The sequence below is a fragment of the Nostoc sp. genome, assembly GCF_036917815.1.
Taxonomy (GTDB): domain Bacteria; phylum Cyanobacteriota; class Cyanobacteriia; order Cyanobacteriales; family Nostocaceae; genus Nostoc.
Map to the genome: position 1 here is coordinate 1 of NZ_JBALEK010000101.1, position 57671 is coordinate 57671.

At 42.7% G+C, this 57671-nt stretch carries 51 protein-coding genes and 1 pseudogene (1 of these 52 running past the window's edge); 20 read left to right on the forward strand and 32 right to left on the reverse strand.

The window, feature by feature from the left end; translation table 11 throughout:
• Positions 1–109 precede the first annotated feature (109 nt).
• Positions 110–2575 (forward strand): two-partner secretion domain-containing protein, encoded by a 2466-nt coding sequence (locus V7K97_RS30830; RefSeq protein ID WP_334804772.1) that lies wholly within the window; start codon positions 110–112, stop codon positions 2573–2575.
• A gap of 169 nt (positions 2576–2744) precedes the next feature.
• Here V7K97_RS30830 and V7K97_RS30835 read toward each other — a convergent pair whose 3' ends face one another.
• Positions 2745–3776: a hypothetical protein gene (locus tag V7K97_RS30835; protein ID WP_334804773.1), complete on the reverse strand. Its 1032-nt coding sequence runs from the start codon at positions 3774–3776 to the stop codon at positions 2745–2747.
• A gap of 162 nt (positions 3777–3938) precedes the next feature.
• On the opposite strand from V7K97_RS30835, the gene moaA reads away from it, so the two are divergent.
• Positions 3939–4925, forward strand: coding sequence for a GTP 3',8-cyclase MoaA (gene moaA, locus V7K97_RS30840; RefSeq protein ID WP_334804774.1), 987 nt, complete (start codon positions 3939–3941; stop codon positions 4923–4925).
• Positions 4926–4984: 59 nt separating this feature from the next.
• Here the strand turns inward: moaA and rpsD are convergent, their stop codons facing one another.
• The gene (gene rpsD, locus V7K97_RS30845; protein ID WP_334804775.1) at positions 4985–5593 is read right to left on the reverse strand and encodes a 30S ribosomal protein S4; all 609 of its coding nucleotides are present in this window, start codon (positions 5591–5593) and stop codon (positions 4985–4987) included.
• A gap of 463 nt (positions 5594–6056) precedes the next feature.
• Between rpsD and V7K97_RS30850 the strand changes: the two genes are divergently transcribed.
• Both V7K97_RS30850 and V7K97_RS30855 read left to right on the forward strand, forming a co-directional pair.
• Entirely contained in the window at positions 6057–6713 is a 657-nt protein-coding gene (locus V7K97_RS30850) for a hypothetical protein (protein WP_334804776.1), read from the forward strand.
• 1258 nt (positions 6714–7971) lie between these two features.
• Positions 7972–9618, forward strand: coding sequence for an MBL fold metallo-hydrolase (locus V7K97_RS30855; RefSeq protein ID WP_334804777.1), 1647 nt, complete (start codon positions 7972–7974; stop codon positions 9616–9618).
• 70 nt (positions 9619–9688) lie between these two features.
• On the opposite strand, the gene V7K97_RS30860 is transcribed toward V7K97_RS30855, so the two are convergent.
• The 10 genes from V7K97_RS30860 to V7K97_RS30905 form a co-directional block, all read right to left on the reverse strand.
• Positions 9689–10000, reverse strand: coding sequence for a DUF6679 family protein (locus tag V7K97_RS30860; RefSeq protein WP_012408115.1), 312 nt, complete (start codon positions 9998–10000; stop codon positions 9689–9691).
• 867 nt (positions 10001–10867) lie between these two features.
• Positions 10868–11086 carry a hypothetical protein gene (locus V7K97_RS30865; protein WP_334804778.1) on the reverse strand — a complete coding sequence of 73 codons (219 nt, stop codon included), beginning with the start codon at positions 11084–11086 and terminating at the stop codon, positions 10868–10870.
• 292 nt (positions 11087–11378) lie between these two features.
• Complete coding sequence (locus V7K97_RS30870) at positions 11379–12167, reverse strand: Nif3-like dinuclear metal center hexameric protein (RefSeq protein ID WP_334804779.1); 789 nt, start codon at positions 12165–12167, stop codon at positions 11379–11381.
• Positions 12168–12199: 32 nt separating this feature from the next.
• Positions 12200–12949 carry a hypothetical protein gene (locus tag V7K97_RS30875; RefSeq protein WP_334804780.1) on the reverse strand — a complete coding sequence of 250 codons (750 nt, stop codon included), beginning with the start codon at positions 12947–12949 and terminating at the stop codon, positions 12200–12202.
• 114 nt (positions 12950–13063) lie between these two features.
• Positions 13064–13477 carry a secondary thiamine-phosphate synthase enzyme YjbQ gene (locus tag V7K97_RS30880; RefSeq protein WP_334804781.1) on the reverse strand — a complete coding sequence of 138 codons (414 nt, stop codon included), beginning with the start codon at positions 13475–13477 and terminating at the stop codon, positions 13064–13066.
• Positions 13478–13520: 43 nt separating this feature from the next.
• Complete coding sequence (locus V7K97_RS30885; protein WP_334804782.1) at positions 13521–13745, reverse strand: hypothetical protein; 225 nt, start codon at positions 13743–13745, stop codon at positions 13521–13523.
• A gap of 125 nt (positions 13746–13870) precedes the next feature.
• The gene (locus tag V7K97_RS30890; protein ID WP_334804783.1) at positions 13871–14239 is read right to left on the reverse strand and encodes a hypothetical protein; all 369 of its coding nucleotides are present in this window, start codon (positions 14237–14239) and stop codon (positions 13871–13873) included.
• Positions 14240–14266: 27 nt separating this feature from the next.
• On the reverse strand, positions 14267–15349 hold the full coding sequence (locus V7K97_RS30895) for a glycosyl transferase (RefSeq protein WP_334804784.1): 1083 nt from the start codon (positions 15347–15349) through the stop codon (positions 14267–14269).
• 242 nt (positions 15350–15591) lie between these two features.
• Positions 15592–16785, reverse strand: a complete 1194-nt coding sequence (locus tag V7K97_RS30900; RefSeq protein WP_334804785.1) for an aminotransferase class V-fold PLP-dependent enzyme — start codon at positions 16783–16785, stop codon at positions 15592–15594.
• A 107-nt stretch (positions 16786–16892) separates the two neighbouring features.
• Positions 16893–17456 carry an HIT family protein gene (locus V7K97_RS30905; RefSeq protein ID WP_334804787.1) on the reverse strand — a complete coding sequence of 188 codons (564 nt, stop codon included), beginning with the start codon at positions 17454–17456 and terminating at the stop codon, positions 16893–16895.
• 288 nt (positions 17457–17744) lie between these two features.
• On the opposite strand from V7K97_RS30905, the gene V7K97_RS30910 reads away from it, so the two are divergent.
• The 3 genes from V7K97_RS30910 (at position 17745) to V7K97_RS30920 (ending at position 22015) form a co-directional block, all read left to right on the forward strand.
• Entirely contained in the window at positions 17745–19205 is a 1461-nt protein-coding gene (locus tag V7K97_RS30910) for a TM0106 family RecB-like putative nuclease (protein WP_334804788.1), read from the forward strand.
• 674 nt (positions 19206–19879) lie between these two features.
• The gene (locus V7K97_RS30915) at positions 19880–21004 is read left to right on the forward strand and encodes an NF038130 family PEP-CTERM protein (RefSeq protein WP_334804789.1); all 1125 of its coding nucleotides are present in this window, start codon (positions 19880–19882) and stop codon (positions 21002–21004) included.
• A gap of 606 nt (positions 21005–21610) precedes the next feature.
• On the forward strand, positions 21611–22015 hold the full coding sequence (locus V7K97_RS30920; protein WP_334804790.1) for a response regulator: 405 nt from the start codon (positions 21611–21613) through the stop codon (positions 22013–22015).
• Positions 22016–22036: 21 nt separating this feature from the next.
• Here V7K97_RS30920 and V7K97_RS30925 read toward each other — a convergent pair whose 3' ends face one another.
• Positions 22037–22216 (reverse strand): hypothetical protein, encoded by a 180-nt coding sequence (locus tag V7K97_RS30925; protein ID WP_334804791.1) that lies wholly within the window; start codon positions 22214–22216, stop codon positions 22037–22039.
• A gap of 635 nt (positions 22217–22851) precedes the next feature.
• On the opposite strand from V7K97_RS30925, the gene uvrC reads away from it, so the two are divergent.
• Together uvrC and V7K97_RS30935 are read left to right on the forward strand one after the other, a co-directional pair.
• Positions 22852–24729 carry an excinuclease ABC subunit UvrC gene (uvrC, locus tag V7K97_RS30930; RefSeq protein WP_334804848.1) on the forward strand — a complete coding sequence of 626 codons (1878 nt, stop codon included), beginning with the start codon at positions 22852–22854 and terminating at the stop codon, positions 24727–24729.
• Between the two features lie 441 nt (positions 24730–25170).
• Positions 25171–25350, forward strand: a complete 180-nt coding sequence (locus V7K97_RS30935; protein WP_334804792.1) for a replication restart DNA helicase PriA — start codon at positions 25171–25173, stop codon at positions 25348–25350.
• 77 nt (positions 25351–25427) lie between these two features.
• On the opposite strand, the gene V7K97_RS30940 is transcribed toward V7K97_RS30935, so the two are convergent.
• From V7K97_RS30940 to V7K97_RS30975, 8 genes are all read right to left on the reverse strand, one after another.
• Entirely contained in the window at positions 25428–25898 is a 471-nt protein-coding gene (locus V7K97_RS30940; RefSeq protein WP_334804793.1) for a hypothetical protein, read from the reverse strand.
• Between the two features lie 16 nt (positions 25899–25914).
• Positions 25915–26799: a class I SAM-dependent methyltransferase gene (locus V7K97_RS30945; protein ID WP_334804794.1), complete on the reverse strand. Its 885-nt coding sequence runs from the start codon at positions 26797–26799 to the stop codon at positions 25915–25917.
• Between the two features lie 128 nt (positions 26800–26927).
• On the reverse strand, positions 26928–28022 hold the full coding sequence (rlmN, locus tag V7K97_RS30950) for a 23S rRNA (adenine(2503)-C(2))-methyltransferase RlmN (RefSeq protein WP_334804795.1): 1095 nt from the start codon (positions 28020–28022) through the stop codon (positions 26928–26930).
• A gap of 764 nt (positions 28023–28786) precedes the next feature.
• Positions 28787–30313: a serine/threonine protein kinase gene (locus V7K97_RS30955; RefSeq protein ID WP_334804797.1), complete on the reverse strand. Its 1527-nt coding sequence runs from the start codon at positions 30311–30313 to the stop codon at positions 28787–28789.
• A 95-nt stretch (positions 30314–30408) separates the two neighbouring features.
• Positions 30409–32031, reverse strand: coding sequence for a serine/threonine protein kinase (locus V7K97_RS30960; protein WP_334804798.1), 1623 nt, complete (start codon positions 32029–32031; stop codon positions 30409–30411).
• A gap of 288 nt (positions 32032–32319) precedes the next feature.
• The gene (locus tag V7K97_RS30965) at positions 32320–33504 is read right to left on the reverse strand and encodes an esterase-like activity of phytase family protein (RefSeq protein ID WP_334804799.1); all 1185 of its coding nucleotides are present in this window, start codon (positions 33502–33504) and stop codon (positions 32320–32322) included.
• Between the two features lie 442 nt (positions 33505–33946).
• Positions 33947–35230 carry an LL-diaminopimelate aminotransferase gene (locus V7K97_RS30970; RefSeq protein WP_334804800.1) on the reverse strand — a complete coding sequence of 428 codons (1284 nt, stop codon included), beginning with the start codon at positions 35228–35230 and terminating at the stop codon, positions 33947–33949.
• A gap of 148 nt (positions 35231–35378) precedes the next feature.
• A complete protein-coding gene (locus V7K97_RS30975) occupies positions 35379–35714 on the reverse strand; it encodes a thioredoxin family protein (protein WP_334804801.1) in 336 nt (111 codons plus the stop codon).
• Between the two features lie 317 nt (positions 35715–36031).
• On the opposite strand from V7K97_RS30975, the gene V7K97_RS30980 reads away from it, so the two are divergent.
• The gene (locus tag V7K97_RS30980; protein WP_334804802.1) at positions 36032–36181 is read left to right on the forward strand and encodes a hypothetical protein; all 150 of its coding nucleotides are present in this window, start codon (positions 36032–36034) and stop codon (positions 36179–36181) included.
• A 23-nt stretch (positions 36182–36204) separates the two neighbouring features.
• Here V7K97_RS30980 and V7K97_RS30985 read toward each other — a convergent pair whose 3' ends face one another.
• From V7K97_RS30985 to V7K97_RS30995, 3 genes are all read right to left on the reverse strand, one after another.
• Positions 36205–36987 carry a PspA/IM30 family protein gene (locus V7K97_RS30985; protein ID WP_334804803.1) on the reverse strand — a complete coding sequence of 261 codons (783 nt, stop codon included), beginning with the start codon at positions 36985–36987 and terminating at the stop codon, positions 36205–36207.
• 162 nt (positions 36988–37149) lie between these two features.
• Positions 37150–37902 (reverse strand): PspA/IM30 family protein, encoded by a 753-nt coding sequence (locus V7K97_RS30990; protein ID WP_334804804.1) that lies wholly within the window; start codon positions 37900–37902, stop codon positions 37150–37152.
• A gap of 406 nt (positions 37903–38308) precedes the next feature.
• The gene (locus tag V7K97_RS30995; RefSeq protein WP_334804805.1) at positions 38309–39670 is read right to left on the reverse strand and encodes a hypothetical protein; all 1362 of its coding nucleotides are present in this window, start codon (positions 39668–39670) and stop codon (positions 38309–38311) included.
• A gap of 184 nt (positions 39671–39854) precedes the next feature.
• Here V7K97_RS30995 and V7K97_RS31000 point away from each other — a divergent pair, with 184 nt between their 5' ends.
• Positions 39855–40403, forward strand: a complete 549-nt coding sequence (locus tag V7K97_RS31000) for a DUF721 domain-containing protein (RefSeq protein WP_334804806.1) — start codon at positions 39855–39857, stop codon at positions 40401–40403.
• Between the two features lie 553 nt (positions 40404–40956).
• Positions 40957–41253, forward strand: coding sequence for a hypothetical protein (locus V7K97_RS31005; RefSeq protein WP_334804807.1), 297 nt, complete (start codon positions 40957–40959; stop codon positions 41251–41253).
• Between the two features lie 150 nt (positions 41254–41403).
• On the opposite strand, the gene menB is transcribed toward V7K97_RS31005, so the two are convergent.
• From menB to V7K97_RS31025, 4 genes are all read right to left on the reverse strand, one after another.
• A complete protein-coding gene (menB, locus tag V7K97_RS31010) occupies positions 41404–42237 on the reverse strand; it encodes a 1,4-dihydroxy-2-naphthoyl-CoA synthase (RefSeq protein WP_334804808.1) in 834 nt (277 codons plus the stop codon).
• A gap of 220 nt (positions 42238–42457) precedes the next feature.
• On the reverse strand, positions 42458–43174 hold the full coding sequence (locus V7K97_RS31015) for a pirin family protein (RefSeq protein WP_334804809.1): 717 nt from the start codon (positions 43172–43174) through the stop codon (positions 42458–42460).
• A gap of 293 nt (positions 43175–43467) precedes the next feature.
• Positions 43468–44040 carry a DNA starvation/stationary phase protection protein Dps gene (dps, locus tag V7K97_RS31020; protein ID WP_334804810.1) on the reverse strand — a complete coding sequence of 191 codons (573 nt, stop codon included), beginning with the start codon at positions 44038–44040 and terminating at the stop codon, positions 43468–43470.
• Between the two features lie 116 nt (positions 44041–44156).
• The gene (locus tag V7K97_RS31025) at positions 44157–45209 is read right to left on the reverse strand and encodes an aldo/keto reductase (protein ID WP_334804811.1); all 1053 of its coding nucleotides are present in this window, start codon (positions 45207–45209) and stop codon (positions 44157–44159) included.
• A 289-nt stretch (positions 45210–45498) separates the two neighbouring features.
• Here V7K97_RS31025 and V7K97_RS31030 point away from each other — a divergent pair, with 289 nt between their 5' ends.
• The 6 genes from V7K97_RS31030 (at position 45499) to V7K97_RS31055 (ending at position 54187) form a co-directional block, all read left to right on the forward strand.
• Positions 45499–46098 carry a Uma2 family endonuclease gene (locus V7K97_RS31030; protein WP_334804812.1) on the forward strand — a complete coding sequence of 200 codons (600 nt, stop codon included), beginning with the start codon at positions 45499–45501 and terminating at the stop codon, positions 46096–46098.
• Positions 46099–46425: 327 nt separating this feature from the next.
• Positions 46426–46830 (forward strand): thiol-disulfide oxidoreductase DCC family protein, encoded by a 405-nt coding sequence (locus tag V7K97_RS31035; RefSeq protein WP_334804813.1) that lies wholly within the window; start codon positions 46426–46428, stop codon positions 46828–46830.
• A gap of 352 nt (positions 46831–47182) precedes the next feature.
• Positions 47183–49039, forward strand: a complete 1857-nt coding sequence (treZ, locus tag V7K97_RS31040; protein ID WP_334804814.1) for a malto-oligosyltrehalose trehalohydrolase — start codon at positions 47183–47185, stop codon at positions 49037–49039.
• 403 nt (positions 49040–49442) lie between these two features.
• Positions 49443–52241 carry a malto-oligosyltrehalose synthase gene (treY, locus tag V7K97_RS31045; RefSeq protein ID WP_334804815.1) on the forward strand — a complete coding sequence of 933 codons (2799 nt, stop codon included), beginning with the start codon at positions 49443–49445 and terminating at the stop codon, positions 52239–52241.
• 53 nt (positions 52242–52294) lie between these two features.
• Positions 52295–53812 (forward strand): trehalase family glycosidase, encoded by a 1518-nt coding sequence (locus tag V7K97_RS31050; RefSeq protein WP_334804816.1) that lies wholly within the window; start codon positions 52295–52297, stop codon positions 53810–53812.
• A 123-nt stretch (positions 53813–53935) separates the two neighbouring features.
• Complete coding sequence (locus V7K97_RS31055; protein ID WP_334804817.1) at positions 53936–54187, forward strand: BrnA antitoxin family protein; 252 nt, start codon at positions 53936–53938, stop codon at positions 54185–54187.
• A gap of 25 nt (positions 54188–54212) precedes the next feature.
• Here the strand turns inward: V7K97_RS31055 and V7K97_RS31060 are convergent, their stop codons facing one another.
• From V7K97_RS31060 to V7K97_RS31065, 3 genes and pseudogenes are all read right to left on the reverse strand, one after another.
• Positions 54213–54491: a helix-turn-helix domain-containing transcriptional regulator gene (locus tag V7K97_RS31060; protein ID WP_334804818.1), complete on the reverse strand. Its 279-nt coding sequence runs from the start codon at positions 54489–54491 to the stop codon at positions 54213–54215.
• A pseudogene (locus tag V7K97_RS32210) lies at positions 54466–54666 on the reverse strand (type II toxin-antitoxin system RelE/ParE family toxin); the annotation flags it as partial. The pseudogene V7K97_RS32210 and the gene V7K97_RS31060, both read right to left, overlap by 26 nt.
• Before the next feature lie 12 nt (positions 54667–54678).
• Entirely contained in the window at positions 54679–54828 is a 150-nt protein-coding gene (locus V7K97_RS31065; protein WP_334804819.1) for a hypothetical protein, read from the reverse strand.
• 62 nt (positions 54829–54890) lie between these two features.
• On the opposite strand from V7K97_RS31065, the gene V7K97_RS31070 reads away from it, so the two are divergent.
• Entirely contained in the window at positions 54891–55511 is a 621-nt protein-coding gene (locus tag V7K97_RS31070) for a Uma2 family endonuclease (protein ID WP_334804820.1), read from the forward strand.
• Between the two features lie 136 nt (positions 55512–55647).
• Here V7K97_RS31070 and V7K97_RS31075 read toward each other — a convergent pair whose 3' ends face one another.
• A complete protein-coding gene (locus tag V7K97_RS31075) occupies positions 55648–55797 on the reverse strand; it encodes a hypothetical protein (RefSeq protein ID WP_334804821.1) in 150 nt (49 codons plus the stop codon).
• 452 nt (positions 55798–56249) lie between these two features.
• Here V7K97_RS31075 and V7K97_RS31080 point away from each other — a divergent pair, with 452 nt between their 5' ends.
• A protein-coding gene (locus tag V7K97_RS31080) for a nicotinate phosphoribosyltransferase (RefSeq protein ID WP_334804822.1) crosses the window boundary here: on the forward strand, positions 56250–57671 show its 5' portion. The gene runs 39 nt beyond the window's last position; only the first 1422 of its 1461 coding nucleotides appear in the window; it begins with the start codon at positions 56250–56252; its stop codon lies off the right edge, out of view.

A 57671-nucleotide genomic window follows, 5' to 3' on the forward strand; every position in this document is an offset into this window, starting at 1 on the left:
GCGATCGCTATATTGAATCGGCGGCTCATGGGATTTAAATTTATGGAGTTTGCAACTCCTCTATTATATGCAGCTTCATATTAAATTGGTATAAGGTGCAAATTTTGTTATGACTCAAAACAGCAGGGTTTGGTGCTGGCAGTTAAGTCTAATGAGTTCTTTAGCAATTACTGGAACATTGGACTTATCTGAGTATTGTGCCTTCGCACAGATTAAAGAGGATGTCACTCTCGGAAGTAACAGTTCAATCGTTACACGCAAGCTGATTAATGGTCAACCTACTGACCAAATCGATGGTGGGGCAATTCGTGGTACAAACTTATTTCACAGTTTTGAACAGTTTTCTGTTCTCGCTGGCAATACAGCCTACTTTAACAATGGGGCAAATATTGATAACATCGTCGCCCGCGTAACAGGCAAGTCTATTTCTAATATTAATGGCATACTTCGAGCCAACAATACAGCCAACCTCTTTCTAATTAATCCCAACGGGATTGTTTTTGGTCCCAATGCTTCTTTAAACATCGGCGGTTCATTTGTGGCAAGTACGGCGAGTACTCTGAACTTTGCCGACGGTACTAAATTTAGTGCCACAGATCCCCAAACCACACCCCTTCTGACAGTTAGTGTTCCCGTTGGCTTACAATTTGGAGCTACACCAGGAACCATCCGCAATCAATCCCAAGCAAGTCCAGGTGGCGCAATCAATGCCTTGCAAGCGCCTGTTGGTCTACAGGTGAACCCAGGTAAAACCTTAGCACTTGTAGGGGGCGATCTGGTGCTGGAGGGAGGAAATTTAACAGCAGAGGGAGGACGAATAGAGTTAGGAAGTGTTGCTCTTAATAGTCTGGTTAACATGAAGCAAATAGACCAAGGTTGGGACTTGGGATACGAAAGTGTAAAAAATTTCCAGGATATCCAAATAATTTCGCGAGATGAAATCCCTTCTTATGTAGATGTCAGTGGCGAGGGTGGAGCTAATATTCTGGTGGAAGGCAGGCGTGTGTTGTTAACTGGTTATTCACAGATTTTTGCTAATAGCCTGAGCGCTAAACTAGCAGCAAATTTGACGGTTACTGCCTCAGATACTGTACAACTAATCGGTGGTATTCCTTTGAAGGTTGGGACTGATCGTCAAGGAGGCGCTGGAAACTTAACTATCAACACTAGCAAGTTGATTGTCAGTAATGGGGCACAAGTATTTCTTGATACCTCTCTCTCCGATTCGGTGGCACAATTGACTGTGAATGCTTCTGATTCTGTGGAACTAATCGGTGGTTTATCCTTTCCAGTCTCCACTTTTTTCCCCAATGGTGCTTTTATAAGTAGCGGATTGTTTAGCGCAACTTATGATGTGGGAAATGCTGGTAACATCACGATTAATACTCAGAGGTTAAGTATCCAGCAAGGGGCACAGGTATCAACAGAGTCTGCTGGACTTAAAGATGAGAACCTATTTAAACCCGCTACGGGACAAGGAGGGAATTTGACTGTGAACGCCTCCAAGTCCATAGAATTAACTGGAACTTCACCAGATGGTAATATCCTTAGTAGCTTGTCTGCTTTAACTACAGGTTCTGGTTCGGCTGGAAATTTGGAGATCACAACGGGGCAATTGATTGTCCGAGATGGAGCTGCAATAACTGTGAGTAGTGAAATTCAAAAGGATGTCAAGTATCAAGGGGGTGTACCCAATTTAGGGAAAGCAGGTGAACTGAATATAAGCAGTGGATCTATACTTCTAGACAAAGGAACACTCACATCTAATAGTGAGTCAGGTGAAGGTGGGGATATTACGCTACAGGTGCGGGACTTATTACTGATGCGCCACAACAGTCAAATATCTACTAATGCCGGTGGTGATAATACTGGCGGTAATATTACCATCAATGCACCTAATGGCTTCCTTGTTGCCACTCCCCTCGAAAATAACGATATTACTGCCAACGCCTTCTTTGGCTCTGGTGGTAAAATCACAATCACCGCTAAGAACATCTTTGGGTTTGTGCCTCGCACTCGTGCAGATGTAGAAAAGCTTGATCTAACAGGCGAAATCAATCCGAATAACCTCCCAACAAGTGACATCACGGCATTTTCTCAGCAAAACCCTTCATTAAATGGCACTGTACAAATCAATTCACCAGATGCTGACCCCAGTAAAGGATTAGTGCAACTACCCGCAAATCTGGTTGATGCTTCACAGCAAATTGTTGCTGATTGTAGTTCTGGTGGAAAAATAGCAAGAAGTTCATTTATTACCACTGGGCGTGGAGGACTAGTAGCAGATCCCACGCAGCCACTGATAGCTGATGATGCGGTGCTGGCAGATTGGATCACACTCTCTCCAGATAGTCAGAATCGTGCTGGCGGTATTCAGAAAAGAGCGCTTGTTCAGGCGCAGCGAAACACAGAAGCAAAATCACAGAAAGTTAATTCTGTCAATGAACCTACTCAAATTGTAGAAGCCCAAGGGTGGGTTACAGATGCCAATGGGAATGTAGTTCTGGTTGCTCAAGTACCCACTGCTTCGCCCCATAACTCCTCGCTCACCGCTACATCTTGCGCTGCTCATTAGAATTTGAGCAGTTAACTTCAAGCCAAGGCGAATGGAATTCGCGGCTACACAAGCAAAGTCCGCCTCCTCGGAAATCATGAAAAATTGAGGTTTGAAACCCACGGAGATAGGTTTTACCTGTGTAGACTAACAGACGCGATTAATCGCGTCTCTCCAAACTCCCCACCTCCTAACTCGTCTCCTGAATTTGCAAACGAATAGTGTGTTCAGTCGCGCCACTAAGTTTCAATTCCATAATTTCACCACCTAGAGGTTCCAAGCAAGTGAGGAGCGATCGCAAGTTGGGTGTACTTGCGCCAGTATCCACATATAATCGATCTGCTAAATTACCGATCCGTTTCCAAGTCATGTACAATTTAGCGATGGTTTGTTCAATTTGCGATGCTTGATTGACCAAATCAGCCGCAATGCTCAAACAGCCGACTCTTTGCGCTTCTTCTAAGGCTGTTTCAATATCAACATCTTCCTGCGTTAGCGCCTGAACTTGAGCCGCCCCTTTGAGATATTTCGCCAAGTTACGCGCTTCGGTAGTTACCTGTTTCAAGGTATCCACATCAGGATTGGCAGCTATTTCCTTTTGGATAAACTTTTGGTGCGATTCTGGCAGTTTTTCCATTTCCTTCACCAGTGGGGCGATGTAGCGTGGCGGAAGGGTGTTATCTGCGGCTTTTTCTTTAACTGCTTCGGGTAATAAATCTGAGGACATGGCTGTCCATTCATCGCTGAGTTGACGGACTTCGCGCCTGGTGATGCGATCGCCTTTTTGGGCGGCTTCACTCACCATCTGTTGCACTTCTGGAGATGCTTTGGAGGTTTCGACAAATGCCCGTTTGCTGAAGTTGTTCACAGATCCGGGGTCAAGTTTACCGTCTTCAATCAGACTATCGGCACTATTGGCCAGTTGAATCCAGGAGTATGCTTGACTTTTGCTGATTTCCCGCTCTTTTAGCCATCGCAAAAAGCCAGTACCGCGCCCGTCACCACCGACTTTCTCTCTGTCGCGGATAGCGCGTAAGATTCGCCCCCGCCAGATTTCAGTTTGCAAATCAAAGCGATCGCATACCTGCCAAGCTATTTCTAGCTGCTGTTGAAAATCTGACTCTAGAATCTGTTCATCTTCTGGATCGGGCAGTTCAAAGCTGATATCGGCTGGCTGTAGTAGAGCAGCAGCAAGGTCGTTGATGGAGTCGGTGTCTTGCACGATTGATGACTAACGAGTGGATGCGATCGGCTTATTATGCCACAATCTGTGGACTCCCACTTAAGGGGGAGTACGGTATTTTGAATTACAACAAATATAGTAGGGAGGGGTAAACCACCTTTGTAAAGTCTTTAATTAATCAGAGAGAATAAAAATAAAACGATGAACCAGGTAGACTACCTCCGCATTAGCTTAATCGATCGCTGCAATTTTCGTTGTCAGTACTGTATGCCAGAGGGAGTAGAACTGGACTATATTCTCAAGCAACTGTTGTTGAGTGATGAGGAACTACTCACTTTAATTCGAGAAGTATTTATTCCAGCCGGCTTTACCCGATTTCGTTTGACTGGGGGTGAACCCTTATTGCGTCCCCATGTGGTAGATTTGGTAGGCGCGATCGCAACTCTCCCCCAAACTCAAGATATCTCAATGACCACCAACGGTTTTTTGCTGGCTCCGATGGCACAAAACCTCTACAATGCTGGGCTGCGACGAATTAATATTAGTCTAGACTCTCTTGATCCTGACATTTTCGACCAAATTATTGGTAATCAAGGGCGTTCTCGTTGGCAACAAGTTTGGCATGGCATACAAGCTGCCCACCGCGTCGGATTTGATCCACTGAAGCTGAATGTGGTGGTGATTCCTGGCGTTAATGACCACGAAATTCTAGATTTAGCCGCCCTAACAATTGACAAACAATGGCACGTTCGATTTATTGAATTTATGCCTATTGGTAATGTGCATTTATTTGGCGATCGCGGTTGGGTATCTTCAGCCGATTTACGGCAACAAATTCGCGATCGCTGGGGCTTGACAGAATCTCAAGTTTGTGGTGCTGGCCCTGCTGATGTTTTTCAAATTCCCGGTGCGAAGGGGACACTAGGATTTATTAGTCAAATGTCAGAATGTTTTTGCGATCGTTGTAACCGGATGCGCCTGAGTGCTGACGGCTGGCTGCGTCCCTGTTTATTGAATGAAACTGGTCAAATAGATTTAAAAACTGCCCTACGTTCTGGTGTCAGCACCGCTCAATTACAAGAGCAAGTCAGACATTTACTGGGAATCAAACCAGAAATTAACTTTAAAGGGCGCGATTCTGGCGTTACGGGTACATATACCCGCACCATGTCGCAAATTGGTGGTTAGTCATTGGCCATTTGTCCTTTGCAAATAACTAAGGACAAATGACTAAGGACAAATGACAATTACGCTTGTCGTGAGTAGTATTCCACCACAAGTAGTTCATTGACTTGTAGTGCCACCCATTCCCGCTCAATAACACTGTTGACTTTACCAACCAACTTATTTTTGTCAAACTCCAAATGACTGGGGAGGTTGGCCAAACCGGGATATTGCAAGTTAGCTTCCACCAACTTCCGTGATTGTGCCCGATCTCTGACCGCAATTACTTCACCCGGACGGCATTGATAGCTGGCAATATTCACCACACGACCGTTAACAGTTACGTGACCGTGATTTACCAGTTGACGAGCCGATGGAATAGTCGGAGCTATACCCAAACGGAAAACCGTATTATCCAAGCGCATTTCTAGCAATTGCAGCAGCACTTGTCCGGTAGAACCAGTCACACGTCTGGCTTTTCGCACATAGCGGAGCAATTGTTTTTCAGTCAAACCGTAGTTGAAGCGGAGCTTTTGCTTTTCCTCTAGACGGATAGCATACTCAGAGCGCTTCTTGCGGTTCTGACCATGCTGACCAGGCGGGTAAGCGCGTCTAGCGCTTTTACGAGTCAATCCTGGTAAGTCGCCCAAGCGACGGACAATTCTGAGGCGTGGTCCTCTATATCGGGACATGAGTTTCCTTAATCTAATCCTGTTTAAACTTTACACAGACATTCCATTTTGACATTCACCTGATGATAAATCAGAGGATTCTTGGTTTTGTGAGGCTGCTTACCTTGGTATGACGTATCCTACCAATGTAGAGGCATCAACTTTTTCGCCAGTTGCTTTAAGTCGGTAGAGCCGACGCACTGGCTTCCAAGCTTGAATTCCGACGTGCCCCGCCGTACTCCTGCCAATAAGTTTTTTGTGTTTATTTAGTTTCGTAGGCTACTCAATCATCAGATTGGTTTACGCAGTATTCTTACTCTGAAATACTTTTTACGTTGCCTACTTATCTTTCAAACAGTTATATTAACACAATTTTCGACATAATTAATTATATCTATAACTTTACTACCGCCGAAATTCTTTGATTACAGAGGATTTTTAAGAGATTTGAGTTAGCATAACTTTGGGTGTTTGGAGAATGGCAATGTCAATGAGCAAAAAAGTGGTTAATAAAGGTAAGAACAAACAAGGCAGTTCGACATCCAGGATTTTAACAGTACCAATTTTGGCTGTAGCTGGATGGTTGACAACAATCTTCCCTAATGTGGCTGTTGCTGCGTCCTACAGTAATGATTATAGTGTCTGTGCGGGTAGCCTTGTGAAGGCGGGTGTCACGGCAGATGCGGCATCACAAGGTTGTGCAAAGGCACTGCATCCAAGAGATTTGGCTGCTTGCGTGGTTAAAATTGAGAAGCAGACCCAAATTGCCGCGACAGATGCGCTTTCTTCTTGTGGAAAGGCCCGCCGCCCTGAAGAGTTAGCCACCTGTGTAGTCGGCGTTAGCTCAAGTACTAAGGAAGCTGTTAATCCGGCAGCTTTAGATTACTGTGGTCGTAGTTTGTTGCCCGTGCGCTTTGGTCAGTGTGTGGTTGGCTTGCGTAGTCAAATCGACCTTCCTCCTACCCAGGTTTTGGATACTTGTATTGATGCTAGTGACAGCGTAATCGGTGCTTCATCTTCGTCTACACCGCCGACTATAATTCCTACGGGATCAAGTCCAAGTATCGAGACTACCCCATTTCCAACGCAACCGGTTGTGCCAACGCAGCCGATTGTTCCGTCACAGCCACGCACTAATTAAATTACAGTGCTTTGTTAATCTGAAGCGATACTAGACAAGGGGCTTAAGCCCCTTGTTAAAGATAGACAAACTTCCGCTACATTTTAAGCTGTTACGTATACAACTTGTATTATCAGGTCGGGTAAGATGCCATTGGTATCAAGTTAAGAAAAATAGAATTTGGTCAAGTGGGTAAAACTTTCTCCCTCATCTCCCTCATCGGAATACACAGGATACGGGAAACTCAGTCACTTTCAGTGCTGAGAGGGAAGCGGCACGAGCGAACGCCACTTGCGACAACGCGGGGAACCCGCGCAACGCAGTGGCTCCTTCAGTTGTGGTAAAATCAAAACGTGAGTAAGAACAAAAACATCTACGTGTTGAAGCATCCTAGTATCGGAGAAATCCCGACTCCCGTGAAACAACGGTTAGGTTAAAGTCCTAACGGCAGTATGACAAGAAAGAGTGAACAATGGCAGGTTGTAGAGCGTACCGCGATTTGGCTTAGTGATGAATTCTGAAAGCATTGGAAACAATAAAAGTAAACGCGATTACAACATCGGTAGTCTCGGTAGTTGATATGAAGTGTTTAGGCGGCGTTTGACGGTCGCAGCGAGAGTTTTACTCTGTCCGCAGTTTCTCAGCGTCTTTAGACCTGAGAGTGTCAAATCACTCACCTCCCTCGTCTAGATATATGGACAGGTGAACCGAAAGGTTCTACAATTTGACTGATTGCGGTAAATTTACCTATTGCCCAATCCATATAAGCATAGTAAAGATTTTCTAGTGATTGCGCTTAATTGCAGAATCACTAAATTAATATAAGAAAGTCTTTAAGTAAGAGCAGCAAAGAAATGGATGTAAAGCTGATTCTAGCTGGATTAACAGTTATCTTTACGCTTTCGTGCTTATTTTTTGGCACGAAAAATGGATTCTATGATTCAGATAACTATCACGGTAATGGTTCCGCACATTGAGATAAGTCTGTAGACACTTGGGCGACTTCCCGTAGGGTGAGTTGGCTAAGATAGCTCAGAACTTGCATAGGGAAAATAAACAAGAGCCAAAGGAGTTTAGTTCCTAGCTTGATTGCTTCTCATTAGCCCACCTTTCCGAACCAGCGCGGGTTCGGTGGAGGCGTCCTCCCCAGTCAAAAATCTGTATTCTCAGGGTGTAGGGGCGCACGATAAAACTTACCCCTAAGTCACAAAACCAAAATTTTTGTAACTTTTGGCTTTTGGCATATGTCCATGATGATGAGGTTTGAGGGGAGGAGAGCATGAGGAATAATCTGTCGGCATCTTCTCGCGTAGATGCTGCGGAAGCGAGTAGTGAATTAGAATGTTTGCCCTATAGTGTCCAGCATGACAACGAGGGCGTGTGTTTATTGGTGAAGATGGGGCCACACCGCATCCTGTTGGATTGTGGTTTGGAGGATATTTCATCACTGGCTAAGGGGCTTACTAAGTCGCTACCAGCAGATTTAGTTTTGATTAGTCACGCCCACCCAGATCACGCCAGAGGTTTGCTGGCACTGCATAAAGCTTTTCCCAAGTTACCTATTTATAGTAGCGAAGTAACCAGCAAGTTACTGCCTCTGAATTGGCTAGACGAAGACCCTGAGGAGATTTCCAAATTTTGCCATGCCTTGCCATTGCGATCGCCTGTGGAATTGCAAGATGGTCTAGTGGCAGAATTATTTCCCGCAGGGCATCTACCAGGGGCAGTGGCAATTCTGCTTACCTACACCACTCAGCAGCGTAGTTACAAGCTACTGTATACAGGTGACTTTTTTCTATCCAACTCCCGGCTAGTAGAAGGTTTGCGTTTAGAGGAACTGCGGGGCTTAGACTTGGATGTGCTAATTATTGAAGGTAGTTATGGCACATCCCGTCATCCTCACCGCCGCAACCAAGAAAATCAACTAGCCGAGCGAATTAATCGCGCCATCGCCGATCATTGTTCTGTAATCCTTCCTACCCCAGCTTTAGGATTGGGTCAAGAATTATTAATGCTTTTGCGATCGCATCACCACTTCACCGGACGAGATTTAGATATCTGGGTAGATGGTGCTGTCGCCACTGGCTGTGATGCATATCTAGAACTGTTACCCCATCTCCCTCCATCCGTGCAGAACTTCGCCCGCCATCAACCCTTATTTTGGGATGAACGGGTGCGTCCCCGCGTGCGTCGTTTACAATCAGAACATCGTCCCACAGTGGGTAAGTCACCTTGTATTGTCCTCACTGACTCGACATCTGATTTAGGTGAACATTGCCAATTAGACACTGGACCTTGGCTGATTCTCCTACCAGAAAAAATTGATATAAAAGTTAACAAAGAATATTTAGCACCCAATACTGTTGAAAGCTATCTCTTAGCTCAACATAGTGATGGTCCTGGTACTACGCAGCTAATTCATAATTTGCGACCCCAGCACGTCATTTTTGTCCACGGTTCGCCTGCTTACTTGGCAGACTTGACTAGCTTAGAGGAGTTGCAAAACCGCTACCATGTACATTCCCCGGCGGCTGACACTTTAGTAGAACTGCCTATCGGCGATACGTTTTTACAACCAGCAGCGCCAGAGACTAACTACGAAGGGGAACTGACAGAGTTGGGAACAGTAATCACAATCACCCTAGCTGATGTGATTACTGCTGATCCGCGTTGGCGGCAATTTGCTGATACTGGTTTGATCGAAGCTCGTTGGCAAGGGGAAGAATTAGTATTAAGGGGATTGTCTCAACGAGAACTGCTCAACCAAAATAGCGATCGCTATACATGGACAGATGTAGACTGTTGTGGTACCTGCCGGCATCAAAGGGGGCAGAGGTGTTGGAACCCAGCTTCCCCGTTGTATAACTTTAAGGTAACTCTCGAAGGTTACTGTCCTGCCTTTGAAGGTCTAAATGATAGTCAATAGTCATCAGTCCGATGCCCTTTGTCATTTTTAACTAATGACTAATGACCAATGACTAATGACCAATGACTAATTATTCAGGATTCGAGTCAGTGTAACGGTTGTGGATGCGCTCTGCTTCGGGACAATCTTCAGTCATCAGAGGTTCCACATTCCCGCGTGGTACTGAAGCCAATTTTTGGGTTACAGCACCAATGCTCTCGAGGCGAACCATTTCTTCCCAAGAACAAACTTCGTCCTCTTCTTCTGTTTCATAGCGTAGGGTCACTAAATCTCCCTCTATGTCGATAATGCGGGCGCGTTCAATCCAGCGTTGCTGGTCCCGCAAGAAAACACATACCTCGCGCCCATCGCAACACAGTTGATAAATCTTGCGGTGTAGCATGTATTGTTTCTGCCTTTTTAAACAACGTAGTTAAACCTGTCAAAATCTGGGTTCTACCCCATTACATTACACCTTTAAGAGGTTAATTTCACTGTTGAGAACAACTACGCTTCATCACCCAATCCCAAGATTTGCTTCTAGTTGTCAAAATATCGGGAAATGTTGGGTCATCAAGAAATCGTTGCTCTCGCAATGAACTTAATCTCCTTCCGGCTCGTTCTAGGGAATGTTTGCTTTATAGAAGTCAAACAATTCGGTACCTGTCCTAACCAGGTTCATATTCGTTGCTGAGTCATTCTTACCATTATGTAATAAAGAATACTCCAAAATAATCGTTGATTGCGGTTGTTTAACTTGCCTACTTTTAGTCATTGGCATTACTGGGAAGTCTGGGGACTTGGCTTTAGTTTTACCCACTTGTATCTGATCTTAACTCATTCTCTTGCTGACCTTCATGGTTTTCAGCAACAACACCCAAAGAGTTTTGAGTTTTTAAGGTTTTTACCTGCTCATGACTAAGAAAAAGTTGACGGAGTAGGGAAAGAGGCAGAGGGGAAAGACCATGAGGAAATTTGCCTCTGCTTCTGCTGTGGCATTCGTGAGAGGTTAAGGTCAGATACCCTTTGTCAATAAGCAATAGTACTTAAGATGTTGCTAAAATCGGGGTTAGAAACAGAATTTTTGATCGGGCGATGCCTAGGTTGGGCTACGCCTACGCGTCATCTTGATACGCATCATTTCTTCTTAACCCATAATTCCAGTACACGACTTAAATTAATACCTCGACTCTTTCCACATTTTAGGCATAATTTCTAATTGACAAAAGTAAGATTATCTTAACCTCTCACCGATGCTCCTGTGGTAATCTTAAGAGGATTTATTGGGTAGGGGAAATTCCATAAGCACGTTCGATGAGGATGCTTCTCGTTTAATTTTACCTGTGCGAACTGCATCGTATAGGGCTGCGATGTCTGGCAAATCCTCTGACTGATAGCATTTAGTGGCTAGCACTTGCTGGAGTAAACCCTCAGATTCAACACTAAGATATCCAGTTTGGAAAGCAGATTCAACGAGTGTGCGAATCATCTTGATTAGGGCAGAGTAAACAATTTATTATGTCAAGTGTGGAACATTTTTCTCTGCTTTTAATTGATATGGAACGTTAGTATCATGTGATTATAGTTACATGATATTAGTGATTTATATCACAGAAATGAGCCAATATATTAGCTATATGTGATCTATCGAGGAATACACTTATATAATTAAATACAAGATTATTCAGTATTAATATTTATAATCTAGATGATTTAACAATATTAAAGATGTCAAAAAACTTTTAGGCAAGCATCCAAAAAATATAGTTAAACATGGGCAATCAAGCAAAAAACTGGCGGAAATCTTCATCCTTCTGACTTAATTGCACCCAATCTAGTTTTAAGGACTGGAATTTTTGCACCAAGCGATCGCAAGCTGGACGTTCGGTAGCGTAATGTCCAGCATCGATTAAAATGAGATTGCAATCGCGGCTTTCTTGAAACTGATGGAATTTACAGTCAGAAGTCAGATAAGCTTGGGCACCAGTTTTGGCGACGGCTGAGATGTAACTAGCCCCCGAACCACCCAAAACGGCAACTCGTGAGATTTTTTGCTGTAAATCAGCACTTGGGGAAAAAATCAAATTAGGGGGAGCAAGTCGGGTTTGAATGGTTGCGAGTAATTCCTGTAATGTCAGAAATGGCTCTAGCAAACCAACGCGACCATATCCTAATCCTCCTTGTGTAGGTACTATGGGAGTAACTTCTTTGAGTTCTAAAATCTGAGCCAAAACGTCAGCAGTCCCATCCTGCACTTGGTCGAAATTCGTGTGGGCGCTGTAAATACCAATATTCTGGGTAAAGGCTAACCTTAGCATTTCGGCGATCGCTTCACCAGTGCGTAAAGATTTGAGAGGATTAAAAATTAAAGGATGATGGGCAAATATCAGATTAGCATCAAGAGCGATCGCTTCCTGCATTACCGCCAAAGTTGGAGTCAAACACACCAAAACCCGTGCTTTTCGGTGCAAAATTCCTGGCTCAATTTGCCAGCCACAATTATCCCAGCTTTCACACCAAGCGGGATTTGCCCATGCTTCAAACCAAGTAATTAAATCGGCAATTTTCATGATTATTTTCTTCAGCAATTTTTAATTGCTAATCAGTGTCTCTGTGGTTTAATATCTAATTTTAATGCCAATTGCTGACGCATTTCTTGGAAAGGTTTATTCCATACAGGACTAGCATTCCAGTTCCATACTGCTACTGGAATAAGTTGTTCTTCAGCAAGATAAGTTAGCAGACGGTATTCATCTTCTGGTTCACGAGAAAAGGTAAAGGGGTTGCGGTAGCCCGTCTCACACAGTTTATAAGATATAACCTGACCATGATTAATACGTTGTAAAAGTTCTTTACCTTTAGCGAGCAAATAATCAAAAAAAACTAGGCTAAAAGGTTCTACGTGGGCGCGATTTTGCGGCTCTTTTTGTACCCATCTTGCCCACTCAAATCCATACATAAAATCATGAACATAACGGAAGCGAATTTCTGTTTTATTTCCGAACATCTTCGTCAGACAAACCATCTTTTCAGCAAAAACTTTTAAGAATGGAACAGCGCCCTCATCTGCAATTAAAGCCTGTCTAAGCATACTACTTACAAGAAAATCAAAATCCCAGAAGATGTTTTCTGGGAAGTTTTGCAACTGAGTACGGACTATGATTTCGAGAATTTGTTGAATGGTTGTGAGGACTTGAACATCGGTGTTTTGTTCAGCAATCAAATTTCCCAATTCTGCAAAGCTGGTAATTAATGTCTTTTGGGGACTAAGTGACAATAAATTAACAGACTGCTGGGCAAGGATTTCATCAATAAATTGAAAAGTATGAGTGGATGTCAGTTTTTGCTTCATAGTAATCTAAATACCCCAAAAAACTTACACTAAATATTAGTGTAAATCGGATTTATTAGATCATTTAATAATTACAAATAAACTTAACTTTTAAAAATAAAACTTGAGAAATATCTATCCAGATATGTGAATAATCAATTCTCTAGAATGACTACTTTGCCGATGTTCCCAAACATAAATTGCCTGCCAAGTTCCCAGTACGAGATGACCACGATTAATGGGGATATGTTCAGAAGTGTGGGTGAGTGCGGTACGAATGTGTGCTGGCATATCATCGGGACCTTCTGCATCGTGGATGTATTTGCCTGATTCGGGAACAAGTTTTGCCATAAAGTTAGCTAAATCCACAAGAACATCAGGATCGGCATTTTCTTGGATGACTAAGCTGGCTGAAGTATGGCGTAAAAATAAAGTACAAAGACCAGTCTCAACTCCCGATTCTGCAACTGCGGCTTGAATTTTGGTAGTGATGTTGTAAAAAGATTTGCCAGTGGTAGAAATTTTTAGTAACTTTTGGTAGTGAGTCATTTAAAACAGTAATTATTGATGACAGTAAAAGATAATTAGCAGTTCAATCTGCTTGATTTGGTTGTTGTTCTGCCGTTGGCTGATTGCTTGACTGAGTATGTCTTCTCCTAAGGAGGCTTAACACAGCATTTACAGAATTTTTGAGAAAATCGGGGATGATCGGTGTGTTAGGCAGATTGTGAGACAAAGCTGTAATGTTAGCCATATCTGGCTCTGGCAGTTGTAAACTTTCTTTAGAGGATGTTGTCTCGTTCTGGTTGGTATTCATAGTTTTTGTAGTTCAGGAATGAAATAAACTGTTACTTGATGTAGCAAGGCAACAAAGGCGATCCCCGCAGTCACAAAAGTAGCATACCTCAAGGATTGAGAAATATCCTCTACTTGCTTCTGATTTTAATTATAAGTCTCTCTCAAGTTAACTAACATCTGTGACTGGTATTCTTGAGGTGAAAACTTCAAATATTTATTCTGAAAATCGTCAGTTTGTAGGTTGGGAGTGACAAAAAATTTGCGTGGTAATAAAGCCCGTATTAGTAGCATGAAGTTGAAAAGCAGTAACAATATTTCTACTATACTGAAAAGACTAAATATTGTAATCAGTCTAGATATTGTTAGGAAACTTAATAATGCAGTGTTTGTGACAAATAAGATGTTCATCTGAGTGATTAAAACTTGACGTTCTTCCTTTTGCCTTTCAATTACTCGACGCACGTCTTGCGCGGCTAATTCTAGAGTTTCTTTATCTATTATTGGAGATTCCATTATTAATTCACGTTGTGTTGAATAACTTTATTTCGTCTGTAAATAATTAAGAACAGCTTTAGCGATGGCTTCATTACCATCTTTAGCAATTGGTTGAGATTGCTTTGGTGGTTGGGGTAACTCATAAAGAAAATCCCAAGTCCCTTGAAAAAACTCAGATGGGGTAATGATTTGATGCTGATTATAATTAGTTATGCCTTCTAGTATAAAAGTTGCTTCCGCAAAATCCTCACGCGGTATGGTAACAATTGGTACTCCTAGTAGCGTGGCCTCAGAAAAAGTGCCGTAACCAGGTTTAGAGACGACTCGCCCACAAATAGGCATAAAATCTACAGGGCGGTATTTGCGGTCATCAATTTTCACTAAATTAGGTAAATCAGGCGCAGATTGATCAAAGACGATAAATTGCCAATCTGGAAATTGCCTCAGGTTATCATAAGGGATTTGCTGTAAACCCAAGCCGCCAAAGGTCAACAAAATAGTTTTTTCGACTGGTGCAGTTATTCCCCAAAGAGAACGTAAATCATCAGCAGAGTGACGGGGGGAACCGCCTGTTAAGCCAACATCTGTGATATTGTTAAAAGCTGGCATTGGTTCGTGGAAAGGGAGACGAAACAGGCGATCGCACTTTGAGTACCAATCACTAATCCAATCTGCAATTGCGGTAAATTCACCTCCCCAATCCCGGTAGATCAAGTCCCAGCCAAAATTACTCATCATCCAGCAGGGAATATTTGCAGCTTTGGCAAACCCAGGAGCGAGGAAGGGAATATCTGCCAAGATGAGATTAACGCGATTTTGGCGGATAAAATTCACTTCTGAGGCAATCAGCGAATTTTGATGCTTCTTAATATCCAGCAACTTTTCTAAAGTCGTGACTTTATCCATTGTCAAACTATCGGTTTGCACCACACCCAAATCAAATGCACGGGGACGATAGATAAAATCACCTTGTATATAACACTCTAGCAACCAGCGTGGAGCAGTGGTAACAAGAATTAGCAGAACTTCTGGACATAACTTTTGAATTGTCGCAGCTACAGAAGCCGTGCGGGTAGCGTGACCAAAGCCGTGGTTAGTTATGGGTAAGTATAAGATTGGGCGTTCCATTTTAGAGTTAGGAGTGAGGAGTTAGGAGTTAGGAGTTATAATTTTCAGACTGATAACTTATAACTCCTATAGCGGTTCTCAATTGCATGAAGTACAGACCTAACCCCCAGCCCCTTCCCTGTGTTCGCGTAGCGGCACGAAGTGCGGGAAGGGGATCAAGATTCAAAGTCTCTCTCCTTTTAGGAGAGAGGTTTGGAGAGAGGTCAAAATGTATTGCATACAAACGAAAAGCCCTATAACTTTTAATTAATTTTGCAAAAACTTTGAATTGCCTCAACCAATAGGTCGATTTCCGATTCTAAAGTAAAGTAGTGGATGGTGACGCGTATACAGCTAGGATCGGCAATTGTCCGAGTTAATATGTTTTGTGAGTCTAAAAATTGCACCAATTTCAAATAAGCTTGGGGTTGATTATTTTCAAGTTGGAAGGACACTATACCGCTTTCGGGTGGGGAAGTTCGCAAACATTTAATATTGGGTAACACCGTCAATTGTCGCCAGAGGTATTCACTGTTATGGCAAATTTGCTCGTAACGTTCCTGTGACGTTCCCCATTGCTGATGAATTGCGATCGCTTCCTTCAACCCAACATACAACGGATAAGCTAATGTAGACACTTCGTATCGTCGCCCATCTGGAAGCCAATCCACAGGCTGAGATTGACTATCCACAATAATGCCATTCAAGCCAATAAACGTAGGTTTCAGGCTTTCTCGTGCTTCTGGGCGGACATACAAACCACCAGCACCCGCAGGGCCACACAACCATTTATGACCAGTGAAAGCATAAAAATCTGCTCCCAACTCAGTTAAGTTTAAAGGCAATAAACCAGCAGATTGGGCAGCATCTATTAATAGTGCAGAATGATTATTTCTGCATACTTCAGCAATTTTATCAAGAGGTAAAACTTGACCAGTATTCCAGAAAACATGACTCAAGATCACTAGGCGGGTATTGGAGCGTAAATGCTGGGCAATAACTTCTACCGGGTCGCCCTCATTTAAAGTTATCTTTAAGGGACAGGTGGTAACTTCCACAGTGAATCTTCGGGAGATTTCCTGCGCTGTCGCAATTACGCCTGGATGTTCGCAGTCTGAGAGTAGCAGATGGTCGCCAGCACGCCACTCAATGCCCCACATAGCGATATTACAGCCAACAGTGACATTTTGGGTGAGGGTAATTGTTTCAGATGGTGCGTGTAATTCCGAAGCGATCGCAACTCTAGCGGCTTGAGTCTGGGGCGCTATCCAGCGATACGCCTCATTCCCAAAGGGGCCTATTTGCTGAATATGAGCTTGAGTTTGGGTCATAGCATCCATTGCCCTTTGGGGCATCGGTCCTTGTCCCCCATAATTGAAATAAGTCTTATTCGCTAAAGCGGGAAATTGCTCTCGATGGCTATGCAACCTGGTTTGGGCGACAGAAATACTAGTCATAATTCACAAGAAATGTCTGCTGTTTGCTGGCTAATAAAAGGTATTTGTACTTTGTGCTAGGAGCAACGCTAAAAATACGGATGAGATTAAGCCCTCGCTGCCAAATTTCATCTCGTAATCAGTAACGATAAATGCTCTGTGACTTTTTGTGCTAGATTTTTGGCTGTTTGAGAAATAATCAGATGGTGTTTGAACTCTGATGCATGACGCCAGGGATTAGCCTTGCGATCTGGATCAGACTCGTAACGGGGGAAGAGATGCCAATGAATATGTGGCTCACCATTTCCATAACATGCATAATTCATTTTCCAGGGACTAAAAGCGTTAACAATAGCTTTTCCCGCCAGCATCACCTCTTGAAATAGGGCAGACTGCATATAGCGGTTCCAATTCAGATGAAGTACAATATTATACCGCAAGGTGTAGGGGCACGGCAGTGCCGTGCCCCTACGGGTGTACCTTACTAGGTCGGAAAATTCTATAGGTGGGGGAAGTTCATGCAACTCTCTAATATGTTTTTTCAGAAGGATGAGGGAGTATCCGCGATGAAACTGATGATCGCCAATCACAAAGATTGAATGCTCGAATTCGTGGATCAAGTAGGGATTCTGACCGTTTCTCCAAAGTGTGACACGCTCACAGATCAGACACGGCTCATGTTGTTCTGTCATATACCCTTGTAATAATGGATAAACCGTGCTTGTGTTACTCTCCCTCAGTTGTAACTTGCGAGAAAAGCAAACACTTGTGCTGTTTACACCAATAGCTAGCTGTTGACAGTATAGAATAAACGGCAAATTAGGTGTGGACGCGTTGACGTAGCCCAACCGTACCCGGTACGCCAGGGGCGAACGGGAAGCAAGCTACGCGTAGCGTCTCGCAGAGAAGGTATCGCCACTTCAAAACTTTAATTGTCTGAATTACTCCCAGAGTGTGCTAATTCTTGTTAACTTAAAGAAATGCTAATTAATGCTGAACTCCTACTGCAATACCAACGCTGTAAACGCCGGCCTTTTCTAGATATCCACGGTGACAAAAGTCAGCGCGATGCTCCCAATGAGTTGCTACGGAAACTGCAACAGGACAAAATCGCTCATCAACTGAGTGCTTTGGCACAGGTGACTTATCATCAACCAGATTATTCTTATGGAAACTGGGAAAAGGCAGAGAAGGCAACTTTAGAATTGATGCAGCGTGGGGTTGAGTACATCTATAAGGGAGTGCTGTTAGCAACTTATTCGGAAGCAGACACCCTGCTAAGTCGTCCAGATTTACTCGTGAAACAACCAGGACAATCTGATTTTGGAGATTGGATCTACGTCCCGGCTAGTATTGAACTGGGTAAGCGCCCTAAGCAAGAATATCAAGTTGTCGCTGCATTTCATGCCCAAGTGTTGGCAACAGTGCAGGGAGTTGCACCTGAAACAGCTTCGCTCATATTGCGAACCAAAAATACAAGTTATGCGGTGGATCTGTTTAAATGGATGCCACGGATGCAGCAGATTCTAGAGGAGTTTATTCAAGTTTTAGAGTTACCGAATCCGCCAGAGGTGTTTATTGCTCGACAAAAGTGTAATCTTTGCCATTGGTATAGTGAATGTCATGCGATCGCTCAATCTGAAAAACATCTCTCACTGTTACCAGGCGTAACACCCATTCGCTACACTCAACTTCAAGCCTTAGCCATCACCACACTGGAATCTCTCGCTAACACCAGTCCCAGCACCTTAGAAAACCTCCTTGGTTTTGACACCGAAGTAGCGCCCAAGCTAGTAGTGCAAGCTCAATCTGCACTAGAAAAACGGCCTTTAATTTTACCATATCCGCTACCAATAAAAGATATTACATTCACAGCACCCATAGAAATTTATTTTGATATTGAAGCCCAGCCAGACTTAGATTTAGATTATCTCTTAGGGGTTTTGGTTGTTGATAGACTTGCCAACACAGAACAGTTTTATTCGTTTTTAGCAGACAAACCAGAAGATGAAGAATTAGTTTGGCAGCAATTTTTGGATTTGGTTTGGCAATATCCCGAAGCGCCAATTTATCATTTTTGTGCTTACGAATTTGATACAGTCAAACGGCTAGCAAAGCTATACCATACTCCGCACTCCTTAGTGCGTCCTGTACTGAATCGATTTGTGGATGTGTATGAGCAATTAACCCAAAGTGTAGCATTGCCCGTAGAAAGTTATGCCCTAAAAGCGATCGCTCGTTGGTTAGGATTTGAGTGGCGGGAAAAAGAAGCTAGTGGTGCCAAATGTATTTACTGGTATGATCAGTGGCTAGAAACAGGCGATCGCACCTTACTAGAAATTATCCAAAGCTACAACGAAGATGACTGTCGCGCCACCCATAAAGTCAAAGATTGGCTTGTCAACTTTTTTCAAGATGAATATGGTTTGCGACTAGCTTAATGAGTTCTGAGATCGACTCCAGTCAAGTCACATTTTCCACTAGCCATAATACCCTACTCTCCTTTGGAATCCTCTACAAAATTGCTTATCTTACTTCTCCCAAAAATCGAGATTTGGGAGTTGTTAAATATCAACCCAAATCTCGACAGCGAGACACTTTGGACTTATCTCCACACCCCACTTGACATTTTGGCGATCGCTTTAAGTTGTCACCAATAGTCTGAGACTGGGAATGCATACGGGAGGGCTGCCGCCTCCCTGACTTCACCGCAAGCAGCCCAATAGAGGCTGGAAACGAGGTTTGAAAGGGGTTTGGGCTTAAGTTGACACCAATGCACATTTTTCTGTCCCTACTAATTACCGTATTGTACTGAACTTAAAAATATTAAATTGTTATTTCTAAAACAACAAATCTTGAATTAAATACGTAATTAAACGTACAAAAGTATCAAAATATTCTTCATTTTTTCATTGATAATCAGCAGAAACTTTACCCAATCAGGTCTCCCAGTTTCGTAAACTGGGTTTGTGTGCTGAGATACCAAGTATGGCTAACAATGCAGGTGTGTTTCTAAGCAGCCGTGTTGACAAAAAGCCTGTAGTCAAGACAGCCCAAGCCTAAAAACGGCAATAGTTTAAAACTAAACTTCCAAACTGACAGAGACTTGAAAACAATGAAGATGACTTTTCAGAAACTTGTAATTGGTGCTTCAATGGCTATTGGTGTGAGCGCTATTGCCACCGCCCCAGCACACGCTACATCTTTTAGTTTCAACAATGCAAATGAAATTAATACCTATACTGGTGGGTCGAATGGTAGTTTTATAGCAAATAATACTGTAGCTGCCTCCCAAGCTCTGAATGATGGTGACGTCTCCTCTAACGTCGAGCTTTGGTATACTGACGAGAACCCAACTTCTAACGTTGGTTTCACTGCTACACAAGGAAACTACAGTGCTACCGTCAGCAGTGTCACTGCTAGTGACTGGAGTAGTTTTGGTTCGCAATGGCTGAGTAGTCTGTTGAGTACCTATACTCCATTCCAGTCACTGTGGAATGGGTTTTCAGCTAATACCCAATCATTAATAACGAGTTCTCTTCCTTCATTGGGGATCGGAGATCCTAACATTGGTAGCTTCCAATTCGATCAAAATGGTGGTGTGCAACTGAGCTTGGTTGGTGACTTGGATGTAAAAGCCAGACTCTCAGCGACAATTAATACTAATCTTAACGCTGCGTGGAATAAAGTAAGCCCCCAGTTTCCCGCAAATACCCCTGCACCAACCCTTTCACAAGTTAACACTCTGATTCCACAATTGCAGTCACAGCTTACAGCAATTCCAGGACAGATTTTGTTGGCGCAAAGTCAGCTTAGTCAGCTTGCAAAAATACCTCAGACTAGTGCCGCAATTTCCACGATAGCAAAACTCAATGCTCAAATTACTCAAGCGACAACTCTCCAAGGTCAACTGTCAGATCAAATCACTCAATTGACATCATACAAAGACCTCCTCAACTTCCAAGCGGCAGTAAACGCCTACCAAGGTCAAATTGGAGCTAGTGAAATTGCCAAGGTAGTTGACGGCACTAACACTTACTACGCCTATAGCTTTAACCCTATGTCCACCGGAATCACAGCCTCTGATGACCACGTATCCTACAGTGCATATTACACTTGGAACACACCTGGATACACTGATCCTACAAAGCAAGTCCCAGAACCATCAATAATACTTGGTCTGCTAGGTGTTGCTGGTGTGTTTGCTACCCAACGCAAATTTAAAAAAGCATCTATCTAAGATTGCGGGTTCAAAACTAAAAACAAGTAAGGGAGTTAACAGCTCCCTTTTTTGATGAATAATTACTTGTAGCTATAGCAATCCGATTTGATTTCTGAAAAATTCTAAGTATATATATAGGAATCCGGTTTGATTTTTGAACAAAATTAAGTATTTGTAGTATTTGTAGGGTGCGTTAGCGTTTCGCGTAACGCACCAAATCCTTAAGAATGGTGCGTTACGCTGTCGCCAACGCACCCTACGTATCTGTTCAAAAATCAAATAGTAAAGCCTTCTCTTCTCCCTTGGCGCTAGCCTGTCCCAAAGGGACAGGCTAGCGCCAAGGGAGAAGAGCGCGCTGGCTCCCCGACTTGTTCGCGCAGCGTCTCCCCTTGGGAGAAGCACGTGGCGTGGATTTAGGGGTATCTAAAACGTTTTGCTACCAAGAGAAGAACTTTTCAAACAACCTCTTAGAGCGAGTCATTGAGCGTCGGGAGCCTCCGCAACGCACTGACTCCCCTACGTATATTTAAAAAATCAAATATAAGTCCTATATTTATGGTAAGAATTGTTGGCTTTTACTTAAGAGTATCAGATAATAGGTAGCAATGACAGCACAATTAATCAATGACAGATCAGCCATTGCGGTCACAAAAAGTTAGACGAGTTTTGCTAGTTGAAGACCATTATCTCAATCGGATGTTACTTACTGACTATCTAAGTTACTGTGGGTACGATGTCCAAAGCTTATCAGAAGGCTCTAGTTTTTTCTCAACTATAGAGAAATTTGAGCCGGATTTAATGTTATTAGACTTAAAATTGCCAGATATCGATGGTTATTCGCTCTTAAAACAAGTCCAGCAAAAACCTGATTTGTCAAAAATACCGATCATTGTGGTTTCAGCCTTTGCTTTTAAAGCAGATCAAGAACTAGCTCTGAGTTTGGGCGCACGTCGCTATTTTGTCAAACCTTTAAAACTCAAGGATCTCATCCTGGCAATCGAAGAACAGTTTACTTGTCACCACAGATAAACTTTTCTACCGCATGTGCATTTATTCCGCTTTTTGGTCAGCAATAAACTCTTCAACGCGCTCACTAAGGGTTTGTACAGAACCGCCAATTTTTGAAATTTTCTGTTGTACTTGGGCTAACAACAAAACTGCTGTTTGCAGTTCATTGAGAGTTTCAGCCATAGCCTCACGGTACTGGGCTTCAAAGTCTTGTAAATTCATGGTTTAGCTCTTGTCCGAAATCATTATAATAACTATATTCTCAATCATAATCGTAAAGTTAATTTCCTAAATCCGTTAATTCGCTTAATGTTATAATTTCAATCAATAAACCGAAATATTGGCAATTTATAAAATTTTTATTTGACATTTATCTAAGCGATATCTAAACATATTCTTCATTATTAAAAAGTAATAAAGTTCAATACAAGAAATATTTTTATCTAAAATATGAAGTTTCAGATGAGAAAAGGTTATCAATTTAAAGATGTTAATTATAAATTCAAAAAGTAAAGTTTTTATTCTGACAGTAGCAGCCGATGACTAAGATCGCAGATGTTCTGATGCTTGCAGCAAGTTTTCTGGCAAAGGTCTATAGTTCGTCAAGTCAATAATGCTTGGTTTGTAGTGAGCGCTAAAGCGCTCAAATCAAGGACTAAAGTCCTGACTACGAACTTATAGTTGGTGTGGTGGACTAGTAGTTGGGAAACCGACCTACCCTGAAGGAAGCCGCAGAAGTGTCTACAGACTTCTCTTGGTGGGGACGGCTACTTTATATTTACTTGATAAATAGTCTGTTAAATCGGCACGAAAAAATAATTTTTCTTAAAATAGAGAAAGATTACCTAATTTTTGTTGTGACAATATCTACTCAAATATTACCACTGGTTAAAGAGCCAGAACGACTGGAAAACCGTCTAGCCGAAATTCCACCGGAACCGGGGGTTTATTTCATGCGGGACAGGAGCGATCGCATTATATATATAGGTAAGTCACGTAAGTTGCGATCGCGTGTCCGTTCCTATTTCCGGGATGGCTACAACAAGAGCGAACGTATCGCCACGATGGTCAAGTTGGTGACAGAAATTGAATTCATCGTCACTGATACTGAAGCCGAAGCGCTAGCGCTAGAAGCAAATTTGATCAAGCAGCACCAGCCATACTTTAATGTGCTGCTCAAAGATGATAAAAAATATCCCTATCTCTGCATTACTTGGTCAGAAGATTATCCGCGAATTTTTATTACCCGTAAACGCCAATTCGGTAAAGAAAAGGATAAATTTTATGGGCCTTATACTGATGCTGGTTTGTTACGAGAAATTGTCCGCATCTGCAAGCGCATCTTTCCACAGCGACAACGACCTCAACCACTTTTTAAAGACCGTCCGTGCTTAAATTATGATTTAGGGCGTTGTCCGGGTGTGTGTCAACAGCTGACTTCACCAGAAGATTATCGCAAAATTGTGCAAAAGGTGGCGATGGTCTTTCAAGGGCGAAGTCAAGAACTAATTGAGATTTTGACTCAACAGATGAACGCCGCCGCCGATGACTTGAACTTTGAGTCAGCAGCACGGATTCGCGATCAAATTTCTGGCTTAAAGTCGCTGACAGCCGACCAAAAAGTTTCTTTACCAGATGATACCGTTTCGCGGGATGCGATCGCACTGGCAGCCGATGAACAACACGCTTGCATTCAACTATTCCAGATTCGCGCTGGTCAATTGGTAGGACGTTTAGCCTTTGTGGCCGATGCTCACGCCGAACCGGGAGCGATTTTACAACGAGCTTTAGAGGAACATTACCAAACTGCCGACTCCGTGGAAATACCTGTAGAGATTTTGGTACAGTATGATTTACCAGATGCTGAGATATTGGCGGATGTCTTAACTCAACGTAAAGGTAAAAAAGTAAATATCTTAACTCCTTTGCGGCAAACTAAGGCAGAATTAATTGAGATGGTAGAGCGAAATGCTCAGTATGAATTGCAAAGAATGCAAAAATTTGGCGACCGCAATCACCAAGCAATGCAAGATTTAGCTACCATTCTCGATTTACCAGATGCACCTCACCGCATTGAAGGTTATGACATTTCCCATATTCAAGGGTCAAATGCTGTAGCTTCGCAAGTGGTGTTTATCGACGGATTACCCGCCAAACAGCACTATCGCCACTACAAAATCAAAAATCCCACGGTGACAGCAGGACATTCAGATGATTTTGCTAGTCTTGCTGAAGTTATCCAACGGCGGTTTCGCAAGTATGGGGAAGATCAGCAATTAGCACGTTTGGGTAATCCTGACTGGCCTGATTTAATCATGATCGATGGTGGTAAAGGTCAGTTATCATCGGTTATCGCCATCTTGCAAGAGATGAATTTATTAGAAGACTTGCGAGTTGTCAGTTTAGCAAAGCAGCGAGAAGAGATTTTTTTACCGGGAGAATCTAAACCCTTGACAACTGATGCAGAACAACCGGGGGTACAGTTATTGCGGCGGTTGCGGGATGAAGCCCATCGGTTTGCAGTGAGTTTCCATCGTCAGCAGCGTAGTGATAAATTGAAGCGATCGCGTTTAGATGAAATTCCCGGTTTAGGACATCATCGACAAAAGCAGCTATTAGGGCATTTTCGCTCAGTTGATTATATTCGGCAAGCAACAACAGCACAACTGGCTGAAGTCGCAGGAATCGGGCCACGTTTGGCTGAAGAAATTTACGATTATTTTCATCCCTCTTAAAGTTCGGTGGTTTAAATTAAATTATCTCAACATAATTTAATCTCATAAATATTATCACCAAATGTTAACTAAATCTTAAGATGAGATTTTTGTTACTAAATATACAGTATTTTATGGGTTTTAACTTTTGAATACAAGAACGGCTTTTTTACATTCGCCTGAAATGACTATAAACAAGGCTCTCTCAAGGCATTAATTATAGGGATCAGTAAATCTCTAAGCAGTATTTGATTAAAAAATAATTTATGTATCTAAAGTAGGAGGGTAAAATCACTTAACTTCTAGAATAATAAATAGAGATAAAGTTTTCAAACTTGAAATTTTGTTTAAAATAATCAGCCAATATCACGGCAGTTTGTTAAGTTGGGTCGAACCAGAATTTTTACTGGTTTAAGGCGCAGTTTTACTAAGTAAAAAATAATTACAATCAGGGGTTTTAAAATGCAGACAGTACAAAAGGTTCACTGCCCAAATTGTGGTAGCCACGCGGAGCGCTATTATATTTCTGATAGTCAATTAACTCGGACACAATGCCCAAGTTGTGACTATTTAATGATTAGTTGCACTCGCACGGGCAAAGTCATTGAGGCTTATGCCCCAGGAATTCTCGCACACCGCTAGCTCATAAAAATTAAAAATTGGAGAATGTGTTCTCTAATTTTTAATAATAAAGTTATTTATCAGAGATTTTAAAACCTTTACAGGTTGTCTTTCTGTTGTCTGAGTTGTTGCTGTTGTCTCTGTTGTTCTAATCTCAATTCTTGCTGTTGTCTAATTTGTTGATCTTGTATCTGTTGTTGCTGTTGTAATATCTGTTGTTGCTGTCGTGTAAAGTCTTGCTGTTGTAGTCTCGTTTGTTCCTGTTGTACTCTCAGTTGTTGCTGACGTGTGAGTTCTTGCCGTTGTCGTGTAAATTCTTGCTGTTGGATTCTCTGTTGTTGTTGTAATTGTGGTTCTTTAAGGTTTAGCCGTAGCCATGTTTCCTGAAATTGCTCTTGTGTTTGCTGATTTCGCTCCTCTTGTTGTTGTCTCATTCTTTCTTGAAAGGACTCAGGTTGCTGAGGATTCGTCTGAATTATTTGTCCATAAGCAGGAGAATTCATCGGCAAAGCTTTTGCAAGAACAATTACTAATAGCCATAGTTTAAGCGTGAATGAGCGATTCAACATATATATAGTTATTTCGTCAATGGCGTGTCGCAACACACATCAGCGATAAAGCTGCTTGTGGTGAATTAGGATTAATACCAGACCATAATTGAGCCAAGCGATACTTCTTGTCAGATTCACCGTAATTGCCTTGCAATACTTCTGCACCAACTGTATGGTTATGGGGATAAACCTTGACACTAAAACCAAGTGGCTCCAGAACTTTGTAGTAAAGCTCTGGCGTTACTCCATCCCCAGGTCGGTGATGAACCTCAGTTGCTAATCCCCAAGTCTGCTCTGCTGCTGAAGCATGACCTCCTCGTTTGATTAGCCGATATAGCCCTAAGCGTAAGTTCCATAACCACAAACCTAATCCTTGGAAGTTCCAGGCAGTCAACTGAGGGTCGTGGTCTGTAATTAGGATGCCGCCTGGACGGACTAAACGCGCTGCTTCTTGCAACACGATGTCCATGTAATCACAGTGATGCAGTGTAGCATTGAGTACTACTATATCAGCAAAGTTAGAAATGAAAGGAAGTTGGTGGGCATCTGCTTTCACTGCTGTATAGCCAAGACGTTGAGCCATAGACAATGCCCCATAGCTAATATCTACACCAATTAACAATTGTGGTTTTCCCCCAAGCGTTGCATATAAATTGCCTGGACCACAACCAATGTCTACAACAATTTTATCATCCCAACTCCCTGTGGCCGCTTCCCAGGAGGACTTGAACACTTCATCACGATGACAACTTTCAAAATAGTTTTTTGCCCATTCTGGATGCCCAAAGTAATAACTATTCGCTTCGATGGCTGGACTGGAAGTAGAAACAGGAAAATTTAGGATATCTTGTTTATCTAAATCCACCTTAAAATCAGCAGCAATATAAGGTCTGAGAACTGAATATGAAGAACTTGGCATAACTATCACCTCTATTAATATCCTGCTTCAGATTGCTAGAAAATGAGCTAACCATTAAATTTCTTAAATGATTAAGATAACAGGGTTTTGTGAGCTCCAAGTAATTATATTTAGTGAGTACAAAATATTTAATTATTACTTGCCCTTAGTTGCCCACAAGCAGCATCGGCTTCTAAACCACGGGAATAACGAACACTAACAGCAGTATTTTGCTCCTTGAGGACGTTGACAAAGGCTTGAATGCGATCGCGGTTGGGGCGTTTGTAGTCTACTTCTTGGATGGGGTTGTAAGGAATCAAATTCACATGACTTTGAAATCCTCGCAGACATTTTGAAAGTTCTAAGGCGTGTTCTGGTAAATCGTTAACACCAGCAAGGAGAACATATTCAAAGGTAACGCGGCGGCCAGTTATTTCTACATATTCCCGACATTCAGCCAGTAAATCTTCTAGAGGATAGTTGCGGGCGCTGGGGATGAGTTTTTCTCGTAGTGCTTGGTTGGGTGCGTGGAGACTCACAGCCAGAGTAACTTGCAAATTATTTTGGGCGAACTGACGGATGCGATCGCGAATCCCAACTGTTGAAACTGTAAGCGATCGCGCTCCTATACCAACATCTTGATTTAGAGATTTCAAGGCTGCTAGGACATTCTCAGTATTCAACAACGGTTCACCCAGTCCCATAAACACCACATTGCTAACCCGTTGCTGAAAATCTTCTTGCACAGTCAACACCTGATCAATAATTTCGTGCCGTTCTAGGTTGCGTTTGTAGCCTCCCTTACCAGTAGCACAGAAATCACACGCCATTGGGCAACCCACCTGAGTAGAAACACAAACTGTCAGACGGGCTTTTGGGCCATCTCCCCCTTCGGCGAAGGTAGGGATACCAACAGTTTCGATAATTTGCCCGTCTGTTAATTGTAAAAGATATTTGACTGTGCCATCGGGTGCCATTGAGCGGTAATGTAAGATTGAGCGGCCAATGGGGATTTCTGCTACTTCTTTCCGCCATTGCTTAGGGAAGACAGAAATATCAGATAGCGATCGCACACCCTTGTCATAGATCCATTCATGTAGTTGCTTTCCTCTGTAAGCAGGTTGTCCCTGCTGCTGCACCCAAGTAGTTAACTCCGCAACAGTGGCACCTAGTAGAGGTGGAATTAATTCTGATTTTTCTGGGTTGTGTGAGGCAACCTGAGATACAAGAGGCGTAGCAGACATAAAAAATCAAGAGTTGATGTAGGATCTCTATCCTACACCTGCCAGATTAACTTAGTCTTGACCAAAGAAGATGGTTAACGTGTCGCGGAAGTTCCCACCTTCTCTGCGTTCGCGCAGCGTGTCGCAGACAGACGCTAACGCGAACAATGTACTCATAAGGTTGGGATTGTGAGCGGGGGATGAGGATTGCATCCAGTATTGTTTTTTTTTTGCATTAGCAAAAACAAATACGCTTATGTATGACGAAGCGCAAAGTGCGGTCTTGGGGTCTCCCCAAGAGGAGCAACTTTGCAAGACAGCGCCAAAATTTTCTGATAGGGGACTGACAAGAAATAAATTATCCAAAGAAACGAACCACAGAGACACAGAGAACACAGAGAGAGGAGAAATAGAGAGGGTTTTTGCCTCAGTTTTCGGATATTTTTTTATTTGGAAGTCCCTAGAATTATTGAGTCTTGACCCTCCGGGTTCAAAATCGCTCTACTTGGGGAGACCCCAAGACCGCGTTTTTCACCATCAATGCCATAAGCGAAAACCATTAGCTTTTAGGTATATGTTGCAAGAGAACCATTCTCTGCGAGACGCTCCGTGAACGACTTCTCTACGAGACGCTACGCGAACGCTCAGGGTAAAAGATTTGGGTCTTGGGAACCAGGACTCCTGACAAGAGGAGGCAATGTCAGACTTTCTAGTACTACGGAGTTTTCTTGGCTATTGCCGATGAGTTGGGAGAGCTACGTCCGTCTTAGGTTGGAGCAGTTCACTTAACTAGATCCTGATAATACAACCTGTGGCTCTGATTCTAGATGCTGCAATATCCGGGATTGCATTTGTTTATACTGCTGCTTTAATAGCTGTTTGCTCAACTGGGGTTCAGAAGCCGGTGGTAGACTATGACTGTGTTGCACCCAGGTTTTCAACATTTGCCGTTGAGTTGGCTCGATGCGACTGCTGAGAAGGTTGGTATAGGAATGTGGTGCTTCCAGAGTAAAGAAAATCAAAGGATAGTGTTCATTTTCAGCCAGGAAACTTACCAGCTTAAGATTTTGGGGATTTTGCATATCTAAGTAGCACGGTAGCCACTTAGGAGCAAATTGCCGATTGTAGAGTATAGTCACCCACAACAGCATTGGGTGAGGGGATGTCATGAAGATAAATTGGTTGTAACGGTTAGAAACCGCATAGTTTTTGATTTCTTGTTTAGGCAACATCAACCATAGTGCTGTCATCGATCCTTGTGCAGTGTCTAGAAGCTGGGGAAAAACAATTTCTTGAATTGGTTTATTTTGAGGCCACAAAAGTTGCCGACAGCTTTGTTCTACTGTGATTGCTAATCCAGAATCTAAGGGACGGCTAAAAATGGAACTAGGAGATGAATTTGTAGGTAAACTAGGATAATTTGATTGTTCTAAACTGTTTAATACTTGCAAAATTTGAGCAATATTTTGTGGGCGATCGCTGGCTTTTTTAGCAATACAAGCCATGATTAAATTATTTAGTTTTGGAGGTAATTTTAGAGTGGGTTTAACATCTGCGATCGCTTTGGGTTCTTCAAAGTGATGTGCTTTATACCATGCACCAAAGTAATCAGTTTCTGGTTCCCAAGGTTTTTTGCCTGTGAGCATCTCAAACATCATCACACCCAGGCTATAAATATCAGAGCGACTATCTAATTTTTCTCCATCTAGTTGTTCTGGAGAACAGTAGGGTAAAGTGCCATTAAATCCCCTATATGTACTAGCTGTTGATGCATAATCTAAAAATCTAGCAATACCAAAATCGAGAATTTTAACTAATTGACCTAATATCGGATCAGGAATAACTAATATATTGGCAGGTTTGATATCTCTATGAACTAACGGAGAAATTTTGCCATCAATGTTAATACCTTGATGAGCGCACTGTAAGCCCAAACAAATTTGGCGGGAGAGAGTCAAAAACATGGATAGAGGTAACGGAATTAAATCCTTTAAACTCTTCCCGCATAGATATTCCATGACGTAGTAGGGTTTTCCTTTTTCATTCACGCCATAATCATACGCCCGCACTATATGTACACTCTTTTGACTCAAAGCTGCACTCATTAAAGCTTCACGAGCAAAGTCTTGTTGCATCTTGGCATCGACAACAGTTTGAGTCAAAAATTTGACAGCAACCGGTGTACCTCCTAACAAAATATCATTTGCTAAAAAAACTTCACCCATACCACCGCTACCAATCAATTCCTTGAGTTGATAACGATTGGCAAGCAAGGCTGTACTACTTGGAGATGAAAATAAGCTCTGATTCATTTTGTTCACCTCTGCTGCTGAGTCCATTTAAAGTTAGCAATACATAGAAATATCATTAGGTAATGGTGGCAAGCTTTGATTCTCATTGCAGACTTTCAAGAACGTGATAAAAGTTTAAAAAAAATCTCCATGAATTTATCCATCCAATTTGTTAAACCTTCTTTCTCCGCTTTTTGATGTGCGGATAAATTTTTTAAGATGTCTAACTTCAGCTTTTCGTAATCTGTTTTTAGAATACTTTTGGCTTGATTAGGCAAGATTAAATCATTTGACTGTTGACTTATATTTAACCAATCTACAAGTTGCTGGCGTTGGTTAGCCGTGAGGTTTAAAGTTGTTACATGAGAGCAACGGGTTGGCTCTTCTAGCGGAAAAAATAGTAGATGATAGTAGCCTACTTCTGCTAAACTACGTGCTAGATTCTGCCCTTTGTTATCTTTCAAATCCAGAAAATAAGGTAGCCACTTAGTCATAGAAGGTTGGGCATCGTATAGTACTGTTATCCACAAGAGCATTGGGTATACATCCATTTTACTAATAAATTCAGTGCCATGTATTTTATCCAAAAATTTTGTAATCTCTTGTTTGGGCAACATTGCCCAAAAAGTTGGTATGGGTCTTTGGAGAGTCTGTAGTAAATGGGGAAATCCGATTGGGGCAATTGGTTTATTTTTAGGCCAATTTTTCTGTAAACACTCTTTTTCTGATAATAAAGTTGCGGGTACTAATTGAACTGGGAGCGAGAGTTTAATAATGTCACTGCTATTGCTAGGAATAACATCATTAAGCTGAATATTAACCTTTTCTAAATCTTGCAATATTTGGTTGATATTTTGAGGGCGATCGCTTACTTCTTTAGCTAAACAACTCATCAGTATTTTTTCTAATATCTGCGGTATTTTGACTTGCGGATTCACTTCCTCAATTGTAGGTGGCATTTGAAAGCGATGGGCTTGATACCAAGTACCAAAGGAGTTACTTTTTGTTTGAAATGGATGTTTTCCTGTGAGCATTTCAAACATTAGTACTCCTAAACTATAAATATCAGAGCGGACATCTAGCAGTTTGCGCCCTTCCATGTGTTCTGGAGAACAGTAAGGTAAACTACCAATAAAAGAATCTGTCAGAGTCATTCCACTTCGCTCTGTGAGAAATTTGGCAATACCAAAATCGAGTATTTTGACAATTTCTCCTTGTTTACTATCTTCACTAATGAATATATTTTCTGGTTTAATATCTCTGTGAACAATCGGATAAATCTCTCCTTTGAGGCTGATACCTTGGTGGGCACATTGTAAGCCTAAGCAAATTTGATTACAAATCTCTAAAAACTTCGATATTGTTAATGGCCTAATTTTGAGAATCTGTTTGAGATTTTTTCCTTGGAGGTATTCCATTACAAAAAAGGGAATTTTATCCTCAGTCACTCCATAACTTAAAATACGGACAATATGTTTACTTTTTCGACCCAATTGAGCGCCAATAAAAATCTCTCTGGCAAAGCGCTGGGACATTTGTTGGTTCGCCAAACTAAGTGATAAGATTTTGACTGCGATCGGTATACCACCTTTGGCAGTGTCTTCTGCTAAATAAACTCTACCCATCCCCCCTTTGCCAATCAAATCTCTGATTAAATAGCGGTTGTTTAAAAATTGTCCAATGTAATTGTCTAATTCTGCTTTTTGCCCTACCATATTCTCAATTTTATTTTCTGGCATAAAAATCATTTATGAAAAATATTGTTGGCAAAATACTTTAATAAGTTTAGCTAATTATTAAATTTAAATCTAAAAAGTATCAGAACTTGGAGAAGACTAATCACCTACTGTAATTATGCTTAATCTCTCTACAGAAGCTCCTAAATATTGTGTAACATATTTATGAAGGATTACGGTTGAGAAATTACACGGAAACTACAAATAGGCTAGATAAAGTTACCTAGTAAATTCCGTGAATACACAGGAATAAGTAGAAACAAGTAAATAGCAGTAAAGGCGCGATCGCAATTAACGGTTAAGATTTGGGAGTAAGCGATGTAATAATCTAATTAGCGGAGTTTCAATCTTAATCTTAAACGCTAGTATCTGGTTGCGTTGCAGGGAGTTAAAATTGTTATCACTGACGAGAATTAATGATTGCTGTCCATCGGGTAGTTTAGGGCCAAGAGTTAAGCCTTCGATGTTGTCTAGCAGTACATTTAGGGTTCTCAAATCTAACAACAGTTTTTTCTGAACTGGTTTAATATTTTTGGAGTCAATCGCTAAAAGGCTGTCTACCTGATGAATATCATCGGCTCCTTCTAAAGAAACCTGAAATAGAGAAATAGCAAATCCTAAACCAGTAAAAGACCGTTCTAAACTTAGGAAGTGTCCTTGATTATCGAGAGCAAGCAAATCAGGTAATCCACTAGCGAATTTACCAGTCACATTCAAAAATGGTGCAACTGGTTCAGTTTGGTAAAGAAATTCCTTTTCTGGTTGGTTATTGAGCAAGTTGTATTGCAAAATCCGGCAAGGACTACCGATGTTAGGTTTAGCTGCGACACCATCTTGAATTAGAGCATTTTCTGTGGCTGTGAATAGATGCTTTTGATCCGGTGTAATGGCGAGGCTTTCAAAAGCTAAATTGTTGCGGATACCTTTTTGACCATTTTTATCTGGCAAAAATTTGTTTGGGATGGGAAGTGTTTTAATTTCTCTCCCAAAAGATAGTGAAAACTCTTTAATAAAAGGATTAATTAATTTGGCTACATCGCCTTCAGAAGAAATAAATACAGTTGCTTTATTAGTTAATGCAATACCTTCTGTATCAGTTTCACCAGGGTGAAATGTTTGCTTATTTTCATTTAATAATGTGGTGACACTGACAGGAACAACTTTACCCTTTTGTAGAGAACCTTTGCTCAAGTCGATTTTTAGGGTGTAGAAACGGGCGGTAGCTTTTTGTCCCCGGTCATCGGAAATAGCGTAATAAAGGTTGTTTTTGGCATCATAAGTAATTCCAGACAAACCTCCTACTTCAGTTTTTTTAAAGATTAAACCTTTCGGTAAGGTGGCTTCGCCAATAAATTCTATGCTACTGACTTCAACAGCATTTGAGTAGAAGTTTGTGAATAGGAGGGTAATAATTAGAATCAGGATTAGAAAGTAAATAATTCGTGGAAATACAAAGATTTTTTTAATTAACTGCATGGAAAGCTATTGCTAAATTTTGAAAATCATAAACAAGATAGCACTGAAACAGTACTGAGAGGATGTTTGAAAAGTATCAAGTTGTATAAAGATCCCCCCTTAAAAAGCTACCGTGTATACACAAGTTATCGAATCACCCCACCCTAACCCTCCCCGATATATTGGGGCTACGGTGTACACACAAGTCGAAAAAAGCTCGATTTTCCATTGTTCTCTCGTTCCCATACAGAGCATGGCAATGGCTGACTAGGGGCTGCCGCCTCCAGTCAAGACATTGAGCCAGAGCCTGAGACTGGAAACGAGATAACGATATAATGTCTAAAAACTTCTTCTAGACGCTTTTACCTGAAGTTGACATCTTTGAAAGCTGTGCGCCCCTACCGCATGTTCCATTCCTAGACCTTTCCGCCAAAAATTCTTGGGGTTCAGCTTGAGAAGAAATTCAATGAAGGAACTCAGCCATTCTTTCCACGGCAGTTTCTAACAAAGGTGGCTCATGCACCAAGGCAAAACGGACATACCCTTCTCCAGATTTGCCAAAGCCCGCACCTGGGGAAGCAGCTACACCAGTTTGTTTGACTAGCTGGGTACAAAATTCTATGGAGTTTTGACTCCAATGTGAAGGCAATTTTGCCCAGATATACATTGTGGCTTGGGGAGTAGGAACATTCCAGCCAATGCGGTGTAAGGCACTGATGAAAGCATCACGCCGCCACTGGAAGGTGGCGACAGCAGATTTTACGCCAGCTTGAGGGCCAGTTAGGGCAGCGATCGCACCATTCAAAATTCCCCGATACTGATTAAAATCAACGGCGGCTTTTACCTGGCGTAAGGCGTTAATTAATTGGGCATTACCGATGGCGTAGCCAATGCGGAAGCCGCCCATATTGTAGGACTTGGAAAGGGTGAAAAATTCAATTGAGACACTTTTATCTGGATCGGCTTGCAGAATTGAAGGGACTAGGGATGGGGCATTGGGGATTGGGGATTGGGAAAGATTTTTTCTAGTTCCTAATTCCCAGTCGCCAGTCGCCAGCGATGCACTGAGCTTGTCGAAGTGTCCCCAGTCTCCACTCTCCCCAAATACCAAATCTACGTAGGGGAAATCGTGAACTAGGACGAGATTGTGTTGTTGACAGAAGGCGACAGCTTCTTGGAAGAAAGATAAAGGCGCGATCGCAGCTGTGGGATTGTGAGGATAACTTAATACCATCATCCGCGACTGAGCCAAGACTGAGGCAGGAATATCAGCAAACACTGGTAAAAAATCGTTTTCTGCCCGTAGTGGCATCGGGTAGATTTGACCACTGGCTAGGTAGACTCCCCCAGCATGGGAGGGATAACCCGGATCGAGCAACAGGGCAAAGTCTCCGGGATTGAGTATTGCTAGGGGTAAATGGGCTGTGCCTTCTTGAGAACCAATCAGAGGTAGTACCTCAGTTTGCGGATCGACTTTGATGCCAAATTTTTGTTCATACCAGTTGGCTGCGGCTTCCCGAAACCCAAGGGTAGCGTTAAACAACAGATAGCCGTGGGTGCTGCGATCGCCAAGAGACTGAGCGATCGCTTCAATGACGTGTGCCTCGGCTGGTAAATCAGAAGACCCCAAGGACAAATCAATTACCTGTCGCCCAGCAGCCAAAGCGACTGCCTTGGCTCTATCCATATCAGCAAATACATTAGATTGTAGGGGTTGTAAACGTTTGGCAAATTGTATGTTAGTCATTAGTCATTTGCTATGAATTATTGACTAAGGGACTGACAAGAAATAAATTATCCAAAAAAACGAACCACAGAGACACAGAGAACACAGAGGAATAAGGAGGAGAGATTTTTTTCGCCAGTTTTTTGAGTATTTTTTTATTTGGAAGTCCCTAATTACTATTTAAGTGGGTATCTAGGAGAGCAAGTAATTTTTCTTTGCTGATGACTCCTTCAGTGGATTCTAGTAGTTTGTCTCCTTGAAATAGTCTGAGGGCGGGTACACCTTCCACTTGGTACTGCTTAACAGTGATTGGGTTGGGGTCAATTTCCATTTTCACGACTTTGAGGCGATCGCTATATTCGCTAGCAGCAGAGTTAATCGCGGGCGACATCAATTGACACGGCCCACACCAAGAAGCCCAAAAGTAAACTAATACAGGCTGCTCGGCTTTTAACACTTCGGTTTCAAAGTCAGCATCAGTTATGGTGATTACAGCCTTACTCATTACAGTCTCCATCAGGTGGCGATCGAAGTTGGCACACACAATACTTTATCCCAAAGTCGTCAATAGTCCATAGTCAATAATTCATGGTTAGGGACTGACAAATAAAAAATACTCAATTACTTCTTGTGGGGTAGGGGTCTCAACTTAAGGTGAAGTGGGCGGTTAGAAACCGCGTCTACACAAACAAAACCTGCCTCCGCAGGTTTCAAATCCTTAATTTTTCGTCAGTCCGCGCAGGCGGACTACCCTTCGGGAACGCCAAGGGCGAACGTTTGTGTAGCCGCGAATGACCTTCGCCCAGGCTTAAGTTGACACCAATGGTGTCTCACCCGCCCGTAGTCAGAGCCGTAGTCAAAGGCGCTCATGTTGCCCATCCCACAAGATTGGATAATCTATTTGTTGGAAATCTCTTATTTGGACTATTAACTATTGACGTAAAATCCCACAGCCAACAGGTGTGGGATTAGCTCAAATAAGTTTTCTGCCAATTTTACAGTTGATCCAATTGCTTGCGTAGGGAATCCAACTCGGCATCAACTACCTCATTAGATTTAGGATTAGGAGCAGTGGTTTCTTGTTGCGGTGGCAGTTGGGGTTGATTTTGGGGAGTGGCGGGTGGTAACATTTGTGCTTTCAAAGCTGCCAATTCATCATCAACATCGCTACCAGATTCCAATCGGGCAAATTGGCTTTCTAAATTTTCACCTGCTAACTCTCCTAGTGCTTGGGCGCGGGATTCTTGGATTAAGACTTTTTCTTCCATCCGCTCAAAGGCAGCCATTGCACTGCTGGTATTCATCCCACTCACCATGCCTTGGAGTTGCTCTTGGGCTTTGGCAGTAGTGATTCTAGCTCTGAGCATTTCTTTCTTGGTTTTAGCTTCAGAAATTTTGCTTTCCAGCTGGATTAAGTTGCGCTTGAGGGTTTCAACTTGAGTGCTTTGGGTATCTAAACTAGCTTTGAGGGATGCGCTGCTGTCAGTATAAGTTTTCTTGCGCTCTAAAGCTTGTCGCGCTAAGTTCTCATCACCTTTTTGCAGTGCCAGTTGAGCATTGCGTTGCCACTTATTGATTTCATTTTGGGCATCATTGTATTGTTTCTCACTGCGTTTTTGGGAGGCGATGGTCTGGGCTACTCCCTGACGCAGCTGCACCAAGTCTTCCTGCATTTCCAGGATGGCTTGCTCTAGCATTTTTTCGGGGTCTTCGGCTTTGTTAACGAGGTCGTTGAGGTTAGAACTAACTACTCGCTTAATGCGATCGAATAATCCCATAACTTTGTTTTTCCTTGTGTAATTTACGCTTCTTGTTGGACAGTTCGCTTTTTTACTTTTTAATAGCTACCTATTTCAATGTAATCTTTCCGGTTTGAATCAGTACCTCCTAACAACTCTTAATTGTTAAGATATCTCTAAACTGGGGTAATTAGCCAAACTTCAAGAGTCTTGAGTTTTGGGTAACTGCTGTTGGGGAGGTTGCGCTGTGTTCTGGTTCTCCTCAGTGAGGAGACTTTCGTGCTGTGTGTTTTCTGCCTGGTTGAAAACCTGCACCTTCATGGCTGCTAATTCGGCATCTACATCATTAGATTCCAAAGAAGTAAATTGTGTTTCCAAGTCGTCGCTACTGAGTTGAGCTATGGCTTCTGATTGAGCTTCTATCTGCAAAACTTTTTCTTCCATGCGCTCAAAGGCACTCAAACTGCTGGTTGCAGAAACTCCGCCGAGCATTTCTTGGAGGCGATAAGACGCTTCGGCAGAACGGGCGCGAGCAATATACATATCTTTTTTAGTTTTTGCCTCGCCAATTTTTAACTCTAGCGATCGCATATCCTTTTTTAGCCTAGCTACTATCTCGTTTTGCTGCTGGATCTGAGAAAATAGGGCTGTAGTGGTTTCTTTATAAGCTTGGCGCTTAGTCAAAGCTTCGCGTGCTAGAGGTTCGTTGCCTTGTTGCAGTGCCAATTGAGCGCGGCGATACCATTCTTCCATTTGAGACTGAGCCGCTGCCGCCTGTCGTTCCGTGCGTTTTTGGGTAGCGATCGCTTGTGCTACACCCTGCCGCAACTGCACCAGATTTTCCTGCATCTCCAACACAGCTTGCTCCAGAATCTTTTCTGGATCTTCTGCACCACCAATCAGACTATTGAGATTAGCGCGAATCACCCGCAGGATACGCTTGATTAACTCCATATCGGCTCTCCATTCACGAAACTCAATGCTGAGTGCCTACTTAAAGTCCTGAGTATCAGAATTTTTGTCGTCGGGTAGTTATGGAGTGCTGGGTGCCTAGGTGAACTACCCCAACCTAAGACGGACGTAGCTCTCCCAATTCATCAGGAATAGGCTCCAGAACTTCGTAGTTCTATTGGTCTTACATTCCCTCCTCTTGTCAGGAGTCCTGGTTCCCAAGACCCAAATCTTTTTCTTGCAACATATACCTGTTAGCTTGGTTTTCGCTTATGGCATTGATGGTCAAGATGATAATACTTAGTTTACCAGAAAAGGTGATTCGTCATACATCTGGAAGAAGTCTCTACTACTCAGCACTCATAACTCAGCACTGTTATCTCATAGTATCGTAGATTTTTGCAACTCATCACTGCTGAACCCGTGCCTTGATTCCCCTCGCCTGTAATAATTGCATCTGTTTTTGTACTTGCTCTTTAGTCTTAAAAGCACCCAAATAAATCAATTGTTTGTCAAATGATAAATAAGCATCGGGAACTACTTGCCGTGCCGAGTCTAAAACCGCGCCTTTATTATCTATGACTATATGATAAAACCCATCTGTTCCTGGTTTGATTTCTGCACTCAGTTTTGGTGAAGTTGTCATTGGCTTGGGCGAGGTTTTTGCCGTTGAAGCAGGAGGCAAATTCAGGAGAGGTAAAGGTTGTACCATCGGTACTGGTGCTAAAGCGATCGGATTTGTCGGTTTTAGGGCTGTGTTGGGGACAGGCAATGGTACTTGAGGATTTGCGCGGTTTTGGGGAACGACTGAATTAGGCACTACTGCGAGGGTTGGTTGGACTTTGGGTTTTAAGCCAACTAGATCATTGGGATCTTTCACCTCAGGAAACTCTTCATTAGCTAGATTGGGATACTTAGGTATAGATGTGCTTGGTGACTGGTTCTGAGGTTGGGCATTACTCCCAACTTCCTCAGTCTTTTCTGGTGCGGGAGACGAGTTCCCGTTAAACAATTTGCCTAAATTCCATTGTGACAAGCCTTTGGGATTGAATACTACATAACCCAAGGTAAGACTCGCCACCAATAGCAGCAACATTGAGCCGATACCCAAAGGTGATAGCAGACTGTCGCTAGAATTGCTTGGTTTCCTGGTTTCTAGTTGTTCTTCTGTCAAACTTCGTAGTAGTGCTTCACTAGATTCCAAATAGTCATCTGGGTGTTTAGGTGTGTCATCTGGCCGCAAGAGATTTTCGCTATTAGTATCTTTAACGACTGTTCGCACAATGCTGCTAGTAAAGTTGGGCGGGGGTGGTGGAAGTTGAGTTTGTGTTCTAGCAGAATCGGCGGTTGAGGGTACATTAAGATTATTCAGTTCCTCAGTCTTTAGGGTAGCTGACGTTGGTTTCATCTCAGAATTCACAGCTACAGCAGATGCTGGTGGCACGTCAATTTTTGCCGTAGCTGGCGCTGTGGTTCCCTGATGATTCACAGTTACGGATACAGGCGGCAGATTGGTTGTAATTGCCGTTACTGATGACTGAGTTGTGCCCGGTGTTGTCGGAATGGCAGCCAACGCCTGGGCTTGACTGCTCATGTAACTTGCAACACGACGCTGGTTTGATGACACCAAACCATTTCGTGTGCGTCGATATCGAGCTAACTCTTGATCTAGTGGTACCTCTAAACTCGCTAGTGCTGCTGCTAGTGCTGGTTTCAATCCAGGTGTTTTAGACGATTGAGTACCGGAATCGTTCAGGGGATTTTGAGTCATTGCCTCTGTGCCTCAAACGTTGATTGCTGAAATTAAGCTGAAATTAACTTTAGATATATTTGTGACAATAGTAGCGGAAATTATCTAAATATATAGATTGGGCATTGGGTATGGGGCATTAGTTATTCTTTCTCCCTCATCTCCCTCATCTCTCTCACTCCCTCACTCCCCACTCCCCACCTTGATGAAATCAATTAATGATATTTTGCGCGTTCTGGAAAAGCAAGAAAAATGGCAGGAGCAACCATTTCAACGCTTGCTCAAGTGTTGGGCAGAAGTTGTTGGCCCAGTGGTTGCCACAAATACTCGACCATTGTCGATTCAGCGTGATGTTTTGTCGGTTGCAACTTCTAGTGCTGCTTGGGCGCAAAACCTAACTTTTGGGCGCACATCTCTGCTTTTAAAGTTGAATAAAAAGCTGCCAGCGCCTTTGGTTGATATTCGCTTCTCTACTGCTGGCTGGCAGAATCCATCGGTGGAGAGAAAACAGCAACAAACGGTTTCGCCCCATGACCATCCCAGTTACCTTGGTGATGAGATTAGCCGCCCTGGTGCTACACCCACAAAAGATGTGAATACGGCTTTTGGGAATTGGACGAAGATTATGCGATCGCGATCGCATAACTTACCCCTTTGTCCCCAATGTCAATCTCCCACCCCACCCGGTGAACTCCAGCGATGGCAAGTCTGCTCTGTCTGTGCTGCTAAACAGTTTGTAAAGCAAAATAGTTGAACGATAAGGGACTTCCAAGAAATAAATTATCCAAAGAAACGAACCACAGAGACACAGAGAACACAGAGAGAGGAGAAATAGAGAGGGTTTTTGCCTCAGTTTTCGGATATTTTTTTATTTGGAAGTCCCTAATTCCTTAAGCAGAATTTATCCTGAAGTAACTTGCTCCTACTACATAAAATGCTTCTGATTCTTGAGAAAAAATGTATTTTACTGCAAAACTATGCCGAATGTGGTAATAAAAGCAGACTATTTATCTTAGAATCTATGCCTTAAGCCATACTTAAGGAGGAAGTTAAAAGGCTGGAAAAATCAAAAGCTTTAGTTTTAGTCTTGATCCCTAATAACTTTTAGACGAAATCTATATGTAACCGCTCTAAAGATTATTGAAATATATAACAAGATTATAAAAACATCCTGAAGTTTATTTTTGCCTGGGGATCGCTGAAACCTATAGAAAATAATGACTTTTTGGCTTTTATCCGTCTTTATATATAGAAGCAAAATATAAGGATGAAATTCAGCCAGATAACGACACTAAAGATGAATCCAAATGAAACCCATTAAAGTTTTAGCATCTGCCTGTAGATATTGCCGTCATTACCAGCCAGAGGGTCGCCGTGGTGGAATGTGTCAGCAGTTGGGCGCACCAGTTCAAGCAACTTGGAAAGCTTGCTCTTTGGCGCTCCCACCTTTTGCACCTTCTTGGGAAACCTTAGAAGATGCTTGGGGTTTGCCAGATGTAGCCCCAGTTTTAACATCTTGTCAATCTCTAGCCTCAGATTTAGACAATGCTGCTCTTATCCCTGTAGAGAAAATAACTGCCTCGATCTCTTCTCTCAACAGGTAAAAACTAAAGCAGTGGTCATTTAGTCATCCATTATTACTGGACTGAGTTTGTAGTCTGTTTAAAATAAGATTTGTTTTTAAGATTTTTAGTGCTGAAAAAGTTGATATGTACAAAAATCGCACCCTTTAGTGAGATGCGATTTTTGCAATTCTAAGGCAACCAAGGAAAAGAGCGAAAATCTGGTGGACGCTTTTCGAGGAAGGCTTGTTTGCCCTCAGACCCCTCTTCTGTCATGTAATACAGTAGGGTGGCATTACCAGCGAGTTCTTGTAAACCAGCTTGTCCGTCACAATCAGCATTAAATGCGGCTTTGAGACACCGAATTGCGATGGGGCTTTTTTCTAAAATCTCCTGCGCCCATTGAATACCTTCAGTTTCTAGTTGTTCCACTGGGACAACGCAATTAATTAAGCCCATTTCTAGAGCTTGTTGTGCATCATATTGGCGGCAGAGAAACCAAATTTCTCTAGCTTTTTTTTGTCCCACGATGCGGGCGAGATAGCTGGCTCCAAAACCACCGTCGAAACTGCCAACTTTCGGGCCAGTCTGTCCAAAAATGGCGTTATCGGCGGCGATGGTAAGGTCACAAATCAAGTGTAGGACGTGTCCACCACCGATCGCATATCCAGCTACTAGAGCAATAACTACTTTCGGCATGGAACGAATCAGGCGTTGTAAGTCCAGCACATTCAAGCGCGGAATGCCAGTTTCGTCCACATAACCTGCATGTCCCCGCACACTTTGATCGCCACCAGAACAGAAGGCATATTTGCCATCAGTGTGCGGTCCATAGCCAGTAAATAGTACTACGCCAATAGTAGTATCTTCACGAGCATCACAAAAAGCGTCGTAGAGTTCAAAGACAGTTTTAGGACGAAAGGCATTGCGTTTGTGAGGACGGTTGATGGTGATTTTCGCAATGCCATCGTTTTTTTGATACAGGATGTCTTCGTAGGTTTTGGCAGTTTGCCAGTTAATTTGCATTGGTATGGAGTGCGCTATCGTGCTTGAGAATTTTATCGCGGACGTAGGGACAAGCGATACCTGCGGTGGGCTACGCCTACGCTAAAATTGCTATCTCAAGCCTTTACAATCTGGTAATTGTCTAGGTGATCTAGTTCCCTCCCCTTTATAAGGGGAGGGTTAGGGTGGGGTATTTTTGTACCTCACCAACTCACAATCTGCTGTATTTGTCGGAAATCTCTTAGCCTAAATCGAAAAGCAAGATTTCACCACCGATGTTGGTGCTAATTTCTAATTGTTCTTCGCCGTTGATTTGCACTCCATCGCCTGCTCTGAGTTCCTCCCCATTTAAGTTAACTATACCTTGTGCTATTTGTAACCAGGCATAGCGATCGGGTTTGACTTGATAATTAACAACATCACCTGACTCTAAAACAGATGTATATAAATCAACATCTTGATAAATTTTCACAGCACCATCGCGCCCATCTTTAGCAGCAATTAACCGTAATTTGCCGCGCTTTTCTTCTAGAGGAAAAGCTTTTTGTTCGTATCTTGGTGTCAATCCTTCTTGGTTAGGTAAGATCCAGATTTGTAGTAAGTGCAGTGGTTCAGTTGGTGAAGGATTAAATTCACTGTGACTGATTCCAGTACCAGCGCTCATAATCTGTGCATCACCAGGGCGAATCACCGATCCAGTACCCAAGCTGTCTTTATGCTCTACAGCACCTTCTAAGACATAAGTGAGGATTTCCATGTCACGATGACTGTGGGTAGGGAATCCAGCACCAGGGGCGATGCGATCGTCGTTGATTACTCGCAGAGAGCGAAATCCCATACGGTTGGGATCGTAAAAACCGCCGAAGGAAAATGTGTGATAACTATCAAGCCAGCCCATTTTAGCGTGACCACGGGCGTTTCTATCATGAATTAGATGGCTAATTGTATTTTGAGACATATATTTACCTCGTTGTTAATGAGTATTTAGTTTGGAGTTTGGAGTATTTAGTTTGGAGTTAAGAATTAGAATGTAATTAGCATACCTTTTTACTAACCTACTAACTTCATTGAAGTTGAACTATTAATCTTGATGTATCACTGGTCGAAGATATTTTTAAATTTTTCGACTTAGTTTTGAACTATTTCAATAGTAAAATATATACATATAAATGAAAAGTACGCACTTAAAAGTGACGTACTTACCAAAAAGATACTATTAGATTTACGAAAGACTACTTTTCTCAGAAGTGCTTATTTTACAGCAGCAGGTATCTTTTGAGTTTTAGTAGTAGCGGTTTTGCCATTCTCTCCCTTAATTTCTGCTACTTGCAGATGAGCTTCTAAGAACCAGAGACGTTTGTCAATGGTGCGGGAAATTTCGGTGTAAAGGTCGGCGGTATCAGCATCCCCTAAATCATCAGTTTTAGCGATCGCTTCTCTAATATGTTTAGCATACAGTCCAAAGCGGTCTGACAAGGCTGTAACGTGGTCTTTGCCATCCAAAATATCTAAGGGATATTCTGGCAGAATTGAATTACTAGCTGCGGCGCGAGCTGTTCCAAAAGCGTATCCGCCTAAAGCTGTGATGCGTTCAGCTACCAAATCGATGTACTCTTCCAATTCCCCAGCAAGTTCATCAAATAATAGGTGCAACTGGTAGAAGTCAGTTCCTTTAACATTCCAGTGCGCTTGCTTGGCTTGGGTTTTTAGATCCGAAGTAGCAGCCAAGCTTTGGTTGAGAATTACCACGATTTGCACTCGCGCTTCGGCGGGAATGTCAATGCGGGTAGGGTACAGACGTGATGTAATGCTGTTGTCGCTCATGATTCTATGTTGTTAATGCCTTTTATATCTAACTCTACAGAATTGCAAGGTTTGGCGAAACTCTCTGACGATGGATTGAATTAATGCCTGAATGTGTTACTGATTATGACTATTAGTTAAATGCGATGGTTTTCTATGGTATTAAATGTACCACCAAAAAGGCGATCGCGAACTACATCATTCTGCAAAAAGTCATGGGGGAAACCCAATTCAATTTTACTCACTTCATCTAACCGTTGCAGATGTTCTGCTGAGAGGGTGACTTCTAAGGAAGCTAAGTTATCTTGAAACTGCGTTAATTTACGCGCCCCAATGATCGGAATAATCACACCACTTTGAGCGTGTAACCAAGCTAATGCTACTTGTGAGGGTGTATGGTCAATTTCTGCTGCAACTTGGCTGACAACTTGGGCGATCGCTAAGTTCCGTTCTGAAATAGTTCCTAAGGCTGCATTTGCTAATCGCCCCTGTTCATCGCCTGCTTGAGGAGGCTGATTATACTTACCTGTCAGCACACCACCACCCAAAGGCGACCACGGTGTTACAGCTAAATCAAAGGCTTTTGCCATCGGCAGCAAATCCCGCTCTGGTGTGCGTTGAATTAAACTATACTCAATTTGCAGGGCGACAAACTGCGTCCATCCTTGGTATTGGGCGATGGTATTTGCTTGGGAAACGATCCAAGCAGGGGTATCGGAAATGCCGATATAGAGTACTTTACCTTGGCGAACTACATCATCAAGCGATCGCAATACTTCTTCAATCGGTGTTGTGAAATCCCAAGCGTGCAACCAAAATAAATCAATGTAATCGGTATTCAGCCGTTTTAGGCTACCTTCTAAAGACTGAATTAAATTCTTACGATGGTTTCCACTGGCGTTAGGGTCGCCCTTCTTCTCATTCATCTTCAAGGGAAAGGAATATTTTGTCGCAACGACAAAGCGTTCTCGTTCTAAGCCAATCAACTCACCGACAATTTTTTCACTGCTACCATCGGTATAACCGTTGGCGGTATCAATGAAATTTCCCCCTGCTTCTACATAGCTATCAAAGATTTTACGGCTTTCGTCAACAGATGCACCCCAACCCCAATCTTCACCAAAGGTCATGGTTCCCAAGGAAAGTTCCGAGACTCTTAACCCGCTTTTGCCCAAGAGTTTGTATCTCATGAATATTTTCTCATTAATGAAAAAACTAAGCAAATACCATCCCAAAGGTATGATAACTGGAAACAAGGGGCGATGTTTGCATTGTTGTGTTATCTAAGTGCAACCCCTTGCATGATGCGATCTCTTGCATTGTGAATGCGACCCTTTGCATTGTGAATGCAACTCTTTGCATTGTGAATGCGACCCCTTGCATTGTGAATGCGATCGCTTGCAAAGATTAACCCACCTTTCCTGTACTTTGCAACGGCAGTCGCTACAATAAGCCTACGTCAAGTCAAAACAAGACATAATGACCTACACCTCGCCCAAACTACTTACCTTCGAGGAATTCATTGCCCAATATGGTGATCATACACGCTACGAACTAATCGACGGGCAACTAAGAGACATGGAACCCACAGGGCTACACGAAGCTGTTGCAGGTATTATTGCTGGTAGAATCTATGTTGAAATTTTTAATTCTAATTTTAATTGGTTGGTTCCCAAAACTTGTCTGATTAAACCACCTGCGGCTGAAGCCACAGCACTGCGTCCTGACGTAATTGTTTTAGATAAAGCAGAACTTAGTAAAGAACCACTATGGCAAAAAGAACCGATTATTTGTAACGGCAGTACAATCAAACTTGTTGCTGAAGTTGTAAGTACTAATTGGCAAGATGATTATGCAAGAAAAGTGGAAGAATACGCTTTTATTAACATCCCAGAATATTGGATTGTGGACTTTCGGGGCTTGGGTGGTTTGCAATTTATTGGCAATCCTAAACAACCTACCTTTACTGTTTGCCAGTTAGTTAACGGTGTGTACCAGCAAAAACAATATCGCTTAGGAGATACTATTTCTTCTGATATCTTGCCAAATTTAAAATTTAAACTTGACGATATTATATAAGAGGTTGTTTGAAAAGTGCTATGTTGTGTACTAATCGAATGATTACCCCCCTTAATCCCCCCTTATAAAGGGGGGAAAAAGAAATCTAGTTCCCTCCCCTTTACAAGGGGAGGGTTAGGGTGGGGTAAAAGAATATTTGATAAGCTGTCGTGCGTATAATTTGCACTTTTTCGGGTCTGCAACCATTGATAACTCTGTAATGCTCTGGAAAATTACAGATGCGACAGCTTACATCAATCATAACTTCTCAGACATCCTCTAAGCTAGAATACCAAAGTTGTGTTTAGACACATCCGATAAGTCAATTACTAAAAAGCCGTTATTTATATGAGCTACTACGTAATCTACGACGGTAATTGTAATCTCTGCGTTACCCTAGTGCAATTACTAGAAACTTTAGACAAGGGAAAGTTATTTCGCTACGTTCCTATACAAGATGAACAGACACTTTTACAGTGGGGAATTACAGCCCAAGATTGCGAACAGGGAGTGATTTTAATTGATGGGAATGAACCTCAGAGACGTTGGCAAGGTAGTAATGCTGCTGAAGAAATTGGACGGTTATTGCCAGCAGGAAGTATGTTTGTAGACGCTTATCGAGCATTACCGGGGATGAAATGGGCAGGCGATCGCTTTTACGAACAAATCCGCGATCATCGTTACACTATATTTGGTAAGCGTTCCAATACTTATGAATCGTCATACTGCGTGGATGGTAGCTGCAATCCGTAAGGTAGTACAGCTATGCTACCTTGTGGATTATTGTAGACTTCTTGCATAAATAAAAAAAGAACCCCACCCCGCCTTTAACTTAGGTCAAAGTCTCCCCTCCCCGCAAGCTCTTAGGGGTTGGGGGTGGGGTGTTAGGGACTTTTGCAAGAGGTCTTGTCATTAGACAGAGTTTATTGGAGTCAAAAATCCGCCTCCAGATGCTAGCAAAAAGTGTGCTAGACCAACCATTATGCTATCTGGCGTGTTTGTAAAACTTGTGCAATCAATGACATTTGCGATCGCCACCGGAAAGGGCGGGTACGCCATCGCGCCACAATTCGGCACAACATAGAATCTGATGGGAGGATACTGCGTGAGAATTGGTGCTAACTACTTGGGCAACGGGGAGTGTGAATTTACAGTTTGGTCTCCGCTATTAGATAGCGTTACGGTACAAATTTTGACCCCAGAACAGCAGTTAATTCCCCTCAAACCTCAGTCTGAGGGATACTGGCACACGAAAGTCAACGATGTGTATCCGGGTACGCTTTATCGCTATGTCTTGAATGGTCAAGATACCTTTGCTGATCCCGCGTCGCAGTATCAACCGGAAGGAGTGCATGGGCCGTCGCAAATTGTCGATCATCACTTTGAGTGGACTGATGAAGCATGGGCGGGTATTCCTGTGGAGTCGATGATTTTTTATGAACTCCATGTTGGTACATTCACACCTGAAGGAACTTTCACCGCCATCATTTCCCGTTTACCGGAACTGAGGGAACTGGGAATTAACGCCATTGAAATTATGCCTATCTCCCAGTTTCCGGGAGACACTCATATTGAAGCAACTCTTGCATACCGCAACTGGGGCTATGATGGCGTTTATCCTTTTGCTGTCCAAAATTCTTACGGTAGCCCAGCCGAACTTAAGCAACTGGTAAATGCTTGTCACCAAAATAATATTGCCGTCGTGCTGGATGTGGTATATAACCACTTTGGGCCAGAAGGCAACTATATGAGTCAGTTCGCGCCCTACTTTACTAAAACCTATAAAACGCCCTGGGGTGAAGCGCTGAATTTCGATGACGCCCATAGTCAGGGCGTGCGAAATTATTTTATCCAAAATGCGCTTTACTGGTTGCGCGAATTCCACATTGATGCATTGCGGCTTGATGCCATTCAAGCAATTTACGACTTGGGAGCCAAGCATTTTTTATGGGAATTGGCAGAAGCAGTTCATCATTTCTCACAAAAAGAGCAAAAATGGAAACGCCATTTAATTGCTGAAAGTGACCTGAATAATCCCCAAATAATTCGTCCGGCAGAATTGGGTGGATATGGACTCGATGCTCAGTGGAGTGATGATTTTCACCATGCATTGCATTCACTGTTGACAGGCGATCGCCAAGGATATTATCAAGATTTTGGGCAGTTGGCTGATTTGGCAAAAGCTTATAGCGATACTTTTATCTACGATTGGAAGTACGCACCACACCGCAAACGATTTCATGGCGTATCTTGCCGCGATCGCTCTTTATCACAGTTTACAGTCTGCATTCAGAATCACGATCAAATCGGCAATCAAATGAAAGGAGAACGCCTCAGCCAGCGCATCTCTTTTGAAGGATTAAAGTTAGCTGCTGGCGCTGTGTTGTTGTCGCCCTACTTACCGTTGTTATTCATGGGAGAAGAATACGGCGAAACAGCACCCTTCATTTACTTTGTCAGTCACTCCGATCCAGATTTGATTCAAATGGTTCGAGCCGGACGCAAAGAAGAATTTGAAGCATTTCACTACGCAGATGATCCCCCAGATCCCGAATCGGCAGAAACTTTCCTCAGTTCTAAACTCAATTGGGAATTACGCCATAACGGTAAGCACAAAGTTCTGTGGGATTGGTATCGCCAGTTAATTAATTTACGCAAGACGCATCCAGCGCTTCTCAACCAAGACCGCAATTTCATTGAAGCGACTAGCGATGAACACAAGGAAGTGGTCATCGTGCGTCGTTGGTGCGAATCAAGTGAACTAATTTTTGTGATGAATTTCAATTCGTCTCCAGTGACAGTGACTTTGCCAAGTCAACATGATGTTCATAAGTTATTAGACTCAGCAGACACATTATGGTCTGGGCCTGCTTCGGAAGCGGCGGAACATCTGTCTGTGGGACAAGAACTGAGAGTAAAAGCTACTAGTTTGGTGCTGTATGAAGGGGGAGTAGGGAATTAAAATTTAAAATTTAAAATTAAAGGAGTATAGCACTTCTGGGTTTAGTGTAATACAGACCTAACCCCCAGCCCCTTCCCTTGTAGGGAAGGGGAGTAAGATTCAAAGCCTTTCTCCTACAAGGCTACCGTGTACACATAAGTCTGAAATAGCTGATTAACCAGGGTTTTACCCCACCCTAACCCTCCCCAATACATACGGGTAGGGAACTAGATTTATTTTTCCCCCCAATAAACGGGGGGATTAAGGGGGGTAATTTGACTTGTGTGTACACCATAGCTCCTAAAAGGAGACAGGAATGGAAGTGAGTTCAAAGTGTATTGCTTCCATTCGAGAACCTTAAAGTTTCAAGCTCAAAGGTTCAAACTCGCTCATCTTCCTCATCCCCACTCCCCACGAAAAAACTATGCGAATTCCCACCGCCACTTATCGAATTCAGTTTACACCTCAGTTTGGCTTTGACAACGCGAAAGCGATCGCCGCTTATCTAGCAGATTTAGGTATTTCTGATTTATACGCCTCCCCCATTTTCAAGGCCCGCTCCGGGAGTACGCACGGTTACGATATAGTAGATGCCACTCAACTTAACCCAGAACTGGGAACTAATGAATCCTTTGATGCCTTAGTTGATGAAGTTCAATCCCTTGGTATGGGCTGGTTACAAGATATTGTGCCCAACCACATGGCCTATACCAGCGAAAACCTTTACTTAATGGACATATTGGAACACGGCCCAGATTCCAGTTATACCGACTACTTCGACCTTTCTTGGAATGCTCCCTTTGGCGATCGCCAAGAGCGAATTCTAGCGCCACTACTGGGAGATTTCTATGGTGCATCCCTGGAAAACGGTCATATTCAACTGCAATACGAAGAAAACGGTTTAACTGTCAACTATTACAGCTTGAAACTGCCACTCAGGTTAGAATCTTACACAAAATTTATCACTCATAATCTGGGTAAGCTCACACGCACACTGGGACGCAATCACCCCGATTTTATTAAGCTATTGGGAATTCTGTATATTCTCAAAAATGTGCCTTCAGAGGTGGCTGGTAAACAGCGACAAGACCAGATTGCATTTATTAAAGGATTAGTTTGGGAACTCTATACCACAAACGATGCTATCCGCGAATTCATTGATGAAAACATTGAAACTTTCAACGGAGAAGCGGGTAATTCTGATAGTTTTAACCTCCTAGATGAATTACTGAAAGACCAATTTTACCGTCTCGCCTTCTGGAAAGTTGGCGCGGAGGAAATGAACTACCGCCGTTTCTTTACTGTCAACGAACTGATTTCCGTTAAAGTTGAAGAAGTGCGGGTTTTTAATAATACCCACAGCTTAATTCAAAAACTAGTTGAAGAAGGCAAATTTACAGGTTTACGCATCGACCATATTGATGGACTTTATAACCCAATCCAGTATCTAGAAAGGCTGCGGGAAAAGACGGGCGATATTTATATTACCGTTGAAAAGATTTTAGAACTTACCGAAGATTTGCCGGAAAATTGGGCAATTGAAGGGACATCTGGATATGACTTTCTCAACTATGTAAATGGCGTATTTTGTCAAACGGAAAATCAATCACAGTTGGATAAAGTTTACCAGAACTTTATCGGCTCCAGGGCAGATTATGCAACTATAGTGAAAGAGAAAAAGCACCTGATATTAGAAAAGAATTTAGCAGGTGATATTGACAATTTGGCTCTTTTATTAAAGAATATTTCTAGCAAATATCGCTATGGCAACGATTTTACCCTAAATGGACTAAAAAGAGCGATCGCCGAAGTTTTGACTTTATTCCCGATTTACCGCACCTATATTACCCCTGATGGAATTGGAGATAGCGATCGCGCTACCATCGAGAAAGTAATTCACCAAGCCAAAGAACAAACGCCCCTGTTGCAGCACGAACTAACCTTTATTGAAAAGTTAATGCTACTACAGTTTGATAACTCTTTGACTCAAACAGAACGCGAACAGTGGATATATTTTGTCTTGCGAATGCAGCAATATAGCGGTCCGCTAATGGCCAAAGGCGTTGAAGACACCACATTATATGTTTACAATCGGTTGCTGTCGCTGAATGAAGTGGGGGGTAATCCTGGTCATTTTGGGATCTCTGTAGCTGAGTTCCACAGTTTTAACCAACAGCACCAAGCAACCTGGCCGCACACTATGAACACCACCGCTACCCACGACACCAAACGCGGCGAAGATGTGCGGGCTAGGTTGAATGTCCTTTCAGAAATCCCCGAAGAGTGGGATCAGCAGGTAAATACTTGGAGCGCCATTAATCGGGGACATCGTAGCCATCGCCAGGGATTTGCTATACCCGATCGCAACGATGAATATTTTCTTTATCAAACCCTAGTGGGGGCGTTTCCCTTTGCGGAACATGAACAGACATCCTTCGTAGAACGGGTAAAAGACTATATAATTAAGGCAATTCGAGAAGCGAAAGTACATACAGCATGGTTGCGACCTGATAGTGAGTATGAAGAAGCTTGTACTTCCTTTATTGAGAAAGTACTCGACCCTTCCATCTCCGAGGAATTTTTAGAAGCCTTTCGTCCCTTTCAACAGCGAATTGCAGAATATGGGATATTCAATTCCCTTTCCCAAACTCTCCTGAAGATCACCGCACCCGGCGTACCCGACTTTTACCAAGGAACAGAACTTTGGGAACTGAGTCTAGTTGATCCAGATAATCGCCGTCCCGTGAACTTTGAACAGCGACGTACTTATTTAAGCGCCATCCGCGAACAAGTAAAAACAGACATTCTCGGACTAATTCAAGACTTACTAAACCACAAAACAGACGGTAAAATCAAACTGTTTTTAACGGCTCAATTACTCCAAGCCAGAACCAACTATGTCTCATTATTCCAGGACGGCGATTACTTACCCTTAGAAGTTCAAGGAACCTACGCCAATCACATTATCGCCTTTGCGCGGCGAGAAGGGAATCAAACAGCGATCGCGATCGCACCACGCTTTTTAACCAGCCTCATCCAGCCAGGAGACAACCCCTTGGGCGAGTCAATTTGGCAAGATACGCACCTACAATTACCCCCTGGAACTTCCCTCACCTGGAAAAACGCGATCACTCAGCAACCCTTACAGGTGACAGAAACCCTATCTATAGCAGCAGCCCTCGCTCATTTTCCAGTCGCCTTGTTAGTTAGTAGTGCTGAGTAAAACCTCCGCGTACCTCTGCGCTTCCCTTTGCGTTCCTTTGCGTTAATAAAAATATGACCAATCCCCCAACACCAACCACCGCCCAGATAGACAAAGTGCGCGTCCATATCAAAAAAACATGGAAAACCTTAACGCGATCGCACGAACACTTATTACAATCTGCCAAAGATACCAAACTAGCTCACAAACCAGAAACTCCCTGGCTGGTTTACATTTCCCTCTCCGAAGATTGTCCCAACATTCAGACTGTGTTAGAGCGATCGCTATCTCCCAAAGATATGCAACAGTTGGAAATTCGCACCTTACCATCGGAAGTTGAAGCGATTGAAGAGCATGGATTATTATACTTACCAGGGTCTTATGTCGTACCCGGTGGCCGCTTTAACGAAATGTATGGCTGGGACAGCTACTTTATATTACTGGGACTTTTGCGCGATGGTGAATTAGAGCTAGCCCAAAGCCAAGTAGACCAATTGCTGTACCAAGTGAAGCATTACGGCACCATCCTCAATTCCAACCGGACTTATATGTTGTCGCGATCGCAGCCTCCCGTCCTCAGCATGATGGTTTTGGCGTTATTCCAGCACACCCAGGATGAAGAGTGGTTAAGGTCAACGGTATCGCTTTTAGAGCAATTTTACTATTACTGGGTAGTACCGCCCCATCTAAATGCTGCAACAGGCTTATCTAGATTTTATGCCTTTGGGGAAGGTGCCGCGCCAGAAGTTTTGTTCTCTGAGCGGGATGAGGAGGGAAAAAGCCACTACGATCGCGTCAAGGAATATTACCAAACCTTTGAGGTTGCAGATTATGATGTGAACCTTTACTACGATCGCGAAAATGACGAACTGACCAATTTATTTTACAAGGGCGATCGCACCATGCGCGAGTCCGGTTTTGATATCACCAACCGATTTGGCCCCTTCAGTGCTGATATACTCCACTATGCTCCTGTGTGCCTCAACAGTTTGCTATATCAGATGGAACAAGATTTAGCCCAAATTAACCATGTTTTTGGGAACGAAGAATTGGAACAGCAATGGCGCGATCGTGCAGATATCCGCCGCGATCGTATCGATCAGTGTCTCTGGGATGAAGAACAGGGACTCTATTTCGACTATCACTTCCAAAGTGGAGAACGCCGCCGCTACGAATTTGCTACCACCTTTTATCCCCTCTGGCAGGGAATTGCTTCTCAAGCCCAAGCCCAGCGCGTCATGGAAAATCTTTCTTTATTTGAAGCCCCAGGTGGAATTTTAACCAGTACCCATGTCACCGGTAACCAGTGGGATGCACCTTTTGGTTGGGCACCACTGACATTAATTGCTGTCCAGGGACTTCACCGCTATGGGTATCATCTAGAAGGCGATCGCATCGCCAATAAATTTATCGCTATGGTAGTTAAAGAATTCGAGCGTCGTAATACCCTAGTTGAAAAATATGATGTTGAGCGCTGTTCAGCCAACGTTTCCGACGATATTTCCTTTGGATATAGTTCTAACGAAGTTGGTTTTGGCTGGACAAATGGAGTTATTCTGGAACTTTTAGCAGCCGGTGGCAAAAAAGTTTAAATAAGAAGGCGTGAGTTTTTTCCTCACGCCTTTATTTTATTACCGTTGCCCATACAGACAGAAACGGCAAAATTCGATTAATCTCTGCTCGAAAAGCCACCCCCAAAGAAAGGAAAACCTACTATGAGTATCTCGCCCAATCGACTTAAAGAACTCCAAAATATCTCTGATACAGCGATTGATACTTCAGATATTCCTGAATTAGATCAGCAATTCTGGGAAACAGCCAAAATGGTAAAACCTGTTAGCCAAGAAGCCACATTAATTCAAGTAGATCAAGATATTCTAGATTGGTTTAAAAGCAAAGGAAAAGGCTACCAATCTCTAATTAACTCTGCTCTCCGCTCTTATATTGAGCATAATTCATCGCTATAACGCCTTGTTAATTCCCTGGCGATCGCTAAATCGGTTGTACACTCAGACGATAGCCGAGATTGTGCAGGATAAGGCTGATGGTTCGCAGTTCCGGGTTGCCTTCTGGCGAAAAGTCCCGATAAAGATTTTGGCGGGTTATACCCGACCGTGCTTGAGCCACGTTCTGAAGCGCTTCTAGAAAAAACGCCAGATCACCATCCTCTTCGTACTCTTCAAGGGCAACGTCCAGATACGCTTTTGCCATTTCCGGGTTTTGCAGCTGCTCAATTACGACCTCTTCATGGTTTCTCAGTTTCTTGCTCATCCTCTTCCTCCTGATAAGCCTGCCAATATCCCCTCGCTTTTTCTATGTCCCTGTCCTGGCTGTCCTTTTCGCCACCAGACAGGAGAATCACTAGATCATTTGCGGATTCTCCAAAGTACACGCGGTAGCCACTACCAAAGAAAAACCTCAGTTCTTGAACGCCTTTGCCAACCGACTTGCAATCCCCCTAATTACCCTGTTTGAGCCGCTCTATCCGTCGGATTATCCTCGAACGGATCACATAGTCCTTAAGGTTTTCTAGCCATTCGGTGTACGCCTCCTTGCCATATTCGGTAGCATAGACTTTCAGGGTTTTTTGACGGACAATATCAGCCATAGCTTAATTATGTATCTTAAAACCGACAAAGGTCAATAAATCTATTATGAGGAATAATCGCAATGGTTCAATCAGCCTCAAAAATTCTAACCGTTGATGAATTTATTAACAACTACGGTGAGTGCGATCGCTACGAACTAATTGATGGTGAATTAATTGAGATGGAACCAACTGGACCACAGGAGCAAGTATCTGCATTGATTGGACGAAAACTGAATGTAGAAATTGATCGTCAGGATCTAAGCTACTTTATCCTCCATCGCTGTCTAATCAAACTATTAGGAACAGAAACAGCTTTTCGTCCCGATGTGATTGTGTTAGACCAAACTCAATTAATTAATGAACCATTATGGCAAAAACAACCCATAATTACATTAGGAAACTCAATCAAACTGATTGCTGAAGTTGTTAGCACAAACTGGCAGAACGATTACGCCCGCAAAGCTGAAGATTACGCCCTGTTAGGAGTCCCTGAATATTGGATTGTCGATTATCTGGGCATTGGTGGCAGAGAATATATTGGCAAACCCAAACAGCCAACGGTAACAATTTGTACTCTCATAAAGGATGAGTATGAAAAACAGTTGTTTCAAAACAACGAGCAAATTATCTCCGCCATCTTTCCCAACTTGCAACTAACGGCACAACAAATATTTACGGCTGGACGATTTGTTGGCAAGTAGTTTATATCAATCGCAACGCAACTATAACAATGCTATTTCATTGCCTCTCCACCGAGAGAATTAGATCCCCGACTTCTTGAAGAAGTCGGGGATCTTTTTGTTCATAACTATTTTTCCAATGCTGCATCAGCACCTACTAATTATCATCTTTATGCTTATCGTAAGGCTCACCTGTAAAAGGTTGTACGCCAATAGTAGGATAAGCATCATCCGTAGGGCTAAAAATCCGCATTGCAGCTTCAGAAATATACTCGGTTATCTTAGCAACGACTTGGGAAATAGCCATAATATATGACTCCTTTTTTCGAGTCTATTTAATTGTGATGCTTCCACTCTAACGCTAATATTCTTTGCTCGCTGAAATTCTCAACATATCGAGAATATACGCAATGTTTATTCAGATAACTTCGCAATACTTCAGCTTCTCAAAAAGTCAAACTTTTTTCTTCGATTCTAATTGTAACATAGTTATTTCTTCAACCCCAGTCTAGGAAAGAGGCTAGCAAATAAACTTCCTTTAACAGAATATTGTTTCTTTTCGTTAGCCGCCCTGTGAGATTAACATTATTGCTAGCTATTACTATTAAAAAATATTAAGTATTTGATGAAGTTAGTATTAATTTACCGATAAATCTACCGTTCTACGGCAATCTCAGGAAATATACTTCGTGGTAGTTGACATTATTTATGGTAAATATTACCATAATCAGCAGAAGCATCTTGTAAGGAAGCTCTTGCATGACAACTTTGCCAGATTTGAATTATGTACATAAACAGCCAAGCCAGCAGAACCAGGAACTAAACCTCTCTGCGGATGACTACAGCTTGCTGACCGACCTTTATCAGCTAACAATGGCAGCTTGTTATACAGGTGAAGGTATAGAACAACGACGGGCAAGCTTTGAATTATCTGTCAGACGATTGCCGGAGGGTTTTGGTTATTTAATTGCAATGGGGGTGACGCAGGCATTGGAATATTTAGCCAAAATCTGCTTTAGTTCCGCGCAAATTGCGGCATTACAGGCAACGGGAATTTTTGCTCAAGCAAGCGATCGCTTTTGGTCACTGTTAGCTGAGGGAAAGTTTACGGGTGATGTTTGGGCAGTACCAGAAGGGACAGCCGTCTTTGCCAATCAACCACTGTTGCGAGTTGAAGCACCCCTTTGGCAAGCCCAACTAGTGGAAACTTACCTCTTGAATACGATTAATTACCAGACTTTGATTGCCACAAAAGCAGCCCGGTTGCGGGATGTAGCGGGGGAGAAAGCAACACTTTTAGAATTTGGCACAAGACGAGCATTTAGTCCCCAAGGGTCTTTGTGGGCGGCGCGGGCGGCCTTAGCAGGTGGGTTAGATTCCACCTCTAATGTGTTAGCAGCGCTACAACTGGGACAACAGCCAAGTGGTACGATGGCGCACGCCCTGGTGATGGCGTTATCAGCAATAGAAGGTACTGAAGAACAAGCCTTTAGTGCATTTCATCGATATTTTCCGGGTGCGCCATTGCTGATTGATACTTACGATACCATTGCTGCTGCCCAGCGCTTGTCCGAAAAAGTAAATTCCGGGGAAATGCAATTAACAGGAGTGCGCTTGGACTCAGGAGATTTAGTTACCTTATCAAAACAGGTGCGATCGCTCCTTCCCGGTGTGCCAATTTTTGCTAGTGGCGACTTGGATGAATGGGAAATTGCCCGATTAAAAGCTGCTGGGGCGCCAATTGATGGTTACGGACTGGGAACGCGACTAGTTACAGGTTCGCCTGTAAATGGAGTTTATAAACTTGTAGACATTGATGGCATCCCAGTGATGAAACAGTCAAGTGGTAAAGTTACTTATCCAGGGCGCAAGCAGATTTTTCGCTCGTTTACGGGAAGTGAGGTAAAAGCAGACAGGTTGGGACTTTTGGGTGAAAGTTTTCTAGAAGAAGAACCTTTGTTGCAGTTGGTAGTGCAAGAAGGTGAACGAGTACAGCCCTTGGAATCGTTGGCAACAATTCGTCAACGTACCGCCGCCTCAGTTGCTAGTTTGCCACAACAGACACGGCGTTTGGATGATCCTGTTTCGGTGCAGGTGGAAATTTCTGAGGGGTTACGGGTGTTGACTGAAGAAACTAAGAAACGAACCGCAGAGGCGCAGAGAAGCCAGGGCGTTGCGGGG

What these genes read in the sequence shown, in the direction of transcription:
- V7K97_RS30830 (WP_334804772.1), top strand. Translation starts at nt 110, where the DNA reads ATGACTCAAAACAGCAGGGTTTGGTGCTGGCAGTTAAGTCTAATGAGT.
- moaA (WP_334804774.1), top strand. Translation starts at nt 3,939, where the DNA reads ATGAACCAGGTAGACTACCTCCGCATTAGCTTAATCGATCGCTGCAAT.
- rpsD (WP_334804775.1), bottom strand. Translation starts at nt 5,593, where the DNA reads ATGTCCCGATATAGAGGACCACGCCTCAGAATTGTCCGTCGCTTGGGC.
- V7K97_RS30850 (WP_334804776.1), top strand. Translation starts at nt 6,057, where the DNA reads ATGTCAATGAGCAAAAAAGTGGTTAATAAAGGTAAGAACAAACAAGGC.
- V7K97_RS30855 (WP_334804777.1), top strand. Translation starts at nt 7,972, where the DNA reads ATGAGGAATAATCTGTCGGCATCTTCTCGCGTAGATGCTGCGGAAGCG.
- V7K97_RS30860 (WP_012408115.1), bottom strand. Translation starts at nt 10,000, where the DNA reads ATGCTACACCGCAAGATTTATCAACTGTGTTGCGATGGGCGCGAGGTA.
- V7K97_RS30865 (WP_334804778.1), bottom strand. Translation starts at nt 11,086, where the DNA reads ATGATTCGCACACTCGTTGAATCTGCTTTCCAAACTGGATATCTTAGT.
- V7K97_RS30870 (WP_334804779.1), bottom strand. Translation starts at nt 12,167, where the DNA reads ATGAAAATTGCCGATTTAATTACTTGGTTTGAAGCATGGGCAAATCCC.
- V7K97_RS30875 (WP_334804780.1), bottom strand. Translation starts at nt 12,949, where the DNA reads ATGAAGCAAAAACTGACATCCACTCATACTTTTCAATTTATTGATGAA.
- V7K97_RS30880 (WP_334804781.1), bottom strand. Translation starts at nt 13,477, where the DNA reads ATGACTCACTACCAAAAGTTACTAAAAATTTCTACCACTGGCAAATCT.
- V7K97_RS30885 (WP_334804782.1), bottom strand. Translation starts at nt 13,745, where the DNA reads ATGAATACCAACCAGAACGAGACAACATCCTCTAAAGAAAGTTTACAA.
- V7K97_RS30890 (WP_334804783.1), bottom strand. Translation starts at nt 14,239, where the DNA reads ATGGAATCTCCAATAATAGATAAAGAAACTCTAGAATTAGCCGCGCAA.
- V7K97_RS30895 (WP_334804784.1), bottom strand. Translation starts at nt 15,349, where the DNA reads ATGGAACGCCCAATCTTATACTTACCCATAACTAACCACGGCTTTGGT.
- V7K97_RS30900 (WP_334804785.1), bottom strand. Translation starts at nt 16,785, where the DNA reads ATGACTAGTATTTCTGTCGCCCAAACCAGGTTGCATAGCCATCGAGAG.
- V7K97_RS30905 (WP_334804787.1), bottom strand. Translation starts at nt 17,456, where the DNA reads ATGACAGAACAACATGAGCCGTGTCTGATCTGTGAGCGTGTCACACTT.
- V7K97_RS30910 (WP_334804788.1), top strand. Translation starts at nt 17,745, where the DNA reads ATGCTAATTAATGCTGAACTCCTACTGCAATACCAACGCTGTAAACGC.
- V7K97_RS30915 (WP_334804789.1), top strand. Translation starts at nt 19,880, where the DNA reads ATGAAGATGACTTTTCAGAAACTTGTAATTGGTGCTTCAATGGCTATT.
- V7K97_RS30920 (WP_334804790.1), top strand. Translation starts at nt 21,611, where the DNA reads ATGACAGATCAGCCATTGCGGTCACAAAAAGTTAGACGAGTTTTGCTA.
- V7K97_RS30925 (WP_334804791.1), bottom strand. Translation starts at nt 22,216, where the DNA reads ATGAATTTACAAGACTTTGAAGCCCAGTACCGTGAGGCTATGGCTGAA.
- V7K97_RS30935 (WP_334804792.1), top strand. Translation starts at nt 25,171, where the DNA reads ATGCAGACAGTACAAAAGGTTCACTGCCCAAATTGTGGTAGCCACGCG.
- V7K97_RS30940 (WP_334804793.1), bottom strand. Translation starts at nt 25,898, where the DNA reads ATGTTGAATCGCTCATTCACGCTTAAACTATGGCTATTAGTAATTGTT.
- V7K97_RS30945 (WP_334804794.1), bottom strand. Translation starts at nt 26,799, where the DNA reads ATGCCAAGTTCTTCATATTCAGTTCTCAGACCTTATATTGCTGCTGAT.
- rlmN (WP_334804795.1), bottom strand. Translation starts at nt 28,022, where the DNA reads ATGTCTGCTACGCCTCTTGTATCTCAGGTTGCCTCACACAACCCAGAA.
- V7K97_RS30955 (WP_334804797.1), bottom strand. Translation starts at nt 30,313, where the DNA reads ATGAATCAGAGCTTATTTTCATCTCCAAGTAGTACAGCCTTGCTTGCC.
- V7K97_RS30960 (WP_334804798.1), bottom strand. Translation starts at nt 32,031, where the DNA reads ATGCCAGAAAATAAAATTGAGAATATGGTAGGGCAAAAAGCAGAATTA.
- V7K97_RS30965 (WP_334804799.1), bottom strand. Translation starts at nt 33,504, where the DNA reads ATGCAGTTAATTAAAAAAATCTTTGTATTTCCACGAATTATTTACTTT.
- V7K97_RS30970 (WP_334804800.1), bottom strand. Translation starts at nt 35,230, where the DNA reads ATGACTAACATACAATTTGCCAAACGTTTACAACCCCTACAATCTAAT.
- V7K97_RS30975 (WP_334804801.1), bottom strand. Translation starts at nt 35,714, where the DNA reads ATGAGTAAGGCTGTAATCACCATAACTGATGCTGACTTTGAAACCGAA.
- V7K97_RS30980 (WP_334804802.1), top strand. Translation starts at nt 36,032, where the DNA reads ATGGTGTCTCACCCGCCCGTAGTCAGAGCCGTAGTCAAAGGCGCTCAT.
- V7K97_RS30985 (WP_334804803.1), bottom strand. Translation starts at nt 36,987, where the DNA reads ATGGGATTATTCGATCGCATTAAGCGAGTAGTTAGTTCTAACCTCAAC.
- V7K97_RS30990 (WP_334804804.1), bottom strand. Translation starts at nt 37,902, where the DNA reads ATGGAGTTAATCAAGCGTATCCTGCGGGTGATTCGCGCTAATCTCAAT.
- V7K97_RS30995 (WP_334804805.1), bottom strand. Translation starts at nt 39,670, where the DNA reads ATGACTCAAAATCCCCTGAACGATTCCGGTACTCAATCGTCTAAAACA.
- V7K97_RS31000 (WP_334804806.1), top strand. Translation starts at nt 39,855, where the DNA reads ATGAAATCAATTAATGATATTTTGCGCGTTCTGGAAAAGCAAGAAAAA.
- V7K97_RS31005 (WP_334804807.1), top strand. Translation starts at nt 40,957, where the DNA reads ATGAAACCCATTAAAGTTTTAGCATCTGCCTGTAGATATTGCCGTCAT.
- menB (WP_334804808.1), bottom strand. Translation starts at nt 42,237, where the DNA reads ATGCAAATTAACTGGCAAACTGCCAAAACCTACGAAGACATCCTGTAT.
- V7K97_RS31015 (WP_334804809.1), bottom strand. Translation starts at nt 43,174, where the DNA reads ATGTCTCAAAATACAATTAGCCATCTAATTCATGATAGAAACGCCCGT.
- dps (WP_334804810.1), bottom strand. Translation starts at nt 44,040, where the DNA reads ATGAGCGACAACAGCATTACATCACGTCTGTACCCTACCCGCATTGAC.
- V7K97_RS31025 (WP_334804811.1), bottom strand. Translation starts at nt 45,209, where the DNA reads ATGAGATACAAACTCTTGGGCAAAAGCGGGTTAAGAGTCTCGGAACTT.
- V7K97_RS31030 (WP_334804812.1), top strand. Translation starts at nt 45,499, where the DNA reads ATGACCTACACCTCGCCCAAACTACTTACCTTCGAGGAATTCATTGCC.
- V7K97_RS31035 (WP_334804813.1), top strand. Translation starts at nt 46,426, where the DNA reads ATGAGCTACTACGTAATCTACGACGGTAATTGTAATCTCTGCGTTACC.
- treY (WP_334804815.1), top strand. Translation starts at nt 49,443, where the DNA reads ATGCGAATTCCCACCGCCACTTATCGAATTCAGTTTACACCTCAGTTT.
- V7K97_RS31050 (WP_334804816.1), top strand. Translation starts at nt 52,295, where the DNA reads ATGACCAATCCCCCAACACCAACCACCGCCCAGATAGACAAAGTGCGC.
- V7K97_RS31055 (WP_334804817.1), top strand. Translation starts at nt 53,936, where the DNA reads ATGAGTATCTCGCCCAATCGACTTAAAGAACTCCAAAATATCTCTGAT.
- V7K97_RS31060 (WP_334804818.1), bottom strand. Translation starts at nt 54,491, where the DNA reads ATGAGCAAGAAACTGAGAAACCATGAAGAGGTCGTAATTGAGCAGCTG.
- V7K97_RS31065 (WP_334804819.1), bottom strand. Translation starts at nt 54,828, where the DNA reads ATGGCTGATATTGTCCGTCAAAAAACCCTGAAAGTCTATGCTACCGAA.
- V7K97_RS31070 (WP_334804820.1), top strand. Translation starts at nt 54,891, where the DNA reads ATGGTTCAATCAGCCTCAAAAATTCTAACCGTTGATGAATTTATTAAC.
- V7K97_RS31075 (WP_334804821.1), bottom strand. Translation starts at nt 55,797, where the DNA reads ATGGCTATTTCCCAAGTCGTTGCTAAGATAACCGAGTATATTTCTGAA.